General features: G+C 51.1%; 53 protein-coding genes, 1 tRNA gene and 1 pseudogene (2 of these 55 running past the window's edge). 33 read left to right on the forward strand and 22 right to left on the reverse strand.

Going from position 1 to position 57671, the window contains the following annotated elements; all coding sequences use genetic code 11:
* From pstA to INP78_RS04105, 5 genes are all read right to left on the reverse strand, one after another.
* Nucleotides 1–772, reverse strand: the 5' portion of a protein-coding gene (pstA, locus tag INP78_RS04085) for a phosphate ABC transporter permease PstA (RefSeq protein WP_194740876.1). 167 nt of this gene lie to the left of the window's left edge; 772 of the gene's 939 nt are visible here — the first part of the coding sequence; it begins with the start codon at nucleotides 770–772; its stop codon lies off the left edge, out of view.
* Between the two features lie 79 nt (nucleotides 773–851).
* Entirely contained in the window at nucleotides 852–1778 is a 927-nt protein-coding gene (gene pstC, locus INP78_RS04090; RefSeq protein WP_194741132.1) for a phosphate ABC transporter permease subunit PstC, read from the reverse strand.
* Nucleotides 1779–1916: 138 nt separating this feature from the next.
* On the reverse strand, nucleotides 1917–2912 hold the full coding sequence (locus INP78_RS04095; protein WP_194740877.1) for a PstS family phosphate ABC transporter substrate-binding protein: 996 nt from the start codon (nucleotides 2910–2912) through the stop codon (nucleotides 1917–1919).
* Between the two features lie 123 nt (nucleotides 2913–3035).
* Nucleotides 3036–4037, reverse strand: coding sequence for an inorganic phosphate transporter (locus INP78_RS04100; RefSeq protein ID WP_194740878.1), 1002 nt, complete (start codon nucleotides 4035–4037; stop codon nucleotides 3036–3038).
* 9 nt (nucleotides 4038–4046) lie between these two features.
* Nucleotides 4047–4703 (reverse strand): DUF47 domain-containing protein, encoded by a 657-nt coding sequence (locus INP78_RS04105; protein WP_194740879.1) that lies wholly within the window; start codon nucleotides 4701–4703, stop codon nucleotides 4047–4049.
* Between the two features lie 170 nt (nucleotides 4704–4873).
* On the opposite strand from INP78_RS04105, the gene prfB reads away from it, so the two are divergent.
* A protein-coding gene (gene prfB / locus INP78_RS04110) for a peptide chain release factor 2 (protein WP_194740880.1) occupies nucleotides 4874–5978 on the forward strand; the annotation gives its coding sequence in 2 pieces (ribosomal slippage) (nucleotides 4874–4954 and nucleotides 4956–5978; 1104 coding nt in all).
* A 54-nt stretch (nucleotides 5979–6032) separates the two neighbouring features.
* On the opposite strand, the gene INP78_RS04115 is transcribed toward prfB, so the two are convergent.
* The gene (locus INP78_RS04115; RefSeq protein WP_194740881.1) at nucleotides 6033–6413 is read right to left on the reverse strand and encodes a YchJ family protein; all 381 of its coding nucleotides are present in this window, start codon (nucleotides 6411–6413) and stop codon (nucleotides 6033–6035) included.
* 141 nt (nucleotides 6414–6554) lie between these two features.
* Between INP78_RS04115 and INP78_RS04120 the strand changes: the two genes are divergently transcribed.
* Entirely contained in the window at nucleotides 6555–6788 is a 234-nt protein-coding gene (locus tag INP78_RS04120; RefSeq protein ID WP_194740882.1) for a type II toxin-antitoxin system Phd/YefM family antitoxin, read from the forward strand.
* On the forward strand, nucleotides 6785–7177 hold the full coding sequence (locus INP78_RS04125) for a type II toxin-antitoxin system VapC family toxin (protein WP_194740883.1): 393 nt from the start codon (nucleotides 6785–6787) through the stop codon (nucleotides 7175–7177). The genes INP78_RS04120 and INP78_RS04125 overlap by 4 nt, the downstream gene beginning before the upstream one ends.
* Before the next feature lie 52 nt (nucleotides 7178–7229).
* Here INP78_RS04125 and INP78_RS04130 read toward each other — a convergent pair whose 3' ends face one another.
* The 3 genes from INP78_RS04130 to acs form a co-directional block, all read right to left on the reverse strand.
* Nucleotides 7230–7706 carry a hypothetical protein gene (locus INP78_RS04130; protein WP_194740884.1) on the reverse strand — a complete coding sequence of 159 codons (477 nt, stop codon included), beginning with the start codon at nucleotides 7704–7706 and terminating at the stop codon, nucleotides 7230–7232.
* A 20-nt stretch (nucleotides 7707–7726) separates the two neighbouring features.
* Complete coding sequence (locus INP78_RS04135; protein ID WP_194740885.1) at nucleotides 7727–9301, reverse strand: peptide chain release factor 3; 1575 nt, start codon at nucleotides 9299–9301, stop codon at nucleotides 7727–7729.
* A gap of 204 nt (nucleotides 9302–9505) precedes the next feature.
* The gene (gene acs / locus INP78_RS04140) at nucleotides 9506–11482 is read right to left on the reverse strand and encodes an acetate--CoA ligase (RefSeq protein ID WP_194740886.1); all 1977 of its coding nucleotides are present in this window, start codon (nucleotides 11480–11482) and stop codon (nucleotides 9506–9508) included.
* A 115-nt stretch (nucleotides 11483–11597) separates the two neighbouring features.
* Here acs and glnE point away from each other — a divergent pair.
* Nucleotides 11598–14324 (forward strand): annotated as a pseudogene (gene glnE / locus INP78_RS04145) (bifunctional [glutamate--ammonia ligase]-adenylyl-L-tyrosine phosphorylase/[glutamate--ammonia-ligase] adenylyltransferase); the annotation flags it as partial.
* A gap of 18 nt (nucleotides 14325–14342) precedes the next feature.
* Here the strand turns inward: glnE and INP78_RS04150 are convergent.
* The 3 genes from INP78_RS04150 to dhaL form a co-directional block, all read right to left on the reverse strand.
* On the reverse strand, nucleotides 14343–16295 hold the full coding sequence (locus INP78_RS04150) for a diguanylate cyclase (RefSeq protein WP_228522632.1): 1953 nt from the start codon (nucleotides 16293–16295) through the stop codon (nucleotides 14343–14345).
* Nucleotides 16296–16667: 372 nt separating this feature from the next.
* The gene (gene dhaK, locus INP78_RS04155) at nucleotides 16668–17666 is read right to left on the reverse strand and encodes a dihydroxyacetone kinase subunit DhaK (protein ID WP_194740889.1); all 999 of its coding nucleotides are present in this window, start codon (nucleotides 17664–17666) and stop codon (nucleotides 16668–16670) included.
* A gap of 66 nt (nucleotides 17667–17732) precedes the next feature.
* On the reverse strand, nucleotides 17733–18377 hold the full coding sequence (gene dhaL / locus INP78_RS04160; protein ID WP_194740890.1) for a dihydroxyacetone kinase subunit DhaL: 645 nt from the start codon (nucleotides 18375–18377) through the stop codon (nucleotides 17733–17735).
* Between the two features lie 121 nt (nucleotides 18378–18498).
* Here dhaL and INP78_RS04165 point away from each other — a divergent pair.
* The 18 genes from INP78_RS04165 (at nucleotide 18499) to INP78_RS04250 (ending at nucleotide 35896) form a co-directional block, all read left to right on the forward strand.
* Nucleotides 18499–18574, forward strand: a tRNA-Arg gene (locus INP78_RS04165).
* A 167-nt stretch (nucleotides 18575–18741) separates the two neighbouring features.
* Nucleotides 18742–19485, forward strand: coding sequence for a 30S ribosomal protein S2 (gene rpsB, locus INP78_RS04170; protein WP_194740891.1), 744 nt, complete (start codon nucleotides 18742–18744; stop codon nucleotides 19483–19485).
* Between the two features lie 155 nt (nucleotides 19486–19640).
* Nucleotides 19641–20516, forward strand: a complete 876-nt coding sequence (gene tsf, locus INP78_RS04175; protein WP_194740892.1) for a translation elongation factor Ts — start codon at nucleotides 19641–19643, stop codon at nucleotides 20514–20516.
* A gap of 135 nt (nucleotides 20517–20651) precedes the next feature.
* Nucleotides 20652–21368 carry a UMP kinase gene (gene pyrH, locus INP78_RS04180; protein WP_194740893.1) on the forward strand — a complete coding sequence of 239 codons (717 nt, stop codon included), beginning with the start codon at nucleotides 20652–20654 and terminating at the stop codon, nucleotides 21366–21368.
* Nucleotides 21369–21395: 27 nt separating this feature from the next.
* On the forward strand, nucleotides 21396–21953 hold the full coding sequence (gene frr, locus INP78_RS04185; protein ID WP_194740894.1) for a ribosome recycling factor: 558 nt from the start codon (nucleotides 21396–21398) through the stop codon (nucleotides 21951–21953).
* A gap of 26 nt (nucleotides 21954–21979) precedes the next feature.
* Complete coding sequence (gene uppS / locus INP78_RS04190; RefSeq protein ID WP_194740895.1) at nucleotides 21980–22744, forward strand: polyprenyl diphosphate synthase; 765 nt, start codon at nucleotides 21980–21982, stop codon at nucleotides 22742–22744.
* Nucleotides 22745–22747: 3 nt separating this feature from the next.
* On the forward strand, nucleotides 22748–23575 hold the full coding sequence (locus INP78_RS04195) for a phosphatidate cytidylyltransferase (protein ID WP_194740896.1): 828 nt from the start codon (nucleotides 22748–22750) through the stop codon (nucleotides 23573–23575).
* Between the two features lie 9 nt (nucleotides 23576–23584).
* Nucleotides 23585–24793, forward strand: a complete 1209-nt coding sequence (gene ispC, locus INP78_RS04200) for a 1-deoxy-D-xylulose-5-phosphate reductoisomerase (RefSeq protein WP_194740897.1) — start codon at nucleotides 23585–23587, stop codon at nucleotides 24791–24793.
* Nucleotides 24790–26151, forward strand: a complete 1362-nt coding sequence (gene rseP, locus INP78_RS04205; protein WP_194740898.1) for an RIP metalloprotease RseP — start codon at nucleotides 24790–24792, stop codon at nucleotides 26149–26151. Before ispC ends, rseP begins: the two co-directional genes overlap by 4 nt.
* A gap of 62 nt (nucleotides 26152–26213) precedes the next feature.
* The gene (gene bamA / locus INP78_RS04210; protein ID WP_194740899.1) at nucleotides 26214–28484 is read left to right on the forward strand and encodes an outer membrane protein assembly factor BamA; all 2271 of its coding nucleotides are present in this window, start codon (nucleotides 26214–26216) and stop codon (nucleotides 28482–28484) included.
* 52 nt (nucleotides 28485–28536) lie between these two features.
* On the forward strand, nucleotides 28537–29034 hold the full coding sequence (locus INP78_RS04215) for an OmpH family outer membrane protein (RefSeq protein WP_194740900.1): 498 nt from the start codon (nucleotides 28537–28539) through the stop codon (nucleotides 29032–29034).
* Nucleotides 29035–29079: 45 nt separating this feature from the next.
* Nucleotides 29080–30138 carry a UDP-3-O-(3-hydroxymyristoyl)glucosamine N-acyltransferase gene (gene lpxD, locus INP78_RS04220; protein WP_194740901.1) on the forward strand — a complete coding sequence of 353 codons (1059 nt, stop codon included), beginning with the start codon at nucleotides 29080–29082 and terminating at the stop codon, nucleotides 30136–30138.
* 8 nt (nucleotides 30139–30146) lie between these two features.
* Nucleotides 30147–30611 (forward strand): 3-hydroxyacyl-ACP dehydratase FabZ, encoded by a 465-nt coding sequence (gene fabZ, locus INP78_RS04225; protein WP_194740902.1) that lies wholly within the window; start codon nucleotides 30147–30149, stop codon nucleotides 30609–30611.
* A gap of 42 nt (nucleotides 30612–30653) precedes the next feature.
* Complete coding sequence (gene lpxA / locus INP78_RS04230) at nucleotides 30654–31433, forward strand: acyl-ACP--UDP-N-acetylglucosamine O-acyltransferase (RefSeq protein ID WP_194740903.1); 780 nt, start codon at nucleotides 30654–30656, stop codon at nucleotides 31431–31433.
* A gap of 12 nt (nucleotides 31434–31445) precedes the next feature.
* Nucleotides 31446–32609, forward strand: a complete 1164-nt coding sequence (lpxB, locus tag INP78_RS04235; RefSeq protein ID WP_194740904.1) for a lipid-A-disaccharide synthase — start codon at nucleotides 31446–31448, stop codon at nucleotides 32607–32609.
* Between the two features lie 5 nt (nucleotides 32610–32614).
* On the forward strand, nucleotides 32615–33190 hold the full coding sequence (rnhB, locus tag INP78_RS04240; RefSeq protein ID WP_194740905.1) for a ribonuclease HII: 576 nt from the start codon (nucleotides 32615–32617) through the stop codon (nucleotides 33188–33190).
* A gap of 241 nt (nucleotides 33191–33431) precedes the next feature.
* Nucleotides 33432–33650 carry a DNA-binding response regulator gene (locus INP78_RS04245; RefSeq protein WP_228522633.1) on the forward strand — a complete coding sequence of 73 codons (219 nt, stop codon included), beginning with the start codon at nucleotides 33432–33434 and terminating at the stop codon, nucleotides 33648–33650.
* A 137-nt stretch (nucleotides 33651–33787) separates the two neighbouring features.
* On the forward strand, nucleotides 33788–35896 hold the full coding sequence (locus INP78_RS04250) for a hypothetical protein (protein WP_194740906.1): 2109 nt from the start codon (nucleotides 33788–33790) through the stop codon (nucleotides 35894–35896).
* A 75-nt stretch (nucleotides 35897–35971) separates the two neighbouring features.
* Here the strand turns inward: INP78_RS04250 and fdxA are convergent, their stop codons facing one another.
* The 7 genes from fdxA to INP78_RS04285 all read right to left on the reverse strand — a co-directional run bounded on the left by fdxA (nucleotide 35972) and on the right by INP78_RS04285 (nucleotide 42458).
* Nucleotides 35972–36295 (reverse strand): ferredoxin FdxA, encoded by a 324-nt coding sequence (fdxA, locus tag INP78_RS04255; protein ID WP_194740907.1) that lies wholly within the window; start codon nucleotides 36293–36295, stop codon nucleotides 35972–35974.
* Between the two features lie 86 nt (nucleotides 36296–36381).
* The gene (cysN, locus tag INP78_RS04260) at nucleotides 36382–37656 is read right to left on the reverse strand and encodes a sulfate adenylyltransferase subunit CysN (protein ID WP_194740908.1); all 1275 of its coding nucleotides are present in this window, start codon (nucleotides 37654–37656) and stop codon (nucleotides 36382–36384) included.
* A gap of 1 nt (nucleotide 37657) precedes the next feature.
* Nucleotides 37658–38587, reverse strand: a complete 930-nt coding sequence (cysD, locus tag INP78_RS04265) for a sulfate adenylyltransferase subunit CysD (RefSeq protein ID WP_194740909.1) — start codon at nucleotides 38585–38587, stop codon at nucleotides 37658–37660.
* A 22-nt stretch (nucleotides 38588–38609) separates the two neighbouring features.
* A complete protein-coding gene (locus INP78_RS04270; protein ID WP_194740910.1) occupies nucleotides 38610–39368 on the reverse strand; it encodes a phosphoadenylyl-sulfate reductase in 759 nt (252 codons plus the stop codon).
* Entirely contained in the window at nucleotides 39365–39982 is a 618-nt protein-coding gene (locus tag INP78_RS04275) for a DUF934 domain-containing protein (RefSeq protein ID WP_194740911.1), read from the reverse strand. Before INP78_RS04275 ends, INP78_RS04270 begins: the two co-directional genes overlap by 4 nt.
* Nucleotides 39982–41646, reverse strand: a complete 1665-nt coding sequence (locus INP78_RS04280; protein WP_194740912.1) for a nitrite/sulfite reductase — start codon at nucleotides 41644–41646, stop codon at nucleotides 39982–39984. Before INP78_RS04280 ends, INP78_RS04275 begins: the two co-directional genes overlap by 1 nt.
* A 41-nt stretch (nucleotides 41647–41687) precedes the next feature.
* Nucleotides 41688–42458: a sulfite exporter TauE/SafE family protein gene (locus INP78_RS04285; protein WP_194740913.1), complete on the reverse strand. Its 771-nt coding sequence runs from the start codon at nucleotides 42456–42458 to the stop codon at nucleotides 41688–41690.
* 106 nt (nucleotides 42459–42564) lie between these two features.
* Between INP78_RS04285 and INP78_RS04290 the strand changes: the two genes are divergently transcribed.
* The 6 genes from INP78_RS04290 (at nucleotide 42565) to INP78_RS04315 (ending at nucleotide 49127) form a co-directional block, all read left to right on the forward strand.
* A complete protein-coding gene (locus INP78_RS04290; RefSeq protein ID WP_194740914.1) occupies nucleotides 42565–43491 on the forward strand; it encodes a CysB family HTH-type transcriptional regulator in 927 nt (308 codons plus the stop codon).
* A 117-nt stretch (nucleotides 43492–43608) separates the two neighbouring features.
* Nucleotides 43609–44106 carry a DUF302 domain-containing protein gene (locus INP78_RS04295; RefSeq protein ID WP_228522677.1) on the forward strand — a complete coding sequence of 166 codons (498 nt, stop codon included), beginning with the start codon at nucleotides 43609–43611 and terminating at the stop codon, nucleotides 44104–44106.
* A gap of 245 nt (nucleotides 44107–44351) precedes the next feature.
* A complete protein-coding gene (locus INP78_RS04300; protein WP_194740916.1) occupies nucleotides 44352–45845 on the forward strand; it encodes a helicase HerA-like C-terminal domain-containing protein in 1494 nt (497 codons plus the stop codon).
* A 35-nt stretch (nucleotides 45846–45880) separates the two neighbouring features.
* Complete coding sequence (locus INP78_RS04305; RefSeq protein ID WP_194740917.1) at nucleotides 45881–47524, forward strand: formate--tetrahydrofolate ligase; 1644 nt, start codon at nucleotides 45881–45883, stop codon at nucleotides 47522–47524.
* 10 nt (nucleotides 47525–47534) lie between these two features.
* Nucleotides 47535–48095, forward strand: a complete 561-nt coding sequence (locus INP78_RS04310; protein ID WP_194740918.1) for a YigZ family protein — start codon at nucleotides 47535–47537, stop codon at nucleotides 48093–48095.
* A 27-nt stretch (nucleotides 48096–48122) separates the two neighbouring features.
* Nucleotides 48123–49127, forward strand: a complete 1005-nt coding sequence (locus INP78_RS04315; RefSeq protein ID WP_368667964.1) for an AI-2E family transporter — start codon at nucleotides 48123–48125, stop codon at nucleotides 49125–49127.
* 57 nt (nucleotides 49128–49184) lie between these two features.
* Here INP78_RS04315 and INP78_RS04320 read toward each other — a convergent pair whose 3' ends face one another.
* From INP78_RS04320 to INP78_RS04330, 3 genes are read right to left on the reverse strand one after another with little or no spacing between them, the layout of a single operon-like run.
* Nucleotides 49185–50090, reverse strand: coding sequence for a M48 family metalloprotease (locus tag INP78_RS04320; RefSeq protein ID WP_194740919.1), 906 nt, complete (start codon nucleotides 50088–50090; stop codon nucleotides 49185–49187).
* Nucleotides 50087–50578: an SH3 domain-containing protein gene (locus INP78_RS04325; protein ID WP_194740920.1), complete on the reverse strand. Its 492-nt coding sequence runs from the start codon at nucleotides 50576–50578 to the stop codon at nucleotides 50087–50089. Before INP78_RS04325 ends, INP78_RS04320 begins: the two co-directional genes overlap by 4 nt.
* The gene (locus INP78_RS04330) at nucleotides 50575–52299 is read right to left on the reverse strand and encodes a CHASE2 domain-containing protein (RefSeq protein ID WP_194740921.1); all 1725 of its coding nucleotides are present in this window, start codon (nucleotides 52297–52299) and stop codon (nucleotides 50575–50577) included. The genes INP78_RS04325 and INP78_RS04330 overlap by 4 nt, the downstream gene beginning before the upstream one ends.
* Nucleotides 52300–52770: 471 nt before the next feature.
* Here INP78_RS04330 and INP78_RS04335 point away from each other — a divergent pair, with 471 nt between their 5' ends.
* The 5 genes from INP78_RS04335 to moaD form a co-directional block, all read left to right on the forward strand.
* Nucleotides 52771–53514, forward strand: coding sequence for a hypothetical protein (locus tag INP78_RS04335; protein WP_228522634.1), 744 nt, complete (start codon nucleotides 52771–52773; stop codon nucleotides 53512–53514).
* A 34-nt stretch (nucleotides 53515–53548) separates the two neighbouring features.
* Nucleotides 53549–55087, forward strand: a complete 1539-nt coding sequence (locus INP78_RS04340; protein ID WP_194740922.1) for an alkaline phosphatase — start codon at nucleotides 53549–53551, stop codon at nucleotides 55085–55087.
* Nucleotides 55088–55176: 89 nt separating this feature from the next.
* A complete protein-coding gene (locus INP78_RS04345) occupies nucleotides 55177–55920 on the forward strand; it encodes a hypothetical protein (protein ID WP_194740923.1) in 744 nt (247 codons plus the stop codon).
* A gap of 187 nt (nucleotides 55921–56107) precedes the next feature.
* Nucleotides 56108–57463 carry a DNA recombination protein RmuC gene (locus INP78_RS04350; RefSeq protein ID WP_194741136.1) on the forward strand — a complete coding sequence of 452 codons (1356 nt, stop codon included), beginning with the start codon at nucleotides 56108–56110 and terminating at the stop codon, nucleotides 57461–57463.
* Nucleotides 57460–57671, forward strand: the 5' portion of a protein-coding gene (gene moaD, locus INP78_RS04355) for a molybdopterin converting factor subunit 1 (protein WP_194740924.1). Its footprint extends 46 nt past the window's final position; only the first 212 of its 258 coding nucleotides appear in the window; the start codon lies at nucleotides 57460–57462; the stop codon falls past the right edge of the window. The genes INP78_RS04350 and moaD overlap by 4 nt, the downstream gene beginning before the upstream one ends.

Below are 57671 nucleotides of genomic sequence, written 5' to 3' on the forward strand. Positions count from 1 at the left end.
CTGAGGACAACCATTCAAAGTTAAGGAAGGGTGGCTCGGTCGTGATCGGGCTAGGTGGCAGGAAGGCAATAAAGGTCAGCGCGCCAATGGTAATGATAGGGGCAGTTTCACCCAGGGCGCGCGCCATGCCGATAATGATACCGGTGAGGATGCCGCCGTAAGAGTATTTAAATACGTGATCGTAAACGACTTGCCATTTGGTGGCGCCGACGCCGTAAGCCGCTTCACGGATAGACACCGGAATGGCGCGGATGGCTTCGCGGGTAGACACAATCACAATCGGCAGAATCAGCAGGCCTAATGTTAAACCCGCGGTGAGGATACTCTGGCCGAAGTCCAGCATGTAGACAAACAAGCCCAATGCCAGCAAACCGTAGATGATAGAAGGCACGCCTGCCAGGTTAGAAACGTTGATTTCAATCAGGTCGGTAAACCAGTTTTTTGGCGCATATTCTTCCAGGTATAAACCGGCGGCAACACCGATGGGAACTGCTGTCAGAAAAGTCACAGACATGACCAGTAAAGAACCTACCCAGGCAGACAGTAAGCCAGCACGACCAGCACGGCGTGACGGGAATTCAGTCAGAAAGTCCAGGCTGAATTTTGGATGGCCGTCAGCAATCAGTTGCCAGAACAGCAGCATCAATGTCATTAACCCTAGCATCAGGCAAATCAGGCCCAGGGTGGCAAATAATGTGTCATTACGCTTGTGGCGTTTAATCATGGCGCGGACGTCGGCCAGATTTTCGAGGACAGAAGCTTTATGTTCCATGGTGTGTGATTTCCGCATTAGCCAGTAGTCTGGCTACTGGCAGTGTATGGTGATTATGTGTCAGTAATAAGACAGTTTATTAGTAGCTTTCGCGGTATTTCTTGCGCACCCAGTGACCGAAAATATTGAATGACAAGGTCATGGCCATCAATACCAGGCCCGCGGCAAAAATACTTTGATAACCGATGCTACCGTGTGGCAAGTCACCCATCGCGACTTGTACGATATAAGCGGTAATGGTCGCTGCACTATCCAGTGGGTTAAAGGTCAGGTTAGGTTGCTGGCCTGCGGCAATCGCCACCACCATGGTTTCGCCCACTGCACGCGAGATGGCCAAGATATACGCAGCCACAATGCCGGAAATCGCTGCTGGCGTCACCACTTTAATCGCCGTCTGGAAGCGCGTCGCGCCCATGGCATAAGAGCCTTCACGCATGCTCATAGGCACTGCGCGCATGGCATCTTCAGACATGGAGGCAATGTACGGAATAATCATGATCCCCATTACAATCCCTGCGCCCAGCATGTTAAAGCTCGGCAGGTCAGGGTAGATGCTTTGCAGCAAAGGGGTGACGAAAAACAGGGCGAAATAGCCAAACACCACGGTAGGTACACCGACCAGGAGTTCCAGGATAGGCTTGATGATTTCGCGCGTTTTGTGTGAAGCAAATTCAGACAGGAAAATGGCTGAAATGGTACCAATCGGCACGGCCACTGCCAGCGCAATGGCAGAGGTGGTCAAAGTACCGGATACCAGCGGCATAATGCCGTAGTGCGCATCTTCAAATAATGGTGTCCATTGCGTGTCTGTGAAAAACTCAATGACAGAGACTGTTTTGAAAAAGCTCAGTGATTCGTATAGCAGCACACCAACAATGGCAAACGTGGTGGCGACAGCGACCAGGGCGGCCATCATCAGGATCAGTTCAATAATCCGTTCTTTGACATTGCGGCGGATGTTTTTCGCCAGTCTGGGGCTGATGGTCAGTTGCGCGGGAGCTTGCATTGCTTGAGTCGCCATAGTGTGTTGATCTTTTACTAATGATCAAGAGTATTGATCTGCCAGGGAAGAATTTTAGCGGATAATCCGCAGTTCAGGCCGAGTCATCACTAAAAAAGGGGCGTTGCAGCCCCTTTTTTATGATTACTTGATGCGGGATAACAAGTCAGTAATCTTGATGCCGACTTCTGAGGTACCGTTGAAGCCAGTGCCTGGTTTCATCGCCTTGAAGTGTTCTTTCACTGCGGTGTAATCTGCTTTAGGCAGTGGTACGTATTTCACTTCTTTGACCAGCTCTGGTGCGTTTTCCAGATAGTAGTTCACGAAAGCTTTGATCTCTGGCTTGAATGCGGCTGAAGTCGCATTCACGTAAATGAACAATGGGCGTGACAGCGGTTGGTAAGTGCCATCCATCACTGTTGCTTCAGATGGCAATACTGGTTTGCCGCCTTCTTTAGCCACCACAGGGACCGCTTTCAGTTTGTCAGTGTTTTCCAGGTAGTAAGCCAGACCGAAATAAGCCATACCGCCGTTGTTACCGGACACACCTTGCACCAGTACATTGTCATCTTCAGACGGTGTGTAGTCAGTGCGGCTTGCCTTGGCTTTGCCATTCACAGCTTCAGTGAAGTAGTCAAAGGTACCAGAAGCGGTGCCTGGGCCGTACAGGTTGATTGGTTTGTCTGGATAAGTGGCGTTTACTTCTTTCCAGCTTTTCACTTTGGAACCTGGCTCCCAGATTTTTTTCAGTTCAGCCACGGTGATTTGTTTCACCCAGTCGTTTTTAGCGTTCACGACCACCGTCAAGGCATCGTAAGCAATCGGCAGTTCAATAAACTGTACGCCGCCTTCTTTACACGCATCGATTTCTTTTTGTGAAATAGGACGGGAAGCATCAGAAATATCGGTTTCGCCGCGGCAGAACTTTTTGAAGCCGCCGCCAGTGCCGGACTCACCGACCGTGACCTTGACGCCTTTGGCGCGCTGAAACTCTTCAGCCACCGCCTCAGTAATCGGGTAAACCGTGCTAGAACCATCAATCTTGATGATTTTGTCCGCAGCCGCTGCTGAGTGCGCGAAGCTAAATGCCTGAACGATCAGACCGGCCATTAAAGTATTGCGGAACAAACGGGTTTTCATCTATACACTCCTGTGTTTGGTGTTGTCTGTTGTGATGGACGAGATCATAAGAATTTTATATGACAGAAATGTGACAAAAAATAAAAAAGGCGCAGTCTGCGCCCTTTTTATTGCCTTTTTAGCTTACAGCAAGCTTTCACCAATATGGTAGGCAATCGCCGCCATGATCGCGGCGCAGGGGATGGTCAGCACCCAGGCCCAGACGATGCGAGAGGCCAGGCCCCAGCGTACAGCCGTCATGCGGCGTGATAGGCCGACACCGACAATGGCACCGGTAATGGTATGGGTGGTGGAGACCGGAATGCCTAAACTGGTCGCCAGGAACAAGGCAATTGAGCCTGACGTTTGCGCGGCAAAGCCACCCGTCGGGCGAATTTTGGTAATGCCCATACCCATGGTGCGCACAATGCGCCAGCCACCAAACAGTGTGCCCAGGCCCATGGCCAGCTGGCACGAAATCACCACCCAGAATGGCACGTGGAAATCGCCGTGCAAATAACCATTGGCAAACAGTAGAACAGTAATGATGCCCATGGTTTTCTGCGCATCGTTAGCGCCGTGGCCCAGGCTGAACAGGGAAGATGAGATAAATTGCAGCTTGTTGAAGCGGCTTTCGATTTTATAGGGCGAGGATTTTTGAAACACCCACATAATGCCAATCGATAGCAACAGCGCGAGTATCATGCCAAACAAGGGTGACAGGATAATGGCGATACCGGTGCTGATCAGCTTGCTGCCTAAAATCACGCCTTTGGTGCCAGAATGGGCCATGCCCGCGCCAATCAGGCCGCCGATCAAGGCATGAGAAGACGAAGAGGGGATACCAAACCACCAGGTGATGACGTTCCAGGCGATGGCGCCGAATAGCGCACCAAAAATCACCGTGTTATTGACGATGTTGGGATCAATAATGCCTTTGCCCACGGTGTCGGCCACGTGCAGGCCAAAAAACAAAAAAGCGACAAAGTTGAAAAAGGCAGCCCAGATCACGGCCGCCTGCGGGGTGAGTAAACGGGTGGACACCATGAGCGCAATCGAGTTGGCCGCATCGTGAAAACCGTTCATAAAGTCAAAAATCAGGGCGACGAAGACGAGCACCGCCATGACCAAAATCACATGATCCATGGCGGGTTCCTAAATACGCTCTAAGACGACGCCATGAATGACATCGGCGACGTCTTCACAGCTATCGACGGCTTCTTCAAACAGGTCATACAATTGTTTTGAGCGGATGAGTGTGCGCGCATCATGGTCTTCTTCAAACAGCCTGTGCATGCCTGAACGCATGATATGGTCGGCTTCGCCTTCAATCTTGCTGATTTCTTCACAGGTGCGCAAAATACGCTCGGCATTTTTCATGTCAGACAACATGTGCACTGCGTCCTGTACTTTCTCAGAGGCACGCAGCAGGATTTGCGCCAGCGCCACCATTTCTGGCGTGAATTTGCTGTTGCCGTAAATTTCGACGCTTTGTGGAATCGCTTCCATATAGTCGATGATGTCATCGAGTGCCATGGCAAGCTCGCGAATTTCGCGGCGGTCAAATGGCGTAATAAAGGTTTTATGCAAGGACAGCAGAATTTCCTTGGTGTACTCATCTGCTTCAGACTCGATGTCGCGGATGTCTGAGAAATGTTTTTGAAAACTTGCCTGATCGACTTCTGCTGCCATCAGGGCCAGCACTTTGGAACCACGCACCGCACAATCGGCCAAACGGTTAAACAGTACAAAATAGTTATCGTTTCTGGGGCTGATTGCAGCCATGATGCGGCCAAAAGTGGCATTCGCCATTGGGTACTCCCTGGTGGTTTCAAAGTTTTGTGACAGGGATTTTACTATTTTGTGACAAAGTTTGTGACAAAAATCTGTATCTGAAACTCAATACCAGGCATGTTTTGGCGCTGAATCGCCGTTTTAGCTGCGGTATAATAGCGGTTTTTACACAATTTAAAATCAATCACATGGAAGCAGAACAACTAAATGCCATCGCCAATGCGTTGAGCGATTTAACCCAACGTCACCATGCCCTTCGGGGGTATCTTTGACTACGAAAACAAAGAGCAACGTTTAGCCGAAGTCAACGGCCTGCTTGAAGACCCTAAAGTGTGGGATGACGCTGAAAAAGCGCAAAAGCTGGGCAAGGAGAAACGCATGCTGGAAACCGTGGTCACCACACTGGATTCTGTCGCACAATCGCTAACTGACAGCCAGGAGCTGTTTGACATGGCGCGCGAAGAAAGCGACGACGATACGCTGCTGAGCGTGAATGATGACGTACAAAAAGTCGAGAAAACCATCGCCGAGATGGAATTTAAACGCATGTTTTCCCAGCCGATGGATGCTAATAACTGCTTTATTGAGTTCCAGTCTGGCAGTGGCGGCACTGAAGCGCAAGACTGGGCAGGCATGTTGTTGCGTATGTATCTGCGTTATGTCGAGCGCAAGGGCTTTACCGTAGAAGTGCTGGAAGAGTCCGAGGGCGATATTGCCGGTATTAAAGGCGCGTCACTCAAAGTCAGTGGCGATTATGCATTTGGTACTTTGCGTACTGAGAGCGGCGTCCATCGCTTGGTACGCAAGTCACCGTTTGATGCCAACTCCAAACGCCACACCAGTTTCGCTAGTGTGCAGATATTCCCCGAGGTGGATGATTCGATTGAAATCGAAATCAACCCGGCGGATTTGCGTATTGATACCTACCGTGCCAGTGGCGCCGGTGGTCAGCATATTAACAAGACCGACTCCGCGGTGCGGATTACCCACTTGCCAACGGGTGTTGTCGTGCAATGCCAGAACGACCGTTCACAGCATAGAAACAAAGAAGAAGCGATGAACATGCTGAAAGGCGCGTTGTATAACCTCGAGCTGAGCAAACGTAACGAAGAAAAACAGGCGCTGGAAGATGCCAAAACCGATATTGGCTGGGGACACCAGATCCGCAGTTACGTGTTGGACCAAGGCCGGATTAAAGACCTGCGCACGGGGGTTGAGATCGGCAATACGCAAGGCGTGCTCGATGGCGACCTGGATCCATTTATTATGGAAAGCCTGAAGCAGGGGCTGTAATTTGACCTAATAAAAAAGGCAGCGAAATCGCTGCCTTTTTTATTGCCGGGTCATTCAATCAATCTGCCCGTCAATATAGAGCCATTGCCCACTTTCACGGCTAAAACGGCTGTGCTCGGTTAATTGCTCTTTCTTCTGTTGGCCACTCTGGAAGGTCGCTACAAACTTCACCAACGCGTGATCCGCATCCACTTGCGTATGCGACAGCACTTGCAGCTTCAGCCATTTAATGCCCTTGAGGTCTTCTTGCGTAAGGGTGGTGGGGCGGGTGTCAGCCTGCCAGGTTTGCAAAATATAGTCTGGCAACTTCAGTGCATAAGCGCTGTAACGTGAGCGCATCAGGCGTTCGGCATTGGGCGCTGCCAGTCCATGATGTAATGGCTGGCAGCAGTCGGCATAGGCTTTTCCGCTATAGCAGGGACAGGGATTTCTCATCGTGACACCAGATTGCAAAGACGCCATTATACGCGTTGCTAAAGCGATAAATGCTTTATCTGCATACACAATTATGACTATTTAAAATGGTCATAATTGTGTATGATGGACTGAAGTTGAAAAATGTCTGAGGAGGTTTTTATGCATAATCACGTGTCGAAATCGATGCTAAAAGCTAAAGCGCTTGAGTATTTTCGCGAAGTTGAAACAACTGGCGAACCTTTGATTGTCACTGACCATGGCAAAGCTAAGCTGGAAATTAGAAGGTATCAGGACCAAGGTGAAAATCCTTTGCATGTATTAAAGGGCTCTGTGCTCAAGTATGAGGCTCCCTTTGCTTCTATTGATGAAGGTGAATGGGAAAGCCTCAAGTGATTGTATTGGATACGCATATATTGGTTTGGTGGGTCAGCAATGATGCGCAGTTAAGTCAGGCAGCAAAGAATGCGATTGAGTATGAGCTGAGTGCTGGTGAGCTTATCATCTCCAGCATTACTGCATGGGAGGTTGCCATGCTCGTACAAAAAAACAGATTAATACTTTCTATGGATGTCGATGCGTGGTTAACGGCTATCAGCCACATTAATCGCGTCCGGTTTTATCCGGTAGACAATGAGATTGCTGTGAAGTCGGCATCATTGCCAGACGAGTTTCACAAAGACCCGGCAGATAGGATGATTGTGGCAACTGCGCGAAAGCTAGGGTGCGCGCTCATTACTGCGGATGAGAAAATACGCAATTATCAGCATGTTAAAACAATCTAAATATTAACCTGTGCCAGAAACGCAGTATCTAGATGCATGCGTTAAACCAATACTAAAATAATTCTGCCTGTGCTGCAGGCGGCGCAGCCCGCAGTTGGTCGATATTAATCTCAAAAATCCCCAGCTTACCAGCGCAGGGCATCAGCGGTAACGGCGTCGCCTGCGCAAATAAAAAACCGTAATACTCCTGATGCACGCCACCAAAATGCGCACGTTGTTCGCGACTAATGCCCGCAGGCAATTCACCAGGCTTGCTGCATAGCACTAGCCTGGCGATACCCACCACGCCACCATATTGCAGTTTGTCTTTGTCGGGAATAGGGATGCCGGTATGGGATTTGATGTATTGGTAGTATTCCTCATACAGGCCTTTGCTGGCATGTATGAGCATGGGGCCGCGATATTGCGTGCCCCAACTGCGGTCATCCACCAGCAGGTAGCCGTTCGCGATCAGCCAGGCAAACGGTTGCTTAAACGATAAAGCCTTGATGGCACCCGACAGGCGATCAGGTTGCGCTTGTGCTGACATGGACTAACCGCGAATTAAGTTTAGGCAATTTCCCGTGTTTCCATAAACTGGATATCCGGGTAACGCTCTTGCGCCATTTGCAGGTTCACGCGGTTAGGCGCCAGGTAGACGTAGTCATCGGCGCTATCGAGGCCGACGTTAAAGCCGTATTTATCCGCAATGGCCTTCAGGTCGGCGTCTGAGCCTTTGAGCCAGCGCGCCGTGTAGCAGTCATAAGGCTCAAATACCATGTCGACGCCATATTCGTGCTCCAAACGGTGCGCCACGACGTCAAACTGCAGCATACCCACGGCGCCCAGAATCAGGTCGTTGGATAACAGCGGACGGAACAATTGTGCTGCACCTTCTTCTGATAGCTGTTTGAGGCCGATTTGTAACTGCTTCATTTTCATCGGGTTTTTAATGCGTGCGCGGCGGAAAAATTCCGGTGCGAACGATGGGATGCCAATGAATTTAAGCGCTTCATTCTCGGTAAAAGTGTCGCCTAACTTGATGGTGCCGTGGTTAGGGATGCCGATAATGTCACCGGAATAAGCTTCGTCCATGATGGTGCGGTCTTGCGCCATAAACGTAATCGCGTTATTGACGTTGAGCATCTTGCCCGAAGCCACTTGCTTGATTTTCATGCCACGCTCAAAACGGCCAGAGCACACGCGCAAAAAGGCAATGCGGTCACGGTGTTTTGGGTCCATATTGGCCTGGATTTTGAACACAAAACCAGCGAATTTTTCTTCGTTAGCAGCCACCGCGCGGGTAGCAGTTTTGCGGGCTTGTGGTGGTGGCGATAAATCAACCACGGCATCCAGCAGGGATTGCACGCCAAAGTTATTCACCGCCGAGCCAAAAAACACTGGCGTTTGTTTGCCGCTTAAATAACGTTCTTTGTTGAACTCATTGGAGGCGCCACGTACCAGTTCAATGTCGACGCGCAACTCTTCGGCCTGGTAGCCTATCAGTTCGTCCAGGCGTGGGTTATCCAGGCCTTGAATGGTCTCAGACGTGCCTTTTTCGGCGCGCGGGTCAAAGAATAAAATGGAGTCATTGACCAGGCTATACACGCCACGGAAGGTTTTACCCATGCCGATCGGCCAGGTCATGGGTGCACATTCCATGCCCAATGTGGTTTCGATTTCATCTAGCAACTCAATCGGCGCGCGGCTTTCGCGGTCCAGCTTGTTGATAAAGGTGATAATCGGTGTGTCGCGCATGCGGCACACATTCAGCAACTTGATAGTTTGCGCTTCCACGCCATTTACCGAGTCAATCACCATCACAGCAGAGTCCACCGCTGTTAAGGTACGATAGGTATCTTCGGAGAAGTCATCATGGCCTGGTGTGTCTAGCAGGTTGACCATGTGCTCGCGGTAAGGAAACTGCATGACGGAGGAGGTGACTGAAATACCGCGTTGCTTTTCCAGTTCCATCCAGTCCGAGGTGGCATGGCGCGCGGCTTTACGGCCACGCACTTCACCGGCGACCTGAATCGCGCCACCAAACCACAACAGTTTTTCTGTGAGCGTGGTTTTACCCGCATCCGGGTGCGAAATAATGGCAAAGGTACGGCGGCGTTCGACTTCTTGCTGCAAACTGGACATGAAAAAATAGCGCTTTGGAAAAAAGCGCTATTCTAACCTAATCAAACACTTGGCCGGATTATTTTCGCATCAGGAAGATGGCCACTGCTGCGAAAATAATCAGGATGATTAAACCTTCCATAGACTGTCTTTAAAAAACAATTTTTGCCGCCGATGAACGCGGATAAACGCGGATAGTTTCTTGGTTTTTCCGCGTTATTCGGCTTAGTTTACAGGTTGTTTCAGTTGGTCCAAAATCGCCGGGTTGTCCAATGTGGAAATGTCGGAAGTGATTTCCTCGCCTTTGGCCAGGCTGCGCAACAAACGGCGCATGATCTTGCCCGAGCGTGTTTTAGGCAGGTTGTCGCCAAAGCGGATTTCGTCTGGTTTGGCAATTGGGCCAATCTCTTTACCTACCCACTCGCGTAGTTCGGCAACGATCTTTTTGGCCTCTTCGCCTTCTGGTCGCTTGCCTTTGAGCACGACATAAGCCACGACGGATTCACCTTTAATCGGGTGCGGTTTGCCGACGACGGCAGATTCGGCCACCAAATGATTGGCAACCAGTGCCGATTCGATTTCCATGGTGCCTAAGCGGTGACCAGAGACGTTGAGCACGTCGTCGATACGGCCCATGATGGTGAAGTTGCCAGTGTCGGCATCGCGTACTGCGCCGTCGCCAGCGAGGTATAAATTGCCGCCCAATTCAGCCGGGAAGTAGCTGGTTTTATAACGCTCGGGGTCGTTGTAAATAGTGCGTATCATGGAGGGCCATGGCTTTTTAATCACCAGCAAGCCGCCGCTGCCCCAGGGAATGTCTTTGCCAGTTTCATCCACCACGTCGATATCAATGCCGGGGAAGGGCAGGGTACAGGAGCCTGGTACCAGTGGTGTCGCCCCTGGCAAAGGGGTGATCACATGGCCGCCAGTCTCTGTTTGCCAGAAGGTGTCTACAATCGGGCAGCGGTTGCCGCCGACCTGTTCGTAGTACCACATCCAGGCTTCCGGGTTGATCGGTTCGCCAACCGTGCCCAGCAGGCGCAGGCTGGATAAGTCAAAGTGGTTAGGGTGAGTAGTGAAGTCAGTTTCACCGGCTTTAATCAGTGAGCGGATCGCTGTCGGCGCGGTGTAAAACACGCTGACTTTGTGGCGCTGGATCATTTCCCAGAAACGGCCTGCGTTAGGGAAGGTCGGGATGCCTTCAAACACGATTTGTGTCGCGCCCATGGCGAGCGGCCCGTAGGTCACGTAGCTATGGCCGGTAATCCAGCCCACATCGGCCGTGCACCAGTAAATGTCATCCGGCTTAATGTCAAAAGTCCAGCGCATGGTATTCATGGCATGCAGCAAGTAACCGGCCGAGCTATGTTGTACACCTTTGGGTTTGCCGGTAGAGCCAGAGGTGTAGAGCAGGAACAGCGGATGCTCGGCATCGACCATCACCGGTTCACAGGTATCGGCCTTATCGGCAATCAGGTCATGCCACCAAACACATTTGCTATCCCAGGCCACATCCAGGCCGGTTTTTTTGAACACCACCATGTGGCGGATGCTGTCACAGCCACCCATGGCGATGCCTTCATCGACCGCTTGTTTCAGTGGCAGGGTTTTGCCACCACGATATTGGCCGTCGGACGTGATCACAGCGACCGCACCGGCATCAATAATCCGTTCATTCAGGCTTTTGGCTGAGAAACCGCCGAATACTACGGAGTGGATAATGCCCAGGCGCGCGCAGGCCTGCATGGCGACGATGGCTTCAATGCCCATCGGCAGGTAAATAATGACACGGTCACCTTTGACCAGGTTGAGCGATTTCAAGCCGTTGGCGAACTGACACACCTGGTGATATAGCTCTTTGTAAGTGACGTTTTTTACATCGCCGTTATCTGCTTCAAAAATAATGGCGGTTTTGTTCGGGATGGTTTGCAGGTGCTTGTCCAGGCAGTTGGCAGAGGCGTTGAGCTCGCCATCTTCAAACCATTTATAGAAGGGCGCATTGTCCTGATTCAGCGTTTTTGTGAATGGCTTGTGCCAAATCAATAACTCGCGCGCCAGTTTGGCCCAAAATCCTTCGTAATCCTGCAATGCTTCTGCATGCAGACGCTGGTATTCCTCCATGCTGCCGACTGCCGCCTGGCTGGAGAAAGCCTTGCCTGGCGCGAATACGCGGTGTTCATGAAGTACAGATTCGATAGACATAGCGTCCCCCAAAAATCAATGTCAAAAAATGAAAGTGTGAGCGAACCTCAGGTATTATTGTTTTGGTTCTGATTGACAAACTCTCCGAGCACACAACTCATTACAAGAGCAAAAACTCATGCAACAGCTTGCCCAAATTCTAACAGAAAAGCAGGTCGCGTCTACAGAAGCCGCCTATTTGCTGCATGCAGCAGCCTGCAGCCCATTTTTTGCCAGATTCGTTACGAAACATACAGATTTTATAACTGATTTGTTAGATAACTTATATAAGACATATAAGACTGAAAATGTTAACGCATTGTTTTTATATGAAAAAAATATTGAAGAATCTGTTTTTTTGCAACAAATCAGGCTGATCCGGCAACGTTTAATGGCACATATGATCGTCCGCGATTTGAATGGCCTGGCAGACTTTGCCGAAGTGGCAGAAACCACCAGTGCATTGGCAGAATCTGCGATTACGGCGGCGGTGGACTTTTATCATGCGCGCCTGGCAGAAACCTATGGTGTGCCGCGTGATGCCAGCGGACAAGCGCAGCAAATGATTGTGGTCGGAATGGGCAAACTGGGTGGCCGAGAACTCAATGTGTCGTCTGACATAGACCTGATCTTTGCCTATGAGCAGCAGGGCGACACCGACGGTGCAAAATCCATCAGTAACCAGGACTTTTTTACCCGGCTAGGCAAAAAAGTCATCGCGGCGCTGGATGATGTCACTGCCGATGGCTTTGTCTTTCGCGTGGATATGCGTTTGCGGCCATTTGGCTCTGAAGGTGCCCTGGTATGTAACCTGGATGCGCTGGAAGATTATTACCAGAATTATGGCCGCGAGTGGGAGCGTTATGCCTGGATTAAAGGCCGCGCCGTGTGTGGGCCGGATGCCGCATTAACTAAGGTAATGAAGCCGTTTGTGTTCCGCAAATATCTGGATTTCAATGCCTATGCTTCCATGCGCGATTTAAAAGTGCAGATCCAGCGTGATGTGGTGCAACGTCGTTTGTCGGACAATATCAAGCTGGGGCGTGGCGGTATCCGTGAGGTGGAGTTTATTGCGCAAGTATTCCAGCTGATTCGCGGTGGACAAGTGCCCGATTTGCAGATCAAACCCACATTAGCCGTATTGGACTGTTTGGCAACGCGCGGCATGTTGCCCGCTGATGATGTGGCGGCCTTAAAGGAAAGTTATATTTACCTGCGCAACCTGGAACATCGCCTGATGTATATCGATGACCAGCAAACGCAGGATTTACCGGACTCTGAGACTTACCGTGGCTATTTGTTGCAGATGGTCAAGCAGCCAGATTGGGCCAGTTTTATGGTTGAGCTTAATATCCACCGTGACCGCGTGCAGCGCTTTTTTGATGACACGTTTAAAGACGAGCAAAGCAACGATTTGCAGCAGGAAACGGCCTTGTGGCAAGGCACGGTGAGTGGTAGCGAAGCCGGGCAATGGCTGCAGCAGCATGGTTACACCCGGGCTGATGATATTGTGCACTTGTTGCAGCAAACGCGTAACAGCCAGCGCATCCAGCAATTGCCTGAGCAGAGCCGCCGTCGCCTGGACCAGCTCATGCCATTGTTGTTGCGCGAGGCCAGCCAGCAGCAAAGCACTACGCCGGATACGGCACTGATCCGTACGCTGGATTTGCTGGAAAGTATTTGTCGCCGCGCCAGCTATCTGGCGTTGCTGGCCGAGTTTCCGGATGCGCTGGCTTTGATTGTGAAACTCTGTGCCGCCAGCCAGTGGATTGCGCAATATGTGTCTGCCCACCCGATTTTGCTCGACGAATTGCTCAATAAGCAAACGCTGTTTAAACGGCTGGATGCCGCGCAATTAAAGATTGAACTCACGCGGCATATGCAGCAACTGGCAGGCGATGTGGAGGCACAAATGGACGCCATGCGCCATTTCAAGCATGCCAATGTGCTCAAAATTGCCGCGCAGGATTTAATGACGGCTTTGCCGCTGGAAGCGATTTCAGATGATTTAAGCGCTTTGGCTGATGTGATTCTGCAAGTGAGTATGCAAGCGGTATGGCAAAACCTGTCGTTTAAGCATCTTGAGGTGCCCAAGTTTGCGGTGATCGGTTACGGTAAATTGGGCGGCAAAGAGCTCGGTTACTTATCTGATCTGGATATTATTTTCCTGTTTGAAGATGACGCCGACAGGGCGCAGGAGATTTATGCGCGCTTTGCCCAGCGGCTGAATACCTGGTTTAACACCCTAACCAATGCCGGGCTGTTATATGAAACCGACTTGCAATTGCGGCCGGATGGTAACAGTGGCTTGCTGGTGAGTACCGTGCAGGCGTTTGCCGAATACCAGCAACATAAGGCCTGGGTATGGGAGCACCAGGCCATTACGCGTGCGCGGTGTGTGGCAGGCGATGCTGCGATTGGTGCATCGTTTGAACAGATTCGCCACCAGATTATGTGCCAGCCACGTGACACCTCTGCACTCCAACAAGAGATTGCCCAGATGCGCGAAAAAATGCGCGAAGCGCATAAGCCAAAAGCGGGGCGTTTCGACGTCAAACAGGGCGTCGGCGGTATTATTGATGTCGAGTTTATCGTGCAATACCTGGTGTTGGCGCAGTCGGCCAAGCATCCTGAGTTAACTGACAATATTGGCAATATTGCCTTATTGCAGCGTTGTGCCAAGCTGGGGTTGATTGCGTCAAGTGCGCTGGCTGAAAGCGTCGCGGATGCTTACCGTGAATATCGTACCTTGATTCACCATGCCAAACTGCAAGGTCAGGATGCCGTGGTGGCTGATGACCAGTTGCAAGCCGAGCGGGCTGCCGTCGTACAATTATGGCAGGCGTTGTTCGTTAATGACTAATGGTGCTGCGAACGCAGTCTAGTTGTCTGGGGTATGTTCCTGTAGCGTTGCGTTATCGTTGTAGGTGATCACCAGGTTACGGCCAGACTGCTTGGCTTCATACAGCGCCAGGTCGGCATGCTTATACAGCAGTTCATAGGCATAAATGGTCTCTGTTGCGCAAGAGATGCCGATGCTGATGGTGGTGTGGAAGCTTTGTATCCGTTGCGTGGTATAAAACGACAACTCGGCAATCCTGACGCGGATGCGTTCGGCAATCACGCGTGCTTCTTCCAGGCTGGTGTTAGGTAAAACCACGGCGAACTCCTCGCCACCCAGCCTGCCCAGCAGGTCTTTTTCACGGATGGTGTTTTCTATGGTGCGCGCGCAAGCCACCAGCACCTGATCGCCTTGTGGATGGCCATAAGTGTCGTTGATGACTTTGAAGAAATCGATATCCAGCATTAAAAAGCACAGTGGCTCGCCAGCGTGATCTGCTTGTTGCAATAAGGCCTTGGCACGATTGTAGAAAGAGTGACGGTTGGGGATTTGCGTCAGGCTATCAATCGTGGCTTCTTTTTCGGCTTTGTCTTTTGCGCGCTGTAATTCACGCGTCCTCACTTTGACTTGGTCCTCCAAGGAATGGGTCAGGCGCTGCATGTCACTGCGGAAGTGCTGCAAACTACCAGACATGCTTTTGAACAGTTTGGCCAGCTTGCCAATCTCATTATCCAGGTGGTCGGGCAAAGGCAGTGCGTTGCTGGTGATTTTTTCGTAACGTTGCCCTTCAATGGCGCTCGATGCATCCATAAAGGTTTCCAGCGGCTGGACGACTTTTTTCATCATCACCAGATACAGCATGATGAGTTCAATCACCAGTGCAAACAGGCTGACAATCAGGATGAATTTTGCTGCCTTGAGCGATGGCGAGGAGAGCAGCGATTTCGGGTACACGGTGACAAACCACCAGCCAGGACCATCAATTTTGGTCACTGCAAGAAACTCTTCATCGGCTTCGACAATAAAGTAATCCTTTTGTTTTTTCTGGATATGGGTATGCAGCGTTTTAAAGTAATGCTGCAGCTGCGTGTCTTTTAGCTGTGAAATCATCAACATGCCGCGTGTGCGGTTCATTTCTTTGATTTTTTCCGGGTGCGCAATCAGGCGGCCGTCGTCCCTGAAGATAAAATTATAGGTGCCGGATAAATGGTCGTTAAACACACGGTCAAACAAGGCGTTGAGCAGGATATCGTGGCCGATATTCAGGGTGTTGGTCGGCGTGATATCAATCGGCGTTTCCAGTGACACCATCCATTCCAGCGCGGTTGGGTCGAAGTAAAGGCCGGTCCAGACACTTTTGCGTTCGGGATTATTTTGCCGCGTGGTGATATAGACCCACTCTTCACTCAGTACATTCAGTTTGCTGGTGGCGTTATCCGCCCATCTCACACCTGGCCAATACACAATATTGACGTTCTCAGGCATGGAGACGTAGAGGTTGGCAAACTGCTGGGTCCAGGCCACGCCAAAGTGGTCCACCATGGTGTAGGCGAGCAGCAGTTTCTTTCTAAACGCATTGTTTTCAATCGGCGCATTGGCGCCAATATAGGCGGTGACGTCCTTGCTCAGCAGGCCGGAGTGATTGAAATAACCATCGTAGGCTTTTTTCTGCAAATGGATAGTATGGTCGGCCCTTCTTTCAAACACATGCCAGAAGAAGTGGTCGTTATAGAAAAAGTCCTGTTGCCAGTGGGCCAGGTAAGTCGCCCTGAAAATCCGGTGATTTGACTCGGCCAGTTTGAAAATTCCGCTCTCGCGTTGTCCGCGCTCCTGAATATAGTGCTCCAGGCCGTCTATGGTTGAGCTCACCAGGGTTTTGTAGATGTGCCAGTAGGTTAATGCACTCACAGCGATGATGACGATGCTGACCCTGGCGGCCATCTGCAACATCACATCCATGGTCAATGATTGTTTGTAGTTCGGGAAACGCATGATCAATCCGGGAAAGCTATATTTCTAAAGGCAGTGAAAAACTTTCTCAATATGAATTCACGGAGAATGGCAGATGGTTATTGCAGACATACACGCTCAAATCTTGTATTTATGTTGTTTTGTTTTATATCAATCCGCCTGTGGCAAGGATTGTTTTGCAGCCCTGAGAATCAACATACTCCTGCGCTTGCGGTGATGCAATGCTTAAATGGAACTAATTGCATTGCGTATTGCAGATTGCAGCAATTATGCTGATTTTGTTGAAAACGGGTGGGCGCGCGCATGGTTGACAGCCCTTATGGTTGACAGCATCGGCCTGCGTATCAACATAGGGTATCCGGCAGGCCGAGAGGCAGGGAGGTGGTAAGAGGGTTAGCAGCCCCAGCGCAATCCAGCCGTATGCACCGGGCTATCCCAGTGTTGCTGGATATCCTGATCCAGCAGACACACCGTGAGCGAAGCGCCAGCCATGTCGATGGCTGTGATGTAATTACCCACCAGGCTGCGCGCAATATTGAAGCCTTTTTCTTTGAGCAGCTTGGCCGCGGTGTTGTAGATTAGGTATAGCTCCATGAGCGGTGTGGCGCCCAGGCCATTGACCAGCAACAAAATGTCGCCTTGGGTCGGTAATTGTTTGGCTTCGAAGTCATGCACAATAGCGTTGACCATGTCGGCGACAATTGCATCCGCCGCACGCATGGCTTCGCGGCGACGGCCTGGTTCGCCGTGAATGCCGACCCCCATTTCAAGCTCGCTGTCGCTGATATCAAACGTGGGTCGACCGACGGCAGGCACGGTGCAACTGGTAAGTGCTGCGCCTATGCTGGAGGTACGCAGGTTGATTTTCTCCCCCAGCGCCTTGCAGGCCGCGAGGTCTGCACCACTTTCTGCCAAACTACCAACACATTTTTCAATAATGACTGTCCCTGCCACGCCGCGGCGGCCGGTGGTGTAGGTGCTATTGACGACAGCGCAGTCATCCGAAGTGAGCACGGTGGCGTGTTCAAATGGCAGCATTTCGGCTGCCATTTCAAAGTTCATGACATCGCCAGCATAGTTTTTAACAATGAACAGTACGCCTTTATCGGCATGTACCGCTTCGGCGGCTGCCAGCATCTGGTCCGGCGTGGGAGAGGTGAACACCTGGCCTGGGCAAGCTGCATCCAGCATGCCTTTGCCCACATAGCCTGCGTGTAGCGGTTCGTGGCCAGCGCCGCCGCCAGAAATAATAGCCACCTTTTGTTGTGATTTGTGTTTACGGCTGACGAACGTGGGTTCGAATTGCACATCGACCAGATCGCTATGCGCCGAGGCAAAGCCAGTCAGGCTTTCAACCAGCATATGATCAACGTTGTTGACGAATTTTTTCATGGTGAGGCCCCTGTTCTTTGTAAAGGTGATGGTGACACGCCAGGGTGATACTGGCGTTGGCTTTATTTATTGAGGTGCTAACACGAGGTCACACACCGTATGGATCATCACCTGGCAGCTTTTGGCGCCAGCATCCAGGTGGCCGATCGCGCGCTCGCCCAAGCCTGAAGCGCGTCCTTTGGTCGCCAGCATATTACGGGTAGACTCCAGGCCGTCGCTGGCGATGGTTTTCAGTGCCGCAGCGATGTCTTTGCTGGATTGATCTTGTTCTGCCAGTTGCTTGAATGCGGTGGCAACCGGGATCAGCACGTCCAGCATGGTTTTTTCACCGGCTTGCGCTTTGCCGCGCTGCATGATCGCCTGCACCCCTGCTTCAAATGCAAGGGCAATTTGCAGTGTGCTAAAGGTGTCACTAGGGGCATCGTTCGCTTTGAGTGATTTGCTCATGCTCATGAAAAAACTGGCAAATAAAGGGCCCGAGGCGCCGCCAATCGTGCTGAGTAATTTCATGCCGACCTTGTTCAGTGCATCGGCGCTAGATAGGGTGCTGAGCTCATCTGCCAGGCCAGTAATTGCCTCACAGCCGCGCTTCATATTGATGTAATGATCGCCATCGCCGATCTCCCGATCCAGGCATTCAATATCGGCTTCATGAGCCAAAATAGCTTCACGGATGGCTGTGGCGTAGAGGTTGATGGCAGAACTGTGCATGGTGGGCGAGCTTATGAGACTAAAAACTGCATGTTACTCACAAGCCTTGTGCGTCGGCAAGCCTGTTTTTGTTGTTTTCAGGGTAGGCGTTTTGGTCGCTTGCGTTTAAAATAGCGCCGCGGTCCTCGTGGTGAAACAGGATATCACCAGCCCCTCCTAAGGGCTAGTTTCAGGTTCGAGTCCTGACGGGGACGCCAGCATTGCTGTGAATGCGGTTAAGTGCTTGAAAGTAATTGATTTAAGCGCTATAATTTTGGATTGACTTTTGTGTCAATTAACTTGCATGTAATCACATTGGGTGCCCTTTACAGGGTGTTTTTGATTGCATGTTAATGAATAACCCTTTGAATGGAAAGATAAAATCATGTCCGTGACTATGCGTCAAATGTTGGAGGCCGGTGTTCACTTTGGTCACCAAACTCGTTACTGGAACCCAAAAATGGCCGAGTTCATTTTTGGTGATCGTAACAAAATTCATATCGTAAACCTGGAAAAAACACTGCCACTGTTTGAAGAAGCACAAAAATACGTGCGCACTTTGGCAGCAAACAAGGGTCGTATTCTGTTCGTGGGCACCAAGCGTCAAGCCCGTGACATCGTTAAAGAAGAAGCGCAGCGCGCTGGTTGTGCTTACGTTAACCACCGCTGGTTGGGTGGTATGTTGACTAACTTCAAAACAGTGAAGCAGTCTATCAAGCGCCTGAACGACTTCGAAGCCATGATCGAAGATGGCAGCATCGACAAGTTCGGTAAAAAAGAAGCTTTGGGCATCAAGCGCGAAATCGAAAAGCTGGAGCGTTCTATCGGCGGTATCCAGGAAATGGGTGGCTTGCCAGATGCGATTTTCGTGATCGACGTTGGTCATGAAAGCGGCGCGATTACTGAAGCGCGCAAACTGGGTATCCCAGTGATTGGTATCGTGGATACTAACAACTCACCAGATGGCATCACTTACGTGATTCCTGGTAACGATGACTCCTCACGCGCAATTCGTTTGTATGCACGTGGCATGGCTGATGCGGTATTGGAAGGTCGCGCAAACGCGATTTCTGAAATCGTGAAGGCTGCTCAGGAAGAAGCTGCACCAGCTGAGGCTGTTGCCGAGTAATCACTCGTAGCTTAAAAAGGGGCGATGCGCCCCTTTTTCTATTGCATTTCATCATATGCCTGACACATGAATGGCATATCGTAAAAAGAATTTTTAAGATAAATCCGCAATGAGATGAATGCTCATGCAGGAATCCTAACAAAAGGAGCAAATAAATGGCTGAAATTACCGCAAGCATGGTGAAAGACTTACGTGAGCGCACCGATGCCCCAATGATGGACTGTAAAAAAGCGTTGACTGAAGCTGAAGGCGACATGACCCGCGCAGAAGAAATCCTGCGTGTACGTTTTGGTAATAAAGCCAGCAAAGCCGCTGGCCGTGTGGCTGCTGAAGGTACCGTTGGCATCAGCATTTCTGCTGATGGCAAACTGGGTACGCTGATTGAAGTCAACTCAGAAACTGACTTCTGTGCTAAGAACGAAGAATTCCTGAAGTTCGTTGGCGAGTTGGCGCAAGTGGTTAACGAAAGCAATCCAGCTGACATCGAAGCGGTTGCTAATGCACCTATGCGTGGTGAAACTGCTGAAGCAGTGCGTGCGCAACTGGTTGGTAAAATCGGTGAAAATATCACGCCACGTCGCTTTGTGCGCACTGAGGCTAAAGGCAAGTTGTACAGCTATGTACACGGTAGCAAAATTGGCGTGTTGGTTGACCTGGTTGGTGGTGACGAAGCGTTGGGTAAAGATATTGCCATGCATATTGCTGCGGCTAAACCAAAATCACTGGATGCCAGCGGTGTTGATGCAGCGTTGATCGAAGCCGAGCGTCGTGTTGCGATCGAAAAAGCTAAAGAAGCTGGTAAGCCAGATGCAATGCTTGAAAAAATTGCTGAAGGTACCGTACAGAAGTTCCTGAAAGAAGTGACTTTGCTGAGCCAGACTTTTGTGAAAGATGACAAGCTGAGTATTGAGCAGCTGCTGAAATCTAAAGGTGCTTCCGTGGCTTCATTCACTATGTACAACGTAGGTGAAGGCATTGAAAAAGCAGTGGTAGATTACGCTGCTGAAGTGGCTGCTGCTGCTAAAGTCTAATTGACTTTTTCACGCTGACTCCGAAAAAGTGGAATCTCAGGATTCCACTTTTTTTATGCCTGAAACGGCCGCAAGACGCCAAAGAAAGCGCGTTTTGTGATTAAATAAGCACATTTTGAGTTTGGGAAAATTATCATGGCACAACCTGCTTTCAAGCGCATATTACTCAAGTTGTCTGGTGAGGCGCTGATGGGCGATGATGCTTATGGCATTAACCGTGAAACAGTGACCGCTATTGTGGCGCAGGTAAAGGAAGTCGTCAGCATGGGGGTGCAAGTGGGCATCGTCATTGGTGGCGGCAATATCTTCCGTGGCGTGGCACCGGCTGCTGAGGGCATGGATCGTGCCACCGCTGACTACATGGGCATGCTGGCCACAGTGATGAATGCCATGGCCTTGCAAGATGCCATGAAACACGCCGGTGTGGCGGCGCGTGTGCAAAGTGCGTTGAATATTGAAGCCGTGGCTGAGCCTTATATCCGTGGTAAAGCGATTCGCTACCTGGAAGAGGGTAAAGTGGTGATTTTCGGTGCGGGTACCGGTAACCCGTTCTTCACCACCGATACGGCAGCAGCTTTGCGTGGCGTAGAAATCGATGCTGAAATCGTCTTGAAAGCCACCAAGGTGGATGGGATTTATACCGCGGATCCGAAAAAAGACCCGACGGCGACGCGCTATGATATGGTCTCTTATGATGAGGCGATCAACAAAAACTTGAAAGTCATGGACGCGACGGCGTTTACACTGTGCCGTGACCAGAAAATGCCGATTGCGGTATTCAGCATCTTTAAAGAGGGTGCATTGAAACGCGTGATCCTGGGCGAAAATGAAGGAACGCGTGTCATGGCTTAAGCCTGGCACCGACATTGGAGAATAACGATGGTTGAAGAAATTAAAAAATCTGCCGAGCAGAAAATGCATAAATCGCTGGAAGCGTTGAAAACCGATCTGGCAAAAATCCGTACAGGCCGTGCGCACACCGGTTTGCTGGACCATGTGATGGTTGAGTATTACGGTTCTATGGTGACCGTTAGCCAGGTGGCCAATATCAACCTGGGCGATGCGCGTACACTCAACGTACAGCCGTATGAAAAGAACATGATTGCCAAAGTGGAAAAGGCGATTCGTGACTGTGACCTGGGCCTGAACCCAGCCACCAATGGTGATTTGATCCGCGTGCCTATGCCGATGTTGACCGAAGAGCGTCGCCGCGATTTGACCAAAATCGTGCGTTCTGAAGGTGAGGGTGCCAAGGTGGCGATTCGTAACGTGCGCCGCGATGCAAACGATGCCTTGAAAAAACTCATTAAAGATAAGGCGATTTCTGAAGATGATGAGCGCCGTGCACAAGATGAAGTGCAAAAAATGACAGACAAAGCCGTGGCTGAAGTCGATAAGATTTTGCAGCAAAAAGAAGCAGATTTGATGGCGGTTTAACCGTTATCAGGGAATTAGGTATCGATTTGGGTTTATTTTCCAGTTCCACCAAGCAAGTGCCGCCTATCCAGGAGGTGCCGCAACATGTTGCGGTGATTATGGATGGCAATGGGCGTTGGGCAAAAAAACGTTTTTTACCCCGCGTGGCGGGTCATCAGCGTGGCCTGGAATCTGTGCGTGCGCTGGTGAAAGCCTGTGTGCGCCTGGACATTAAATACCTGACCCTGTTTGCTTTCAGTAGCGAAAACTGGCGCCGTCCGCCGGATGAAGTGACTTTTTTGATGGGCCTGTTTCTGGAAGCATTGGACAGGGAAGTCAGGAAGTTGCATGAAGCCAATGTGATTTTGAAGCTCATCGGCGACCGCAGTCCATTTAACCAGGCCTTGCAGCAAAAAATGCTGGAGGCTGAGCAGCAAACGGCGGCCAATACCGGTTTGACGCTGACCATTGCCGTCAACTACGGCGGCCGTTGGGATGTGGTGCATGCGGTGAACCAGTTGCTGGCAGACAAAGGCCATGTGGCTGAAATCAACGAAGCAGATCTGGCGCCTTATCTGTCCATGCCGTATGCGCCTGAGCCGGATTTGTTTATCCGTACCGGTGGCGAAACGCGCATCAGTAACTTCCTATTATGGCAGTTGGCTTATACTGAGCTTTATTTTACGCCTACCTTGTGGCCGGACTTTGACGACGCTGCTTTTGAAGCTGCCTTGGCTTCGTATCACCAACGCGAAAGACGCTTTGGTCGCACCAGTGAGCAACTGACTACCGATAGCGGTCCCTCTAAGTAAACTATGTTAAAAACCAGAATCATTACTGCAATTGTATTGCTGGGCTTATTTTTGCCAGCCCTGTTTTGGTTGCCACTGATGGGTTGGGCAGCGGTCATGCTGGTGCTGACACTGGTCTGTTTGCGTGAATGGGCTGGCTTCTTGCATCTGAGTGTGACACAGACGCGTGTTTACCTGGCGGTCTCTGCCGTCACTGGCGTAGGTTTGCTGTGTTTGTTGCAACAATTTGGGTTTCACTGGTTTTTTTATCGCGCGTTGCAAGTATTTGTCGCCGCTAGCCTGTTCTGGCTATGTGTGGTGCCTATCGCATTATTTTTTAATGACTTCTCCAAACGCAAATCACTGAACCTGGTATTAGGCTGGGGGTTGATGATGTCATTATGGATGGCATTAGTCACCGCCAAGGAAGTCAATCCTTATGTGTTGCTGGTGATTATTTCCACCATCTGGCTGGCAGACAGCGCTGCCTATTTTGCCGGTAAACAGTTTGGCCGCCACAAGCTGGCACCTGCCATCAGCCCAGGCAAAACCTGGGAGGGCGTTGCGGGCGCATTGCTGGCGGTGGCTGTGTATGCTGCCGCTTTGAAGCTCAGCGGTGCAGTGGCTACCTGGTGGGTATTGCCGGGGTTGTGGGTGGTGACCATTGCCGGTATTTATGGCGACTTATTTGAATCCTTTTTTAAACGCCGCGCCAACCTCAAAGATAGTGGCCAGTTCTTACCTGGTCATGGTGGTCTGCTAGACCGCGTCGATGGCGTGATTCCGGCCTTGCCGATTGGCATGTGTCTGCTGTTCTGGTTCCATTACTGGCAACAGACTTATTCGTTTTAAGAGGTTAATGTGCAATACGTCACCATACTCGGCAGCACCGGCACTATCGGTCAGCAGACACTGGATGTGATTTCGCAGCATCCTGGCCGCTATGGCGTATTTGCGCTGACGGCGCACAGCAATGTGGATGCCATGTTGCAGCAATGTATGCAGTATCAGCCGCGTTATGCCGTGATGCAGGATGCCGCGTCTGCGCAATTGTTGCAGCAACGTGTGCAAGCTGAGCAGCTCAAGGTTGAGGTGTTGGCTGGTGTTGATGGGTTAACCGAAGTAGCCGCACATGCAGAAGTCAGCATTGTGATGGCTGCCATTGTTGGTGCGGCAGGTTTGTTGCCAGCGCTGGCAGCGGCAAAAGCAGGCAAAAAGATTTTACTGGCCAATAAAGAAACCCTGGTGATGGCCGGTCAATTGTTTATGGATGCGGTCAAGCAGGGGCAAGCAACCTTGTTACCGATTGATAGCGAGCATAATGCCATTTTTCAGGTGATGCCAAGGCAAGCCTATAGCGACTTGCGTGATGTCGGCGTTAACCAGATTATCCTCACCGCGTCTGGCGGCCCATTTCGACGTTATACCCAGGCACAATTGCAGGAAGTGACGCCCGCGTTGGCGCTCAAGCATCCTAATTGGGTGATGGGTGCCAAAATTACCATTGATTCGTCTACGCTCATGAATAAAGGGCTGGAAGTCATAGAGGCACGCTGGCTGTTTGATGCACGCCCGGAACAAATAGAAGTCGTGGTGCATCCGCAAAGTGTGATTCACTCCATGGTGTCTTATGTCGATGGCAGTATTCTGGCGCAATTGGGCAACCCTGATATGCGCACGCCGATCGCCTATGGCCTGGCGTATCCTGAGCGCATTGCTTCTGGGGTGAAACCACTGAGTCTGATTGAAGTGGCCAAACTGGAGTTTGAAGCGCCTGATACCCAGCGTTTCCCATGCTTGAGATTAGCCTATGACGCATTGGCCGCAGGTGGTACGGCATCCGCTATCCTCAATGCGGCGAATGAAGTCGCGGTGGCAGCCTTTTTACGCGAGCAGATCCAATATCTGGACATTCCACGTTTACTGGAAATGACCTTGCAGCAATTGCCTGCTGAGCCAGTGCAGTCTATTGAGCAGTTGCTGGCAATAGATACAGAGGCCAGGGCGTTTGTGGCGCAAGCGATTGCCAATATGTCAACCGCGCCGGTACGCAAGGCCGTCAGCGTATGACCTCAGTCTGGGCGTTTATTGTCGCCATCGGCGTCTTGGTCACCATTCATGAATTTGGCCATTACCTGGCTGCGCGTAGCTGTGGCGTGCGTGTGCTCAAGTTTTCTATTGGCTTTGGCAAGCCTATCTTCAAGTATCAAGCGCATGCACAAGCCACCGAATGGGTATTGTCGTGGATTCCATTGGGTGGCTACGTCAAAATGCTGGATAGTCGCGAGACGGATGTGGGACATGCGCCCGGCACTGACTGGTCACAGGCGTTTGATCAGCAGTCTATCGCCGCGAAAATGTGGATTGTATTCGCTGGGCCGTTGGCTAACCTGTTGCTGGCATTTGTATGCTATTGGGGCTTGATTGCGCAGGGTGAAATTGGACTTAAGCCCTATATCGGGCCAGTAGAGCAGGGCTCGTTGGCGGCCGCCGCTAAATTACGCCAAGGCGATCTGATCGTGTCATTGGATGCTAAACCTGTCGCCACCTGGCAAGAGGCACAATGGCAATTGCTGGAAAGCTGGATGGTGCACAAGCCGGTAGCAGTCGTCACCAGAACGCCGCAAGGCGAGGTGCATCAACAGGTATTGCCGCTGAACCAATTGGCTGGCGAGCCAGATGGTGAAGTCATGCAGAAAACCGGCCTGGCTGTATTGATGCCTGTGGTCCCCGCGGTGATTGGTGACGTGATGTCAGACTCTGTGGCAGAGCAGAGTGGTTTGCAAACCGGCGATCGTATCGTCAAGGTTAACCAAAAGCCTGTGACGGATTGGCAGCAGTTTGTCAAACTGGTGCGCGCCAGCCCGGCCCAGCCGTTGAAAATTGAATATCAGCGCGGAGATCGCCTGGTGCAGGTCAAATTGCTGCCCGAGGCCATACAGCAAGGCGGGCAAAAAATCGGTCGCCTGGGTGCCGCCGTCAATATGGACGCCGTGGATTTAACGCCTTATCAGGTGGTGCGCCAGTACACTGCCTCGCAAGCGGCGCTACGCGCGCTGGATAAAATGCAGGAAACCATCGCATTTACCTTAAAAATGCTAGGCAAAATGATTACTGGCCAGGCATCGCTCAAAGCCATCAGCGGGCCGGTCAGCATCGCTGATGCCGCGGGTGAATCGGCCGGGATGGGGCTTAAGCCTTACATCGGTTTTATTGCTTTGCTGAGTATCAGTATTGCCGTCATGAATCTGCTACCGATTCCAGTATTGGATGGCGGTCATTTGTTGTATCATATGGCGGAATTGATACGAGGAGAACCATTACCTGACAAGGTGTTGGCGATTGGGCAGCGTCTGGGTTTAGGTATTTTAGGGGCATTGATGGTGATTGCATTTTTTAATGACATCAATCGCTACCTGATAGGTTGAAAGCATAGTTAATGAGAATAAAGTCCAGTTCCAAATTGTGGTTATGTTTATTGGCGGGGGTCATGCACCTGAACGCTTATGCCGCAGAACCTTTTGTGATTACCGATATTCGTGTCGAAGGCCTGCAGCGTACCGAACCGGGAACCGTGTTTAATTACCTGCCGATGCAGGTAGGTGATGTGATGAGCGATGAAAAAGCGGCCCAGGCGATTAAATCCCTGTATGCGACTGGCTTTTTCAAAGACGTCCGTATTGAAAATGAAGGCGATGTACTGGTGGTGACCGTGCAGGAGCGTCCTTCTGTCACGCAGATTGACTTTAGCGGCAATAAATCCTTCCAGACAGACAAAATCAAGGATGGCCTGAAACAAATCGGTATTGCAGAAGGCCAGATTTTCGATAAATCCCAACTCGATAGAGCCGAGCAGGAAATCAAGCGCCAATACCTGTCACAAGGTAAATACAGCGCGGAAGTCAAAGCCACGGCTAGCCCGCTGGAACGTAACCGCGTGGCGATCCGTTTCGAAATTACCGAAGGCCCGGCTGCCAAGATCCGTGACATCAATATTGTCGGTAACCATTTATTCAAGACCGAAGATCTGCGCGCCAACTTTTTGCTGACGACGCCTAACTGGATGAGCTGGTGGAATAAGGATGACCAGTATTCCAAGCAAAAGCTGACTGCTGACCTTGAAGCGCTACGTTCGTTTTATATGAACCAGGGCTATCTGGAGTTTTCGATCGATTCAACACAGGTCTCGATTTCACCAGACAAGCGTGATGTGTACATCACGATTAACCTGACCGAAGGTGAAAAATACAATATCAGCAAGACCAAACTGGCAGGCGACATGCTGTTGCCGGAAGAGGACTTGCGCAAGCTGATCAATATCCAGGATGGTGAAGTATTTAGCCGCCAGAAGGTGACGGATGCCAGCAAAAACATGAATGACAAACTGGGTGAAGAGGGCTATGCGTTTGCTAACGTCAATGCTGTGCCTGAAATCAACAAGCTGGAGCATACAGTTGCCTTTACATTCTTTGTTGACCCGGGCCGTAAGGTGTATGTGCGACGGATTAACGTACAAGGTAACACCCGTACGCGTGATGCTGTGGTTCGCCGTGAAATGCGTCAACTGGAGTCTGCCTGGTATGCGGGCGACAAAATCAAGCGCTCCAAAGAGCGTATCCAGCGTTTGAACTTTTTTGATACGGTTGAACTGGAAACGCCTTCGGTACCAGGGATCAACGACCAGGTCGACATGAACGTCACCGTGGCAGAAAAGGCCACGGGTAGCGTACAGTTTGGTGCCGGTTTATCCAGTAGTGATGGCGTAGTGCTTGGCTTTAACATTAACCAGCCTAACTTTTTAGGTACCGGTAACCGTGTCGCATTGCAAGTGAATACCAGCAGCTACAACACCGTGTATTCCTTGTCTTATACTGACCCGTATTACACGCCAGATGGTATCAGCCGTGGCTTTGATATTTATCGCCGAGATGTGGATACCAGCCGCAGAAACTCCAGTACCTTAAACGTGGGTACTTATAACAGCCAGTCTTACGGTGTGGGTGTGCGTTTTGGTATGCCGATGTCCGAGATGGACTTTATCAGTGCGGGCTTAACACTGGACTTTACCGATGTTGAGCTGTCTGCCAGCAGCCCGATCCAATACCTGAACTTCTGCGGTAATAACAATGGTTGTAGCAGTAACTCCATCGTGTTTAACGCAGGCTGGACGTATGACTCGCGTGACAATATCCTGTTCCCGCGCCGCGGTGTATTGCAGCGTCTGTCAGGCGATGTGTCTATTCCGGGGTTGGATTTACAATATTATAAAGTCAGCTACCAACATAGCTGGTACAAAGACTTGGGTAAAGACTTTACCCTGATGCTCAACGGCGAAGCCGGTTATGCTGACAGTTATGGTGGCAAGAACTACCCATTCTTCAAGAACTTCTATGCCGGTGGTGTCAACAGCGTACGTGGTTTCCTGAACTCCTCTTTGGGTCCGCGCCAAATCAATCCAAGCACAGGCTCTGACTTTGCGGTGGGTGGTACCAAGCGCTTTGTAGGTAACGTTGAGTTGTTTATGCCGGTACCATTCGTGTCGCAGTCTAACCAGTTCAGGTTGAGTGCGTTTGTCGATGGTGGTGGTGTGTATGGTAAGGATGATTCGATCAACTCTGAATACTTGAGATTCTCCACCGGTGTGGGCGTGACATGGGTGTCACCATTCGGCCCATTGAAGCTGGTGCTGGCCAAGCCGTTGAACGATAAGAGTGGTGATGATACGCAAATGTTGCAATTCCAGTTTGGACAGCAGTTCTAATGTGTGAGCTGTATCAGGTTGCAATAGCGCAGGTACGGAAGGGAGTCATGGCATGAGAAGTATTCTGGTAGGGTTGCTCGGCCTCTTGCTGTGTTGTAGCCAGGTGATGGCTGCTGATTTCAAGGTTGGCTATGTGCAAGTGGACAAGCTATTGCAGGAAGCCCCGCAGACGGCTGAAACCGGTAAGAAGCTGGAGAAAGAGTTTAGCCCGCGTTCACTGGAGCTGGATAAGCTACAAAAGCAGATTCGTGACCTGGAATCACAACTGGATCATGACCGGGCCAATATTGTGGAAGCGGACCGCCGCCAAAAAGAGCGTCAGTTAAATAACCTGCGTCTTGAGTTTCAAAGCAAGCAGCGTGAGTTGCGTGAAGATATCAACCTGCGCAAGAACGAAGAGCTGGCATTGTTGCAGGAACGTATTAACAAGGCTGTGCAAACCGTTTCCGAGAGCGAGGGCTATGACCTGGTCGCCTACAGCGGCGTGGCATATGCCAGCAAACGTATCGATATTACGGATAAAGTCCTTAAATTGCTGGGTAAGAAATAACCAGCGACCACCGTTCTCAAGTTATTCTCAAGGGTAGTACTTCATATGGCGCAACACTTCACATTACAAGAGATTGTTGCGTCTCTGGGTGGGCAGCTAGACATTGGCACACAGGCCGGTGCAGCAGCGCTCAAGGTGGCTCGCATGGCATCGCTGGCGCAAGCGCAACCTGATGCCATTGCCTTTTTTAATGACACCAAATACACACAGTCATTGCAGGCCACGCAAGCCGCGGCAGTGATCCTGCGGCCAGAGCACCGTCATTTGTCAGCGTTGCCCTGTATCCTGACGGATAATCCGTATGCTTATTTTGCCAAGCTGTCGGCGTTGATGAATCCACCCAAGCAGTATGTGAATCATGTGCATGCCAGTGCTGCAATTGGTTTTGATACACATTTGCCTGCAGAGTTGACGGTAGATGCCATGGTGAGCATCGGTGATCGAGTGAAGTTGGGCCGTGACGTGCGCATAGGCGCGGGTTGCGTGATTGAAGATGATGTGACGATAGGCGCACATACCGTGTTAGAGCCACGTGTTGTGGTCAAGCATGGTACGGTCATCGGTAGCCATTGCCATTTGTTTTCTGGTTGCGTGATTGGAAATGATGGTTTTGGCTATGCAGAAGAACAAGGCCAATGGGTTAAAATACCGCAAATTGGCCGCGTGGTGATTGGCGATCATGTCGATATCGGTGCCAATACGACGGTAGATCGCGGTGCACTGGATGATACCGTAATCGCGGACGGCGTGAAGTTGGACAATTTGATACAGGTCGCCCATAATGTTCGTATTGGCGCGCATACGGTGATTGCGGGCTGCGTTGGTATTGCGGGTAGCGCCGTGATCGGCGCGCATTGCAAGATTGGTGGGGCGGCCATGATACTGGGTCACTTGCACATCGTTGATGGTGTCACCATCTCACCAGGCTCCATGATTATGCGCTCCATCCAACAAGCGGGTACTTATACGGCGGTGATGCCATTTCAGAAGCACGAAGACTGGCTACGGACGGCCGCAAACATCCGTCATTTGGAACAACATAACCTCAAGCTCAAGCGGCTTGAGCAAGCAATAAGCAACATACAAAAACATTTGGAAGATTGAGAGATTTTATGGCTGAAAACACAATGAATAGCATGGATATTCATGAGATTTTGGAACACTTGCCGCACCGCTATCCATTTGTGCTGGTTGACCGTGTATTGTCCATGGAGTTGGGTAAAGAGATTACTGCCGTGAAAAACGTCTCAGTCAATGAGCCTTATTTTCCTGGCCACTTCCCATACCATCCAGTGATGCCTGGTGTACTGATTGTTGAAGCCATGGCGCAAGCAGCGGCTTTGCTGTCTTTTAAAACCATGGGTACCAAGCCGACCAATGACTCGGTGTATTACTTTGCCGGCATTGATAACGTACGCTTTAAAAAGCCGGTCTCGCCTGGTGACCAGATTATTCTGCACGTGAAGATTGACCGCATCCTCAAAGGGATCTGGAAGTACATTGCCGTGGCCAAAGTGGGCGACGAAGTGGTGGCAGAAGCCAATATGATGTGTATCCTCAAAGCCATTGAAAAATAACCATAGATGCGCCTGCCTTAAAGGCTGGCTGTACAAGTAAACATGCAAAGCCTGATTCATCCTACCGCACTCATTGACCCTAAAGCTGAGCTGGATAGCTCGGTAGAAGTAGGGCCCTATACCACCATTGGTGCGGGTGTCCGCATTGATGCAGGCACCAAGATTGCCGGACATGTGGTGATCGAAGGGCCAACCACCATAGGCAAGCATAACGAAATCTTCCAGTTTTCTTCCTTGGGCGCCAAGCCGCAAGACAAGAAATTCAAAGATGAGCCAACGCTGCTGGAAATCGGTGATCACAATACCATCCGTGAGTTCTGTACCTTTAACCGGGGCACCGTGCAGGATAAAGGCACCACCAAAATCGGCAACCATAACTGGATCATGGCTTATGTGCATATCGCGCATGATTGCATCGTTGGTAACCACACCATTATGGCCAACAACTCGTCGCTGGCCGGACATGTGACTATTTACGATCACGCGATTCTGGGCGGCTTTACGCTCATTCACCAGTTCTGCCAGATCGGCGAACATATTATTACTGCCGTGGGGTCTGTCGTATTCAAAGACATTCCGCCTTATGTCACCGCGGCTGGTTATGATGCAGCGCCGCATGGCATTAATTCAGAAGGCCTCAAACGCCGTGGGTTTAGTGCCGAGACTATCCAGCAGATCAAGCGCGCTTATAAGGTGTTGTACCGCCAGGGCTTGTCCTTGGAAGAGGCTAAAACGGCCTTGGCTGACATGGAAAAATCCTGCCCAGAAATTGGCTTGATGACCCGTTTTCTTGCGCAAACAACGCGCGGCATTGTACGTTAATTCAAAGAGACTATGGCTAAGATTGCAATGGTGGCGGGAGAGGCCTCCGGAGACTTGCTGGGCTATCATCTCATTCAGGAACTGAAGTCGTTACAGCCTGAGGTCGAGATTTTCGGCATCGCGGGCCCCAAAATGATGAGTTTGGGGGCTAAGTCCTTATTTCCAATAGAACGCCTGTCTGTGCGCGGTTACCTTGAGGTGCTGCGTCACTTGTGGGGGTTATTGAAACTGCGCAAGCAGCTGTATAAACATATCCTCAAAGAAAAGCCTGATGTCTTTATTGGCATAGATGCACCTGACTTTAACTTCTGGTTAGAGCGCAAGCTCAAAGCCAAAGGCATTGCGACCATTCATTATGTGAGCCCTTCGATCTGGGCCTGGCGGCAAAAGCGCATCCACAAAATCAAACGCGCCGTCTCCCATATGCTGGCGCTGTTTCCGTTTGAGCCGGCGTTGTATCAGCAGGTTGGCGTGCCTGTCACTTATATCGGCCATCCTCTGGCGGATGCCTTGCCCATGGAGCCCGATGTTGGTCTGGCCAGGGAAAAACTCAAATTGAAGAAAAACCAGGTGGTGATTGCCATGCTACCCGGCAGTCGCCAGTCTGAGGTCGCGTTCCACGCGGATTTATTGTTGGAAACCGCGATCGTCTTCGATCGCCTGATGCGCGAGAATGGTCAAAGCGTGCAGTTTCTGGTGCCATTGGTCACGCGCGAAACACGCGATATTTTTACCAGTGCCTGGCATCAGTTGCTCACGCAAAAGCCTGATACCGCCATAGACCTGCAAATCATGTTTGGTCATGCGCACGACGCCATGACGGCCGCCGATGCAGTGCTGGTGGCCTCTGGCACCGCGACGCTGGAAGCTGCCTTGCTGAAAAAACCTATGGTAATTACTTACAAGATGTCCAACATGAGCTGGCAGTTGCTGAAACGCATGCGCTTGCAGCCTTATGTTGGCCTGCCGAATATTCTGGCCGGTGAGTTTATTGTGCCGGAGTTATTGCAAAAAGAAGCGACACCAGAGCGTGTGGCACAAACGCTATACAATCTGTTGGCGGATAAAACCGGCCTGGCAAGCTTGCAGGAGAAATATCGCCACATTCATGCGCAGCTCAAGCAAAATAGCGCGCAAAAAGCCGCCGCAGTGGTTAAGCAGTTTTTACATGTCTGATCTATATGCAACAATTATGTGGCATTGATGAAGCGGGCAGGGGGCCATTGGCAGGGGCGGTCTATGCTGCTGCCGTGATCCTGAATCCGGCGCGACCGATTGCTGGTTTGGCCGATTCCAAAAAACTATCAGAAGCCAAACGCGATGCGCTGGCGATTGAAATCAAGGCGCATGCGCTGGCCTGGGGCATTGCCAGCGTCAGTGCGCAGGAAATCGACGAAATCAACATTCTGCAAGCCAGCCTGCTGGCCATGCAGCGCGCTTACCAGGCCATGGTGGATCAGTTTGGCGTGCATGCAACACTGATTCAGGTCGACGGCAATCGGACTCCTAAATTTGAATTACCTTGTGAGGCGATTGTAAAAGGTGACAGTAAAGTCGCTGAAATTTCTGCTGCTTCTATTCTTGCTAAAACTGCCAGGGATGCTTCATTGCTGGTGCTGGATGCGCAGTATCCACAATATGGTTTCGCGCAGCATAAAGGCTATCCAACGGCGTTACATCTGGAGCGTTTGGCACAATTTGGCATCACGCCTGAGCATAGACGCAGTTATGGGCCAGTGAAAAAGCTATTAGGCTAACGGGCTTGATGCCCGAGAAATTCCCTGCTCTTATCAATGCGCTTGTCAGGCGCATTTCCAACTCCTCTCTTTTCTGCTTGTCATCCCACTTTCGTGATGATCGTGATGGTTACCAGGTTACTCACATGCACTCATTTAAACTTTAAATGTTAATTAAAGTTAACAATATTGTGTTATTGTATTTATTTACATCCTATTTTTAGTGCAGATATGTAAGCTTTAAGCTGATTGAGAGAGCCTGATGATGCATAACAATCCATTGACCCCGGCGCTATCTGATTTAATGAAAGCCTGCCAGAAATTTAAAACCACAGAGTCCAAAGTGTTGGCCGCCCATTTAAACAAATCACCGGCGACGGTGCGCACCGAGTTTCAGCGCGCGATGGCGCTGATGAATGTAAATTCACGCTATGCAGCATTAAAAACGGCTGAGGAAAATGGTTGGCTGGAAGTGTCGTAAAAACGGTATTAAATAGCATTAATTGCATCTATTTTCTTATAAAATGTATGCAATTGCAGTATGGCTATCTTTCGTCAAGTTGCGTAACTTGAATGCCTCAAACGGATTCAATCACAACATGACTGAGGATAAGTGCCATGCAAAAACAAACTTTTAAACGGCAAAACATCTCTGCTGAGTTAAGCAAGTTACGGAGCAATTTTCAAACCCTGATTGCAGGGAATGCAAATTACTTTGGACACTTATCAGGCGCCACTTTGCCCAAGGCAGTACAAAAAATTCAAGGTAATACTCACTATGAGAGCCTGGGTTGCCTGGGATTGCAGCCGCAATTTAATTTGCTCAAAGCCGTGGTCTATATTAACCAGGACAGTGGTTATGCTGGCAGTTTGTGTTCAGCGGGCTCGCAAGAATATGTGCGGTTTTATTTATCCTTTGACGATGGGGTAAGCTGGGTCGATCAGGGGCTGACCAGTTTAAATGTCCACGACGTGAAACATGACGGCCGCTTGGAATATGCGGTAGAGATGCCGGTGGATATCAAGCGCTACTCCTGCAAAAAACCGAATCAACTTTTAGCGCGCGCGATCTTGTCCTGGGGCGTGGCGCCGCCAGCCAATACGCCTCATTATATTCCTGTTTGGGGGAATGCGGTCAGCGCCCATATTCTGGCACAACCAGCGCAACACCTGCTACTTAAAGACTTGATTGATATTTCAATTTTGAAAGAGGTGAGCGCGCTGGTGGACCTGGATTTGAAGGTGCCTACCACCGTTTTGCCAGTGAATTATGTGGCCCTCGAAAAAAGTTATAGCGAGGCACAACTGGCACCCCACCGTTTGGCTTACCCGTTAGTGCATGCCTTGATGGCGCAGCCTGCCAAACTCAGTGCATTGCAAGCACAGGGAGCACATGCGTTTGGCCCGCTGAAATTTGATTGGCCTAAAGTCATAGACAGTATCGCCAATACAGATGGCAATATTGATTTTGAAGAGCTCAATTGTATTGGTTTGCAACCAAAAGCTACGCTGGACCATTTGGTTGGCGTGTTGAAGATCAAGAAGTCACAGGGGTATGCGGGTGGCCTATGTACAAAAGGCAGTCAGGAGTATGTGCGTTTTTATCTGGACTTTGGCGCAGGCTGGCAAGATATGGGGCTGACTTCGGTGCAGGTGCACGATATTGCTAGTATGCCCAAAGATGGCTTCAATTATGCGGTGTTTTTACCGGTTGATTTGAGCCAATATAAAAAGCCCTGCAAGCAGGGGCCTGTGTATGCAAAAATGCGCGCCATTCTCTCGTGGAGTTCACCGCCGCCAGCTAACACGCCCGATTATCAGCCGGTATGGGGCAATACTGAAAATACCACCGTGATGTTAACGCCGGGCATGGCTAATCAGGGCGGTAAGCCTGCACCTATCATTACCGCGGTTTGCGGGCAAAGTATTGCCGATATTCACCCGACGACAGGCACATTGACCAACGCTGCCTTCAGTGATGCGCCATTTGGCAATAGTCTTTGGATTAGCGGCCATATTGGCAATGCGCCAGATGCCAGCAGTGGCATAAGCAAGCTCAAATACCGTTTGAACTACAGCACGGACGGCATACACTTTAACCCTGTGACTAATCCTTTCAAACTGGCCTTAGAGCAGTTAAGTGGCGGTAGCTGGACGTTCCCGGCACCTGTCACGCAAACACCGCTGGCAGATGGTTATATTGAATATCAGGAAGACTTGATCGCGCCGGTACAAACATTTGTCAATCTGGATATTCTGGGTGTCTTGCACACGGTAGGCGATAGCAGCCCTTATCGCTGGTTGCAGGTGGAGGTTGTTGATGCTTTAAACCCAGCAATTTCTTATGTATCTAATACAATTAAAGTGCGGGTGGATAACACGGCGCCAACAGCAAGCATCACTATGGATCAAGGCCCTTGTTCTGATATTAAGGTAGGGGATGCGATTACGGGTAGCTATAGCGCGTCAGATGATTTCCTGGGTGGCGTCTCTATTGCTATTCTTGGTAATCCAGGAGGCGTACTCAGCAAAACCCCAGCGGTCAGCACCTCTAGCAATGAGTCGGGCACCTGGCGTTTAGAAACAACAGGCATGACCAAGTGTGGTTATGTGGTGCAATTGACCTGTTCTGATCGTGCATTAATAGGCTATGCCAGTGGCACCGCCTATTACACGGGTGGTGGACATCAGTTTCAGCCTGCGGCCATCGGTTTCTGTTTGAGGTAGCGGTGGATGGTCGGCATGTAAATGTAAAAAGCCGCTCATTGAGCGGCTTTTTACGTTCGGCTAGGGGCAGACTGATTATTCAATCAATTGTGCGGTTTTGCCTGCTTTGCCGTTCATGGCATCTGCATCTGGCAGCGGCTCTTTACGTGCGGTGATGGTTGGCCAAACGGTCGATAAGCGCGCGTTGAGGGCGATAAAGTGTTGTTGATCAGCCGGCACATCATCTTCAGAGAAAATGGCTTCTGCCGGGCACTCAGCAACGCACAGTGTGCAGTCAATACACTCATCCGGGTTGATTGCCAGGAAGTTAGGGCCTTCAACAAAGCAATCTACCGGGCATACATCGACGCAGTCGGTATATTTGCACTGAATACAATTCTCGGTTACTACATAAGTCATGTTTTAAATCCTTTGCAGGCTATGTCAGCCAAAACGATATTTTATTGCAATTTAGACAAATTGACGATGTATTGCTTTGTTTCTGATCAAACAATCATGCCAGCGCCAACAGTGTTGTTGCTGCTTTCGTCAATGACAATAAAGGCACCGGTGGCGCGGTTCTTGTCGTAGCTGTCGACCATCAGTGGTTGCGCCAGTTTGAAGCTGACACGCGCGATGTCATTCATCTTGAGGTCGGCTGTGGCTTGTTGCTCCAGCGTATTCACATCCACTTTGTATTGAATGCTGCCAATTTTGGCTTTGGATTCACGCGTGGTGTGACGCACGATGTAAGTACGGGCAGGGGAGAGCGGTGTCTCCGACAACCAGCACACATGTGCCTCAATTTGTTTGACTGCTTCAGGTGCTTCACTGGTTTTAACGATCATGTCGCCACGTGAGGTGTCGATTTCATCTTCCAGCAACAGCGTAATGCTTTGTTCGGTTTGCGCAGTTTGCAGTTGCTCGTTGCCCACTTGGATGGCTTTGACCTTAGACTGGTAGCCATTTGGCAACACGGTCACCGCATCACCGACAGCGATTGAGCCAGATTCCACACGGCCCATAAAGCCACGGAAGTCGTGCAGCTCTGGGTTGGCAGAGTCGTGCGGGCGGCAGACAAACTGCACCGGGAAGCGGAACGCTTCTGCTTGTTCACTGTGGGCTGCTGGCGCTGCTTCAAGGATGTCCAGCAAGGTTTCGCCCTGGTACCAGTCCATATTGTCCAGACGGTCTACCAGCATGTCACCGTTGAGGGCTGACATTGGGATAAACTTGATGTCACGTGCCTGTGCCAGACCAATTTCAGTCGCAAAAGCAATGTAGTCAGCTTTGATCTTTTCATAAGTGGCTTGGTCATAGTCCACCAGGTCCATCTTGTTCACAGCCACGACGATATGCGGAATACCCACCAGGTGCGCCAGGTAGCTGTGACGGCGTGTTTGCGTCAGCACGCCTTTGCGCGCATCAATCAAAATGATCGCCAGGTTGGCAGTGGATGCCGCAGTGACCATGTTGCGTGTGTACTGCTCATGGCCAGGGGCGTCAGCAATGATGTATTTACGGGTGCCGGTGCTGAAGTAGCGGTAGGCGACGTCAATCGTAATGCCTTGTTCGCGCTCGGCTTGCAGGCCGTCTGTCAGCAATGACAGGTCAACCGCTTCCATGCCGCGCTTTTGCGAGGTGCGTGCAATATTGTTCAGCGTATCGGCCAAAATGGTTTTGGTGTCGTACAGCAAGCGGCCAATCAAGGTACTTTTGCCATCATCCACGCTGCCGCAGGTCATAAAGCGCAGCAAAGAGTCGTTATGTTGTGTCGTCATATTAGAAATAACCTTCTTTCTTGCGCTGCTCCATGGAAGCATCGGACGTTTGATCGTCCAGGCGAGTCGCGCCGCGCTCGGTAATGGTGGTGGTGGCCGTTTCTACCACAATCTTGCTCACATCATCGGCATCGGAAATCACCGGGGCGGTACAAGTCACATCGCCTACAGTACGGAAGCGTACCTGCATATTGATGATTTCTTCCCCTGCTTTTGGCTGGTTAATCAGCTCGCCGGAGGCCAAAGGCACATTCACCGGAAAGATAGCACCGTGACGCATGACGATGTCACGCTGGTGGGCAAAGTAAATGCTAGGCAGTTCGAGTTTTTCGCGCTCGATATACTGCCAAACGTCCATTTCAGTCCAGTTGGATATCGGGAAGGCACGAATGTTTTCGCCTTTGTGCACACGGGCGTTATACAGGTTCCACAGCTCAGGACGCTGGTTTTTCGGGTCCCACTGGCCAAATTCATCACGGAAACTCATGATGCGCTCTTTGGCACGGGCTTTTTCTTCGTCACGGCGCGCACCGCCGATGCAGCAATCAAAGCCAAACTCTTCAATGGCTTCAAGCAAAGTCACGGACTGGTGCTTGTTGCGTGGTTCATCTGGTGTTTTCAATACCACGGTGCCGCGCTTCATGGAGTCTTCTACCGAGCGCACAATCAGGCGCTCGCCGAGCTCAGCCGCACGCTGGTCACGGAAGTTAATCACTTCCTGATAGTTGTGGCCGGTATCGATATGCATGAGCGGGAAGGGGAAGCGGCCAGGGCGGAATGCTTTTTCTGCCAGGCGCAAAATGCACAGGGAATCTTTCCCGCCCGAAAACAGCAATACCGGGTTGGCGCATTGGCCTGCCACTTCACGCAGAATATGGATGGCTTCAGCTTCCAGCCAGTCCAAATGACTTAAAGGTTGTTTTGTAGACATGATTATTTCAATCGTTACGAATTTATTTTTTGACGTGCAAGCCGCACTCTTTGCTGTCAGGGTTTTCCCACCACCAACGGCCAGCGCGGATATCTTCCCCCATCGCGACTGAGCGCGTACAAGGGGCGCAGCCAATGCTAGGGTAGAACTGGTCGTGCAGGCCGTTGTAAGGCACTTCAAACAGGCGGATGTAGGCCCAGACTTCTTTCTCTGTCCAGTCACTCAGCGGGTTGAATTTTTCCAGTTGGTTGCCTGCGTCGTATTCGCGGGTTGGCAAATGGCTACGCGTCGCGGCTTGCTCGGCACGCATGCCGGTAATCCAGGCTTGCTTGCCAGCCAGCGCGCGTTGCAATGGCTCCACTTTACGCATATGGCAGCAGGCTTTACGCAGGTCTATGCTCTCGTAGAAGGCATTGATGCCTTGTGTACGCACATAACTTTCTACTGCCTCGTGTTTAGGGAAAAACACCAGCGGTTTAATGACGTAGGTTTGCTCAACATCAGCCATCAGCGTGTAGGTTTCCGCAGGCAGGCGACCAGTATCCAGCGAGAAAATCTCGATCGCCAGTTTTTCTTTGGCAATGAGGTCAGTCAGCACCATATCCTCTGCGCCATAACTGTTGGCGAAGGTGATGGCCGGGAACTCAGCCGCAGCGACTTGCAGCAAGGCCAGCACTTGCGCACGTTTGGCGTGTACGCTGGCAACCAGAGCGTCTGTCAGTTCTGGACGCGTGGCCGGGTTGCTGGCCGCTGGTTTGAGCATGCTGACGCCGAAACTCATGCGCGGTTCACTCTGCGCCACACAGGCACGTCTGCCACGCCACCCTGGTAAGGCTGGCTGAAATCATTCAGGCTGGCCAGTGCGTCTTCAGCGGAGCGGTCGGCACGGATTAAAAAGCTATTGAAACCAGCGCGCTTGTGGAAGAACAATTGGTCACGTAATACGTCACCAATCGCACGCAATTCATTTTTAAAGCCGAAGCGTGTGCGCAACCAGTTGCCCAGGGTGAAGATACGGCCATCGGCAAAACGCTCTACAAACACCGCAATCAGTGGCAGTGTGTTGAGGTCAGTAAACTCTGCCTGCAAGGCTTCGGCGGTTTCGTTGGTGGCCAGGACGATGCCCAGTTCACCAGCCGCCAGGCGTGATTGCAGCTCAGCTTTACGTGCTTGCCAGATGGTCAGCGGGACCAGAATCTTGCCTGTGGCAGGGATCTCGGTATTGGCAATTTGTTCTGCCGTATAGGTTTGTTCGCCTGTGAGTTTGAACAGGACGACTTTACCAGCCTGTTTACGCACAGACTCTTCACCGGCAGCCGGTGGGACCACGCGGATCCACGCATCTGCGACAATGCTAGCTTGGCCATTGGCGGCCAATTGAATCAGTTGGCTCATTATGCAGTTTCCTTTTCAGCGTAAACGTGGGCTTTGAACGGCGCGACGCCTAAACGACGCACGGTATCAATAAAGCGCTCTTCGTCTTGGCGCTCACGCACGTAGACTTCGATCAGGCGCTGGACCACGCCCGGCATTTCTTCTGCCGAGAATGAGGGGCCAATCACAGCACCGATGCTGGCGTCATTGCCTTGTTTACCACCAACGGTGACCTGATACCATTCGGAACCATCTTTATCCACGCCCAAAATGCCGATATGACCGACGTGGTGGTGACCGCAAGCATTCATGCAGCCGGAGATGTTGAGTTCAAGGTCACCAATCTCATACAGGTAATCCAGGTTGTCGAATTGCATTTGAATCGCTTCGGCAATCGGGATGGACTTGGCGTTAGCCAGGCTGCAGAAATCGCCGCCCGGGCAGCAGATAATGTCAGTCAGCAAGCCAATGTTCGGTGTTGCCAAACCAGCCTCGCGGGCTTTTTCCCATACGGCAAACAGGTCAGAAACTTGTACATCTGCCAGAATCAGGTTTTGCTCATGTGAAGAACGCAACTCGCCAAAACTGTAAGCATCGGCCAGGTCTGCCACCACGTGCATTTGCTCGCTGGTGATGTCACCAGGCGCTTTGCCGTGTGGCTTGAGTGACAGCGTCACGGCACGGTAGCCAGGCACGCGGTGCGGTTGTACGCAACGTTTGACCCAAGCGGCAAAGGCCGGGTTGCTGGCCACGGCAGCGTCAAAAGACGCATCATGCGCAGGCAGGGTTTTGTATGGCATAGGCTCAAAGTACTTGGCCACGCGATCCAGTTCGTTTTGTGTGATGGTCAATGGGCCATCTTTCAAATGCGCCCATTCTTCTTCTACCTGGCGTTTGAATTCTTCAATGCCCAGGGCTTTCACCAGAATCTTGATACGCGCTTTGTAAGCGTTGTCGCGACGACCGTGGATGTTATAGACACGGATCACGGCTTCGCAGTAAGACAATACATGTTGCCATTCCAGGTGTTCGCGAATCACGGTACCCAAGATAGGCGTACGGCCCAGGCCGCCACCGACCCAGACTTTAATCGCCATCTGGCCTTGTACATCCTTGTAGAACTCGAGGCCGATATCGTGCGCTTGCACAATGGCGCGGTCTTTTTCTGTACCTGACACGGCGATTTTGAATTTACGTGGCAGCAGGGCGAACTCAGGGTGGAAGGTGCTCCACTGGCGCATGATTTCTGCAATCGCACGTGGGTCTATGATTTCGTCTGGTGCAATACCGGCAAACTGGTCAGTCGTAATGTTACGAATGCAGTTGCCTGAAGTTTGAATGGCGTGCATTTCAACCGTTGCCAGTTCGGCCAGAATCTCTGGGGTGTCTTCCAGTTTGGGCCAGTTCAATTGCAGGTTCTGGCGCGTACTGAAGTGACCGTAGCCACGGTCATATTTTTGGGCAATATCGCCGAGCTTGCGCAATTGTTTGCTGGATATCAGGCCGTAAGGCACAGCGATACGCAACATGGGCGCATGGCGTTGAATATACAGGCCGTTTTGCAAACGCAGTGGGCGGTATTCTTCATCAGTTAACTCGCCTGCGAGGTAGCGGCGGGTTTGGTCGCGGTATTGGGCGACACGTTCATTGACAATCTGTTGGTCTATAGGGTCGTATTTATACATGCTTGAGTCACTTTGTTCGCAAAAAGCGAAGAGGCAATATTTTAATGGAAAACTAGCTTAAAGCCTACAAAAATCAATATCATAGCCAGTGCAATGCGTACCCAGTGCTCGGCCACGCGTGAACTCATGTGGCTGCCAAGATAGATGCCTGGAATGGAGCCTATCAGTAAGGTCCCCAATAATTGATAGTCTATGGTGCCCAAAGAAGCGTGTCCCAAACCAGCCACCAGTGTGAGGGGCACGGCGTGGGCAATATCACTCCCGACGATGGTGGTGATTTTTTCTTTGGGGTAGAGCAGAATCAAGGCCGTTACACCCAGTGCACCTGCGCCCACTGAAGTCAGTGTGACCAGGGCACCTAGCACGATACCTAGTACCACGGTTGCACCGGGCACATAGCGTGCTGGAATCCACTCCTCTTTTGCCACTAAAGACATCAGTTTGTTGCGCAATAGCACGGCGACGGACGTCACAATCAGTGCAATCCCCAACCAAAACTTGATGGTAGAGACCACGTTGCCTGATTGCAGATCCATACTGTGCAGTGCCCACAGTGTGAGCATAGAGGCGGGCACACTGCCGACGGCCAGGCGCTTGACGATGGTCCAGTCAATGTTGCCCAGTTTGCCGTGTGCAAAAATGCCTACAGATTTAGTCACCGAGGCGTACAGTAAATCTGTGCCTACGGCGACTGCCGGTTTAATGTTGTAGAGTAATAAGAGGATGGGCGTCATTAAGGAGCCGCCACCAACGCCTGTTAACCCTACCAAAAAGCCAACCACAAATCCTGCCAGTATGTATCCGAATTCCATGAGGAGTATCTTGAGAAATATAACCGCGGGATAATATCAGTCTTTTAATGATTGATTTAATAATCAATTGTTCTATGATATAGCATTTGGTTATATGGGGTTGGCAATGAAGTTTCACCAGTTACGCTATGTGCATGAGGTTGTTCGGCAACAATTAAATATCTCTGCGGCGTCTGAAGTATTGCATACATCGCAACCCGGCGTCAGCAAGCAGATCCAGTTACTCGAAGAAGAACTGGGGTTGCAGATTTTTCAGCGTAACGGTAAACGTTTGATAGGCGTGACTGAGCCCGGCCGCAAAATTGTCGAATTATCAGCACGTGTCATGCTGGATATGCAAAATATCAAGCGCGTGGGCGACGAATATAGCCGTGAGGACACGGGCGAGTTGACCATCGCGACCACACATACGCAGGCGCGCTACCGCTTGCCCTCGGCGGTCAAGCAGTTTATTGCCCAATACCCCAATGTCAAACTGACTATCCATCAGGGCAACCCGGCGCAAGTAACCGAACTGGTCGCTTCCGGCGAGGCTGATGTCGGTATCGCGACAGAAAGTATCAGCAATGATGAGCGTTTATCTTGCCTGGCCTGCTATGAGTGGAACCGCTGTCTGGTGGTGCCGCCAGAACATGCGCTGTTAAAAGCAAGCAAGCTGACCTTAAACGATTTGGCCAGCTATCCTTTGATTACCTATGATTTTGCGTTTACTGGCGGCACGCTGGTGTCCAAGGTGTTTCATGACGCTGGTTTGCAACCCAATGTCGTGTTTACCGCGATTGATGCCGACGTGATTAAAACCTATGTCAATCTGGGCCTAGGCATCGGCCTGATTGCGAATATGGCGTATGAGGAAACCCGTGATGCGCCGCTCAAAAGCCTGGATTGCAGCCATTTGTTCCCCGATAGTACGACTTATTTGGGGGTGCGCCGCGATGCGTTCCTGCGCGACTACATGTTGAATTTTATTACCATGCTGTCACCACAATACGATAAACGCACCGTGCAGCGTGCGTTGCACCAGGACTTGTGATGTCAGTCACACGGCAGTGATGGGCAACATGCTGTAATGCATGGGTCTGTGTGGAAGATGAAGAGGGTTGTCATGCGCTTATATCTGTTGAGAATGCTGGGTTGTCTGGGTTTGATCATGAGCATGCAGGCGTGCGCGGCCCCGGCGCATGTGCGCGTTATAGGCCATGGCATGCCCGACGTAGACCTGGATAATGCCATTTATGAGGTGCCGGTCAAAGACGGCGTGACTTATCAGGACTTAGTTGATAGCCTGAAATCCATCTCGGAAGGCATGAATTTCGTCAATCCGGCCAATTTCCCGATTGGCGACCATATGAAGCTGCGCGGCCAGGATCCGCAAGGCGTGAAAGAAGTGCGCACCTTTTGTAATTTAAGCATGGGCACCGAGATTATTCTCGATCACCCCGAGTTTCTGGTATTTGCGCCTTGCCGTCTGGCCATTTACGAAAAACCGGATGCCAGCGGCAAACGCCAACTATACCTTGGCCTGGACCGGCCCACGCATGATTTGAAGAATATCAAACATCCCACCGCCAGGGCGCAAGCCTCGGCACAGCAACTTGAAGATGCATTGATCGAGTTGATGGAAAAGGCGCGGCGCGGCGATTTTTAATATTCATTACAAAGACATTCTTTAAGCCACAGAGAGCACAGAGGCCACAGAGACGATCTCTGCAAAATACAATTTCTGATGTGTTCATAGCCGTAGTGCACACCTATGGTTTTTCTCTGTGCGCTCTGTATCCTCTGTGGCTAAAATTTTTAATATCATTTCGCCCTTCCGGCAAAACAACAATCTTCCTCTTTTATCAGCCATCGCCTATACTCAACTTAACTTTAATTGTTTGAGTACACGCCATGGTTCAACCTATGCTTATCGCAAAAAATAATGATGTCGACAGCGTGATGCTGCCCAAAATGGCCAACCGCCATGGCCTGATTGCGGGCGCCACCGGCACGGGTAAAACCGTGACCTTGCAAAGCCTGGCCGAGCAATTTTCACGTATTGGCGTGCCAGTGTTTCTGGCTGACGTGAAAGGTGATTTATCCGGCATGAGCCAAGTGGGTGGTGGGAATGCCAAGGTTGAAGCGCGGGTGCAGCAATTGGGGCTGACTGATTATGCCAATAAAGCTTATCCGGTGATGTTCTGGGATATGTTTGGCGAAAAAGGCCATCCGGTACGTACCACGCTCAGTGAAATGGGGCCGCTATTGTTGGCGCGCATGCTTAACCTGAATGACGTGCAGGCCGGTGTGTTAAATGCAATTTTCAAGATTGCCGATGACAATGGCATGCTGTTGCTGGATATGAAAGACCTGCGTGCCATGGCGCAGCATTGTGCTGAAAATTCAGCCACTTACCAAACCCAGTATGGCAATATTTCCACCGCTAGCGTGGGTGCGATTCAGCGTGCTTTGCTGCAACTGGAAACCGAAGGCGGCGATATTCTGTTTGGTGAGCCCGCACTCAATCTGGACGATATGATGCAAACCGATGCCAAAGGATTGGGGTTTATCAATATTCTGGCGGCGGACAAATTACTCAATTCGCCACGCGTATACGCGACCTTGTTGTTATGGATTTTGTCCGAACTGTTTGAAAAACTGCCGGAAGTCGGCGATATGGAAAAGCCCAAGCTGGTGTTTTTCTTTGACGAGGCGCACTTGTTGTTCAATGATGCGCCCGCGATCCTTATGCAAAAAATTGAGCAGGTAGTACGCCTGGTACGCTCCAAAGGTGTCGGTGTGTATTTCGTCTCACAAAACCCGCTGGATATCCCGGATGTGGTGCTGGGTCAATTAGGTAACCGCGTACAGCATGCCTTGCGTGCATTTACCCCGCGTGACCAAAAAGCGGTGCAGGTGGCGGCCCAAACGTTCCGTGCTAATCCTAAGTTAAATGTGGCAACCGCGATTACTGAGTTGGGCGTGGGTGAGGCGCTAGTCTCGTTTTTAGATGAAAAGGGCGCGCCGACGCCGGTTGAGCGTGTGTTTGTTTGCCCGCCGGAAAGCCGGGTTGGCCCGGCAACCGATGCCGAGCGCAAGCAGGTGATGACGCAGTCGCTGGTTGCCGGTGTTTACGACAAATTGGTTGATCGTGAATCAGCCTACGAGATTCTCAAGCATCGGGCAGACCAGGCGGCCTCGGCCACACAGGCACAAACGCAAAAAGAGGAAGAGGGCTCAGGCTTTGATTTAGGCGGCATTCTGGGAGGCAAAACCAGCCGTTCAGATTCTGTGCTAGAGTCTGCGGCCAAATCTGCGGCGCGTGCCATCGGCTCGCAACTGGGGCGCGCCATTATTCGCGGTGTGCTGGGCTCGATTCTCGGGGGCAGCAAGACCAAGCGCTAATCGTTTACCTACGTCAGCCCAATCAGGACATCTGCATGTTAAGTGATATCGACATCGCCCAGGCCGCCACGCTACAACCTATTGTAGAGATTGCTGCCAAAGTCGGTCTGTCGTCACATGACTTGCATGCCTATGGTCAGCATATGGCCAAATTGACGCAGGCAACTGTGAACCGGCTGCATGCACAGCCAGCCAAAGCCAAGCTGATTTTGGTCACGGCAATCAATCCGACACCGGCCGGAGAAGGTAAAACCACCACCACTGTTGGTCTCACCGATGCCTTGAATCAGGCCGGTTATCATGCGATCGCTTGCTTGCGTGAACCTTCGTTGGGGCCAGTGTTTGGCATGAAGGGTGGCGCTACGGGCGGCGGTTATGCGCAAGTGGTGCCGATAGAAAATATCAACCTGCATTTTACTGGCGACTTTCATGCGATTAGTGCGGCCAATAATCTGCTCGCAGCCCTCATTGATAATCATATTTATTATGGCAATGCATTGCAGTTTGATACCGTGAGCTGGCGCCGTTGCATGGATATGAACGACCGTGCCTTGCGGCGCATCACGCTAGATAATGATGTGCATACTGGCTTTGATATTACGGTGGCTAGCGAAGTGATGGCGATTTTCTGCCTGGCAACCGATCTGGCGGATTTAACACACAGGTTGGGGCAGATTCAGGTGGGATTGAATCAACAAGGAACTCCCATTCTGGCCAGCGACTTACAGGCCGAAGGCGCCATGACCGCCTTATTGAAGGATGCTTTTCAGCCTAACCTGGTACAAACGCTGGAAGGCTCACCAGCGTTGTTGCATGGCGGCCCCTTTGCCAATATCGCGCATGGCTGTAACTCGCTGGTGGCGACTAAAACGGCGTTGCGCCTGGCCGACTATGTGGTGACTGAGGCCGGGTTTGGCGCTGACCTGGGCGCGGAAAAATTTATGGATATCAAATGCCGCCAGTCAGGCTTGCGGCCGGATGTGGCGGTGATTGTGGCCACTGTGCGCGCCCTGAAATATAACGGTGGCGTGGAAGTCGTTGATTTGAATACGGAAAGCCTGTCAGCATTAGCCATTGGTGTTGCCAATCTGGAAAAACATATTACAAACTTGCGTCAGCATTTTGACTTGCCGGTGGTTGTTGCGCTGAATCACTTTACTGCCGACACTGAGGCTGAAGTGGCGTTGGTGCAGGCTGCCGTGGAGTCGCTAGGGGCCAGTCTGCATGTATGCAGGCACTGGGCGCAAGGCGGGGCGGGGGCATTGAGCTTGGCGCATGCGGTGGCTGGCCAGGCGCAACAAGGGGCAGCGCCACGCTTGCTGTATGCAGATGATTTACCATTGACAGAAAAGCTGGCCACCATTGCGCAGGCCATTTATGGCGCCAGTGGTGTGACTTATAGTGAGTTAGCCCAGCAGCAATTAACGCAGATGGCAGAGGCGAGCCAGGGCTTGCCGGTGTGTGTGGCGAAAACGCAATACTCGCTCTCTTGCGATGCCAAGTTGCGCAATGTGCCAGAACATCATGTGTTGCATGTGCGCGAGTTGCGCCTGTCGCGCGGTGCTGGCTTTGTGGTGGCAATTTGTGGTGACATCATGACCATGCCCGGCCTGCCTAAGCAGCCTGCCAGTGCACGCATCGGTGTCGATGCCAATGGTAGAATAAGCGGCCTTTCCTGAAGTATGTGTCATGCTCACTTTTAGTCAACTCGGCCAGGCCGATCACACCATTAACAAATCCCGTTTTATTGCGCGTGCCATGCGCTGTGAAAATGAGCGTGAACTCGCCTTGTTTTTGCGCCAGTTTGCCAGCGAGCACCAAACAGCAGGCCATCTGGCCTATGCGTTTAGAATGAAGACGGCAGAAGGCATCGTTGCGCGATTTTCGGACGCGGGTGAGCCTGCGGGCACTGCGGGTAAGCCGATTATGCAAATGCTGGACGGGCAGAATTATGTCAATTGCTGCGTGGCGGTTGTGCGTTATTATGGTGGCATTAACCTGGGCACCGGTGGCTTGGTGCGCGCTTATGGTGGCACCGCCAAGCAGGCCATGGAGCAGGCGGGAAGTATGCCTTTTGTGGAAATGGTGCAATTGAAAATTTCTACCACTTATAAGCGAGTGGATGAGCTCACGCGAGAAGTGCAGAAGCTGCATGGTGAAGTGCTGGACAAGCAGTTTGGCGAAAGTGTCCAGTTTCTGCTCAAGTTGCCGCTGGATGCCGCCAGGCAATTGCAAGCCAGATTTGAGTGATAGATCCAATAAAAGACCGGAGCCTGTGTGACCCAAACCCAACGATTTGAAATCGCCACCTATATTCTGATGGCAGTGTTGATGTGGCTGGTATTGCAGGTGCAATTGCTACCTGCCTTGCTGGCTGGCTTGCTGGTGTTTGAGTTAATTCACGTCATTTCGCCGTTAATTGCGCGTAAGTTGCCGGGAAAATACGCCAAGTGGCTGGCTGTGGTGTTGATCGCTACCTTGGTGATCGGCTTGCTGGTCGCGTTGGGCATGGGGATTATTACCTTGATCCGTAGTGATGCCGGTGGCCTGGCCGTGTTGTTTGACCAATTAGCCAAAATTATTGAAGATTCGCGCAAGGTATTGCCGCCCTGGCTGAATGAGCGCCTGCCGGACGATGCGATTACCTTGCAACAAACAGTCATCGATTGGTTGCGTGCGCATTCGGCTGATTGGCAATTGCTGGGCAAAGAAGCCGGGCATCATTTAGCGCATATCCTCATCGGCATGGTGATAGGTGCGATGATTGCTTTGCATGATGTGCAAACCAAGGTCAACCACAAGCCATTTGCGCAAAGCCTGTTGCAGCGCATCACCTTGTTTGCACAAGCCTTTAAAAATATTGTGTTTGCGCAGGTGAAAATTTCTGCGGTCAATGCGGCGCTCACTGGTATTTACTTAGCCGTGATCTTGCCTTTATGTGGCGTGCATTTGCCGTTTACCAAAACCATGATTGCCATTACCTTCCTGGTTGGCTTGTTGCCGGTGATCGGTAACCTGATTTCCAATACCGTGATTGTGATTGTCAGTACCAGTCATTCATTTATGGTGGCCATGGGTTCGCTGGCATTTTTAATCGTGATCCATAAGTTCGAATACTTCCTCAATGCGCGCATCGTCGGCGGCCAGATTCGCGCCTATGCCTGGGAGCTATTGCTGGCCATGTTGCTGATGGAGGCGACGTTCGGCTTGCCGGGCATTGTTGCCGCGCCTGTCTATTATGCCTATATCAAAAGTGAGTGCCGTGAACGCGGCTGGGTATAAACGGCATGTTTAAATAAATAAGGCTCGCCACGGCGAGCCTTATTTATTGGCTGGGAGCTATTTCAATTTAACCAAACGGTTTTCCAGTGTTTTGCCACCACTGATCTTATCCATCTGGTCACCGCTGACCAGACTCAGTTGCGCCAGCCTGTCGTCCGGGTGCGGGTGGGTCTGGAACAGCAAGGCCACGCTGCCATCGTTATTATTGATGGTTTCCATGTCCTGAAGTACTTCGGCCAGGCCATAAGCTTCGTAACCTGCGCGGGCCGCAAGTACGGTGCCCATGCTGTCGGCTTCAAATTCGGCGCTTTTGTCCAGGTTGCGTGCGCTGATTTCTGCGCCGGTAGACACGGCACGTTGTGTCAGTTTGTTTTTACTGATTTTGTCTTTCAAAAAAGAGGTGCCTGCATCCAGCAGCGCCTGTTTTTGCATGACTTTCAGGTGGTGTTTTTGCACCACGTGCGCGATTTCATGCCCCAGTACACCTGCCAGTTGTGCCTCACTGGTCAGGCGCAAGTACAGGCCTTTGGTGATCAGCACATAGCCGCCAGGCGCGGCAAAGGCGTTGACATCATTGCTATCAATCACGCCAAAATGCCAAGGTAAATCGGCACGTTCGGATTGGCTGGCGACCCAGCGGCCAATCTTGTTCACATATTGCTGTAGTTGCGCGTCATTCACCAGTGGCGCAGCCCCGAGTATGGTGCCGGTGACATTGCGGCCGACCGCAATTTCGTCTTCGCGGCTAGGGTTTTTCCAGTTAATGTTGGCCAGCTTGTCTTGTGCTGAGGCGTTACTCTGTGTGTCATTATTTGCAGGGGTAGGTTCTGTTTTGCTGCCAGTACCCAGTTGTTCGTTGACTGCATCTTTGAGCACGCCTTTGAGGTCCAGCGCAGAAGCGGTGCCCCATGCCAAGCTGCTGCACAACGCAAGCGCGATGGCCTGTTTTAAGGTCTTGTTCATTGTGCGCTCCCGGTAAAGTAAGGATAGCTGCGGCTACTGAGTCCACCGTTGCTGGCAAACTGTTTGGCATCGTCCGCATTGACGGTATAGCTTTCCAGTTTTTTGGTTTCTGCTTCGTTAAATTGCGCGGTTTTGAGGTCTTCTGCACTCAGGCCTCGGATACCGGTCGTCGACACGACTTTGCCCGTGCCACTACGGCCGGTGGCCACGCCTACCACACCGGCTACATTATTGCCGCCTGTGTTATTGCGTTTCACGGTGAGCAATCGCACCCAGCCGGTTTTGCCTGCCGATTTAATCTGCAGCCAGGCACCTTTTTTATTGAGGATTTCGACGGCATCGTTTTTATTGACGCTGCCGACCACTTTTGCGTCACTAAAGGTATCTGCCCGTAACTGGTCTGCTTTAAGTGCGACCCCGGTCTCCGCAGCGGCTGCCTGACTGCATGCAAATGCTGTCAGTAGCCACAGGATATGTTTTTTGATCATGCCTTATTCTCCTGTTGGTTGTGATGTGCACTGGTTGTTGAATCTGCTAAAGCACTCATTTCCAGTTGTATCATGGCTTGCGCAAACAATATACGCCACTGTGCGGCTAGTTGTGACGCCTGGTTGGCAATCTTGCCCTGATGTGTGCTGTAACGCACGACAGGCGCGCCAGGTAGACTCAATTGGTTGAGTAATATTTGCAGTTGGGCAGACAGTTGTTGTGCATCCTGTTGCGCCGCCTCACGGTAGGTGGTTTCGGGCGCATATTGCCAGCTGACCATGACCATATCGCCAAACAAACCCCAGATGCCGCTTTGGGTGCCGGTTAAAATATCAATCTGCGTCGGCGCACGGCAGGCTTGTTCAATTTCGCGACGAATGCGTTTCATGGCGGCATCGCCCAATGCTTCCGGGCTTTCAATCGCAATTGGCATCAGCAGCACTTCCAGCTCTGCGCTGTTTGAGGTGAGGCCAAACGCCAGCCAGCGTTGCAAGGCACGGTCGGTGGCCAGTGCGTAGATTTTAGCCACGCCAAAATATGCCACCGCCCAAAAAATAGGCGCGGCCAAATCCAGATAAGTATGAAACAGGTTGATAGCCAGGTAAGACAACACCAGCAAACCAATCTGGCTACCGGTAAACACGCCGTTAAAGCGGTCACGGTCTACCTTGAAGTAAAACGCCAATGTGGTGAGCCACACGAGTAAAAAACTCAGCAGGATATAAGGCAGTTTGCCGCGCCAGACCTTGAGGTAATCCTGATGTAGGCTGTTATCCAGTGCCGTGGCCAGAATCTCCACGCCAGGAAACTGTTTGTCCATAGCGGTCGGTTTAATATCGAACAGGGCTGGGGCGGTAGAGCCGATGATGACAATTTTGCCTTTAAATTCATCTTTTGCACGTGTCGGCTTGGCGCTGGTGAGGTCGCGATACACATCGCTAAAACTCACATAGTGGTAGGTAAACGGTTTGCCGCGCCAGTTGAGCAACATTTCATCCGGGGTATTGCGGCTGATCTCTGCCTGGGCTTCGGCAACCACCAATGGCAGGGCAGGTAAAGTCCAGCCACGGTCCTGGTGGCGCATGCGATATTGGCGCACCACGCCATCGTTATCCGGGTATACATTGTGTGTGCCCAGGCGGCCCGGTTTCCAGGCGCCTTTAAAATAAGGCGGGATTGCGGCAAACGTGGCTTGCTTGTCTGCATCGGCAGCCGCAACCAGGCCGGTAATTTGCGCATACTGGAGCTGGCTCTGGTCATCCTGGCTGGCGTCGAGGCGCAGCAATGGAAAGAAGCAATGCTGGCATTCGGTGATGACATCGTTGAAGTAGCTGTCGCTGTCCGGGTTGTAGACGTCTGCATCGGAAAACACAATATCAAACACGATGGCTTTGGGTTGCTGTTGCTGGATATTTTCGACCAGCTCGCCAATCACCTGGCGCGGCCACGGCCAGCGACCATATTCCTTGGCCATGGCATCCAGGCTGGCTTCATTGATATCAACGATGACGATAGACGGGTCAACTGCCGGTTTGAGAATGCGGTTTTTCACCATCAGGTCAAACGCTTTATCGCGCATGTTTTGCCCGACATGAAACACGGCGGCGTCGAGCAAAATCACCACGCTGAATAACAGGGCCAGATACAGGTAAAAGTTATTCTTTAATTTTCGGGTCAGGCTGGCCAGCCAAAAGCCTAGTATCAATTTGAGTTTTAACATATCGCTCCTTTGTTATTGTTTGCCTGTTCCTGGCTTTGCTTATTCCTGATCTTGCTTGCGATTGACGCCGGATGACCCGAACGGGTCATTGTGACCACCAGGTATCGTCAGTATTCTAGCAACATCACAAGGACGCAGCGATGATCACCCGCTTAAATCTGAACATTTTGTTATTCGGATTTTTGCTTTTGTTCATCATCGGCATCGTGGATGCTTTTGTGTGATTGTGGCGTGTTTTTCAAGTTTAAAGTCTCTTTATAGCCCCGCCAGTGCGGGGTTTTTTCTTTTCTAAGCCTCTCACTCTTTTATATTTTCGCTAGCGGCGTAGTCAGGCCCGTCATATAAGCTTCATGCCAGTGAAAACTTTCTGACATACAGTTTTTCAAGAATGCTCATGGTGACACCGCGTCGAGACGGCGAGGTGGCAAACGATATGTATATTAATCATCGCATTCAGAGAGGATGTTCGGAATGAAGCTAAAACCATGGTTGTTGGCTGGTTTGCTCGGCGCAGCAGCACTGTCTCAGGCGCAGGCAGCAGAGTTGATTCAAAACGGTGGGTTCGAGGTGCAGGGCGTAGATAGCTACGACATCTCTGGCTGGCAAGTAGGCGAGCAAGGCTTTTTAGGTGGCGTGTTGTCACAATCCGGTACAGTGTCAGAAGTGACTGGCAACACAACGGTTGGCGCTTATCAAGGCAGCTACTATGGCTTGCTGGATAACTATGGCCTCGCAGCTAGCGTGTTGTACCAGTCATTTACCACCACGGCGGTGAGCCAGGCGACCTTGTCATTCCAGATGTTTGTGAATAACCAGAATGCGACGACAGAGATCGATGCCGCAGGCCTGGATTACAGCGTCGATGCGACTGACCATGCTAACCAGCACGTGCGTGTAGATGTGCTCAAGGCAGGTAGCGATCCACTCTCTACCAATAGCGCGGATATCCTGCAAACACTGTATGTCGGGGGCGCCAATGGCAACCTGGCAGCGAACGATTACCTCAACTACCAGTTTGATCTTTCATCTAGCCTGGCGGCCGGTGGTAGCTATGTGTTGCGTTTTGCCACGGTGGCTAACCAGAGTTCATTGCAGTTGGGCCTGGACAACGTGAGCTTGCAAACTGTGTCTGCTGTGCCAGAGGCGGATACCAATGCCTTGATGCTGACTGGCCTCGGTCTGATGGTAGCAGTGATGCGTCGTCGCTACTCATAAATTACAATATTAAAACCTGATAAAGGAAATGATCATGCAATTGTTAAATGTAAAACGCACTGCCATGGTAGCGATGCTGCTGGGCTCACAACTGCTGTCTCATGCAGCGATGGCTGAAGATGCACAATTTTGGCTGAATGATGGTGCAGCTAGCCTGAATGACAGCAAAAAACTGGTCCCAAACGCTAGAAAAGCCAAAAACGTGATTTTGTTTGTCGGTGACGGCATGGGTATCTCTACCGTGACTGGCGCACGCATTTTTGAAGGTCAACTCAAGGGCATCGACGGTGAGCGTCATAAACTGTCTTTTGAAGAGTTTCCTTATGTTGCGCTGTCTAAAACATATTCTACCAACCAGCAAACGGCTGACTCTGCACCAACCATGACCGCTATGATCTCCGGCGTGAAAACCAATGACGGTATCATTTCCCTGAACCAGTCTGTCGCCCGCAATGAGCCTAGCCCAGCTGTATTAAACGCTAACAAAGTGACTACTTTGCTGGAGCAGGCTGAGCAAGCAGGTAAAGCCACCGGTGTGGTGTCTACTGCACGTATCACCCACGCGACACCAGCCGCGACTTATGCGCATATCTCTAACCGTGACTGGGAAGCTAACGCGAACCTGTCCGCCGCCGCTGCCAGCAATGGTGTGAAAGATATTGCTGCACAACTGATCGACAACTTTGGCACTGGCAAAATCGGTGACGGTGTGGATGTGGTGTTTGGTGGTGGCCGCAGCTACTTCCTGCCAAATAGCATTACCGATATCGAAGGCACCAAAGGCCGCCGTACTGATGGCCGTAACCTGACACAAGAATACGTGAGCAAGTTTGGTGGCGTGTATATCGAAAACCAGACGGCATTCAATGCGCTGAACCCGGCAACGACTACCAAAGTATTGGGCCTGTTCAATCCATCACATATGGAATACGAGCAAGACCGTCCTAACGATATCGCTGGCGAACCTTCACTGGCTGAGATGACCGGTAAGGCCGTGGATATCCTGAAGAAAAACCAGAACGGTTACTTCCTGATGGTAGAAGGCGGCCGTATCGACCACGCGTCTCACGCGGGTAACGCTTACCGTACGTTTAAAGATGCGGTGGCATTGTCTGATGCGGTACGTGAGGCGGTGTCTAAAGTGAACCTGAACGACACCCTGATCATTGTGACGGCTGACCATAGCCACACCTTGACCATTGGCGGTTATCCAAAACGCGGCAACCCGATTTTGGGCAAAGTGGTTGAACCAGGCAAAACGACGCCAACCTTGGCAGCAGATGGCAAGCCTTACACCACAGTGAGCTTTGCTAACGGCCCAGGCTACCATGTGAACTCCCCAGGCGATGCCGTGTACAACGAGTCTATCGCTGCTGGTCGTGTGGTGGATATGTCTGGTGTGGATACTGAAGATCCTGACTTCCACCAGGAAGCGTTGGTACCATTGAGCTCAGAAACCCATGCTGGTGAAGAGGTTGTGATTTACGCGATTGGCCCTAAAGCCTACCTGGTACACGGTGTGCAAGAGCAGAGCTATATCTACCAAGTGATGAAAGATGCGTTTGGCTTCTAAATTGCAGTATGCTTGTGAATATTGAGTATAGCAAGTAATGGCAGGGCAGCTTGAGGCTGCCCTGATCCCTTTGGTTGGAATGGAAAAACATGATATTGAAAAAATCCGCTGGATGTCTGGCACTGTTATTCATGAGTGCTGTTGCCATGGCAGATGACCTAGTGAATGCGCGTTATGAAACGGTGCAATGCGCACAACCATGCAAAGCAGAAGAGGCCAAACATGTGCAGTGGTGGCTGATGCGTGACACCAATCAGGTCGAGATACGCAATCTGCATCAAAACGGTGAGCCTGCACATCACAGCAGCCTGTGGCTGAAAAAACCAGCCGGGCAAATGAATTATGTGTATTTGATGCACGACGAACGTCGCGCCATTGATTATGCCGATGTCGATTTGAAGCTGTTGTCCATCAAAACCGACGAACAGTTCTGGCAACTGAAATCACAATTGGTGACGGATAGCGAGCTGGCCAGTCTGCAAAAAGTGACTGCAGAGACCAGCACGCAGTATGGTTATCCGGTAGAAAAATACGTGGGCACATTAGGCGATGGCATCCGCAGCGAAGTCTGGTGGATTCCCGCTTTAAAATTACCTTTTAAAGTGGCGTATACCTACCCCCAGCACACGGTGAGTATTCAGTTGCAGGCACTGCAACCAGCCGCCAAAGGAGATCAGCCAGTAGAGATTGCGCCTGCCACGTCGTTGACGGCGCTGAGCAACTACCAGCACGTGGATTATGCTGACCTCGGCGATATGGAGCACAATCCTTCTGAAATGCAGTGGCTGGCCAAAGCGCACGGTGCGCCTGGCTTACAGGCGCACAGTCACTAAGTTTCGCCTGGTTTGCAGGCGCACAGTCATTAAGTTTCGCCCGGCTTGCAGGCGCACAGTCATTAAGTTTCGCCCGGCTTGCAGGCGCACAGTCACTAAATTACGCGCTTAATCTTTCACCCGCATCGACGCAGCGAATTTGTGCTACGTCGATGTGGCGTACACGGTCATCGGCTATAATGCCGCCATGACGCTTGAAATTATTCAGTTACTCCTGTTGCTGCTAGTGATCGCCATGCTGGTCTGGCAGTGGCGTACGCAACAACACGCTGCACAGCAGGCCTTGTCGCAGTTACTTTCCCAACAGCTAGAAGAAAAACATCGTTTGATGATGAGCGAGATGCATCAATCGCTTAATCAGCTAGCTGACAGATTACAAAGCCTGAATACTGATCAACAAGACCGCTTGCGTGCGCAGTTATCGCAAGAACTCACCGCGACCCGCGAAGCCATGCAGGCCTTGCAAGTAGCCCAGCGTGACCATTTAAGTCAAAGCAGCGAGCAACTCAGCCTGAGTTTGCGTAACGGTTTGTCCGAGCAGGGCATGTTGCAGCAAAACCTGCTCAAAACCGCCTTGCAAACCACCACGCAAAGCCTGACGCAAAGCATAGAATCATTAACCAAGATTGTAGATACGCGCCTGGAAGAAATGAGCGGCAAAGTCTCTATTCGCCTGGAAGAAGGCTTTAAGAAGACCAATGAGACTTTTGTCAGCGTCATGGAGCGTCTGGCTACCATTGATGAAGCGCAAAAGAAAATTGATGGCTTGAGCGTGAATGTGGTGAGCTTGCAAGAGCTGCTGGGTGATAAGCGCAGCCGTGGCGCGTATGGTGAAGTGCAGTTAGAGGGTTTGGTGCGTAATGTGTTGCCTGCCAACAGTTTTGCCATGCAGCATACGTTGAGCAATGGTGCGCGTGTGGATTGCGCCTTGTTTTTACCTGAGCCGACTGGCACCGTGGCAGTAGATAGTAAATTCCCGCTGGAAAATTATCACCGCATGATTGATAGCAGCCTGGGTGAGCTAGGTCAGGCGCAGGCGGCCAAACAATTTAAAGCGGATGTTAAAAAGCATATCGACGATATCAGCAATAAATATATTATTGCCAATGAGACCTCGGACGGTGCAGTGATGTTTATCCCGGCCGAAGCGGTGTTTGCCGAGATTCATGCCTACCACGGCGATGTGGTCGATTACGCCATGCAAAAACGCGTCTGGCTGGTGTCACCCACCACCTTGATGGCGGTGCTCAATACGGCGCGTGCGGTGCTCAAAGATGTGGAGATGCGCAAGCAGGTGCATATTATTAAAGATGAGTTGGGCAAACTGAGTAAAGATTTTGACCGCTTTGATACCCGTATGAAGAAACTGGCCGATAATATCCGCCAGGCACATGAAAACGCACAGGATGTGCATATCAGCAGTCAGAAGATTTCGCGCCGCTTTGCACAGATTGAAAAGGTTGAACTGGCGCAGACGACAGGCCTGGATACACTGGAATTGCTGGATGAATTAGACGAGGCTGGAAAGAACACCCCAACATGAATATCACCATTTTATATTTCGCACGTATCAAAGAGGTCGTCAATTACTCATCTGAAGATGTGTCGTTGCCAGACGGCGTAGAAACCATTGTTGCGCTCAAGTCCTGGCTATCGGGCCGCGGCGATACCTGGCAAAAATTGTTTAGTGGCGGCGGAGTGGTGCGCGCCGCCATCAACCATGAGCTGGTGGATGATATGGCCACGTTTGA

The organism is Methylophilus sp. 14 (assembly GCF_015354345.1).
Lineage (GTDB): Bacteria > Pseudomonadota > Gammaproteobacteria > Burkholderiales > Methylophilaceae > Methylophilus.

Excerpts from the sequence above, each read along its gene's own strand:
- pstC (WP_194741132.1), bottom strand. The coding sequence starts at position 1,778 with ATGCAAGCTCCCGCGCAACTGACCATCAGCCCCAGACTGGCGAAAAAC.
- INP78_RS04095 (WP_194740877.1), bottom strand. The coding sequence starts at position 2,912 with ATGAAAACCCGTTTGTTCCGCAATACTTTAATGGCCGGTCTGATCGTT.
- INP78_RS04100 (WP_194740878.1), bottom strand. The coding sequence starts at position 4,037 with ATGGATCATGTGATTTTGGTCATGGCGGTGCTCGTCTTCGTCGCCCTG.
- INP78_RS04105 (WP_194740879.1), bottom strand. The coding sequence starts at position 4,703 with ATGGCGAATGCCACTTTTGGCCGCATCATGGCTGCAATCAGCCCCAGA.
- INP78_RS04115 (WP_194740881.1), bottom strand. The coding sequence starts at position 6,413 with ATGAGAAATCCCTGTCCCTGCTATAGCGGAAAAGCCTATGCCGACTGC.
- INP78_RS04120 (WP_194740882.1), top strand. The coding sequence starts at position 6,555 with ATGCATAATCACGTGTCGAAATCGATGCTAAAAGCTAAAGCGCTTGAG.
- INP78_RS04130 (WP_194740884.1), bottom strand. The coding sequence starts at position 7,706 with ATGTCAGCACAAGCGCAACCTGATCGCCTGTCGGGTGCCATCAAGGCT.
- INP78_RS04135 (WP_194740885.1), bottom strand. The coding sequence starts at position 9,301 with ATGTCCAGTTTGCAGCAAGAAGTCGAACGCCGCCGTACCTTTGCCATT.
- acs (WP_194740886.1), bottom strand. The coding sequence starts at position 11,482 with ATGTCTATCGAATCTGTACTTCATGAACACCGCGTATTCGCGCCAGGC.
- INP78_RS04150 (WP_228522632.1), bottom strand. The coding sequence starts at position 16,295 with ATGCGTTTCCCGAACTACAAACAATCATTGACCATGGATGTGATGTTG.
- dhaK (WP_194740889.1), bottom strand. The coding sequence starts at position 17,666 with ATGAAAAAATTCGTCAACAACGTTGATCATATGCTGGTTGAAAGCCTG.
- dhaL (WP_194740890.1), bottom strand. The coding sequence starts at position 18,377 with ATGCACAGTTCTGCCATCAACCTCTACGCCACAGCCATCCGTGAAGCT.
- rpsB (WP_194740891.1), top strand. The coding sequence starts at position 18,742 with ATGTCCGTGACTATGCGTCAAATGTTGGAGGCCGGTGTTCACTTTGGT.
- tsf (WP_194740892.1), top strand. The coding sequence starts at position 19,641 with ATGGCTGAAATTACCGCAAGCATGGTGAAAGACTTACGTGAGCGCACC.
- pyrH (WP_194740893.1), top strand. The coding sequence starts at position 20,652 with ATGGCACAACCTGCTTTCAAGCGCATATTACTCAAGTTGTCTGGTGAG.
- frr (WP_194740894.1), top strand. The coding sequence starts at position 21,396 with ATGGTTGAAGAAATTAAAAAATCTGCCGAGCAGAAAATGCATAAATCG.
- INP78_RS04195 (WP_194740896.1), top strand. The coding sequence starts at position 22,748 with ATGTTAAAAACCAGAATCATTACTGCAATTGTATTGCTGGGCTTATTT.
- rseP (WP_194740898.1), top strand. The coding sequence starts at position 24,790 with ATGACCTCAGTCTGGGCGTTTATTGTCGCCATCGGCGTCTTGGTCACC.
- bamA (WP_194740899.1), top strand. The coding sequence starts at position 26,214 with ATGCACCTGAACGCTTATGCCGCAGAACCTTTTGTGATTACCGATATT.
- INP78_RS04215 (WP_194740900.1), top strand. The coding sequence starts at position 28,537 with ATGAGAAGTATTCTGGTAGGGTTGCTCGGCCTCTTGCTGTGTTGTAGC.
- lpxD (WP_194740901.1), top strand. The coding sequence starts at position 29,080 with ATGGCGCAACACTTCACATTACAAGAGATTGTTGCGTCTCTGGGTGGG.
- fabZ (WP_194740902.1), top strand. The coding sequence starts at position 30,147 with ATGGCTGAAAACACAATGAATAGCATGGATATTCATGAGATTTTGGAA.
- lpxA (WP_194740903.1), top strand. The coding sequence starts at position 30,654 with ATGCAAAGCCTGATTCATCCTACCGCACTCATTGACCCTAAAGCTGAG.
- lpxB (WP_194740904.1), top strand. The coding sequence starts at position 31,446 with ATGGCTAAGATTGCAATGGTGGCGGGAGAGGCCTCCGGAGACTTGCTG.
- rnhB (WP_194740905.1), top strand. The coding sequence starts at position 32,615 with ATGCAACAATTATGTGGCATTGATGAAGCGGGCAGGGGGCCATTGGCA.
- INP78_RS04245 (WP_228522633.1), top strand. The coding sequence starts at position 33,432 with ATGATGCATAACAATCCATTGACCCCGGCGCTATCTGATTTAATGAAA.
- INP78_RS04250 (WP_194740906.1), top strand. The coding sequence starts at position 33,788 with ATGCAAAAACAAACTTTTAAACGGCAAAACATCTCTGCTGAGTTAAGC.
- fdxA (WP_194740907.1), bottom strand. The coding sequence starts at position 36,295 with ATGACTTATGTAGTAACCGAGAATTGTATTCAGTGCAAATATACCGAC.
- cysN (WP_194740908.1), bottom strand. The coding sequence starts at position 37,656 with ATGACGACACAACATAACGACTCTTTGCTGCGCTTTATGACCTGCGGC.
- cysD (WP_194740909.1), bottom strand. The coding sequence starts at position 38,587 with ATGTCTACAAAACAACCTTTAAGTCATTTGGACTGGCTGGAAGCTGAA.
- INP78_RS04270 (WP_194740910.1), bottom strand. The coding sequence starts at position 39,368 with ATGAGTTTCGGCGTCAGCATGCTCAAACCAGCGGCCAGCAACCCGGCC.
- INP78_RS04275 (WP_194740911.1), bottom strand. The coding sequence starts at position 39,982 with ATGAGCCAACTGATTCAATTGGCCGCCAATGGCCAAGCTAGCATTGTC.
- INP78_RS04280 (WP_194740912.1), bottom strand. The coding sequence starts at position 41,646 with ATGTATAAATACGACCCTATAGACCAACAGATTGTCAATGAACGTGTC.
- INP78_RS04285 (WP_194740913.1), bottom strand. The coding sequence starts at position 42,458 with ATGGAATTCGGATACATACTGGCAGGATTTGTGGTTGGCTTTTTGGTA.
- INP78_RS04290 (WP_194740914.1), top strand. The coding sequence starts at position 42,565 with ATGAAGTTTCACCAGTTACGCTATGTGCATGAGGTTGTTCGGCAACAA.
- INP78_RS04295 (WP_228522677.1), top strand. The coding sequence starts at position 43,609 with ATGAGCATGCAGGCGTGCGCGGCCCCGGCGCATGTGCGCGTTATAGGC.
- INP78_RS04300 (WP_194740916.1), top strand. The coding sequence starts at position 44,352 with ATGGTTCAACCTATGCTTATCGCAAAAAATAATGATGTCGACAGCGTG.
- INP78_RS04305 (WP_194740917.1), top strand. The coding sequence starts at position 45,881 with ATGTTAAGTGATATCGACATCGCCCAGGCCGCCACGCTACAACCTATT.
- INP78_RS04310 (WP_194740918.1), top strand. The coding sequence starts at position 47,535 with ATGCTCACTTTTAGTCAACTCGGCCAGGCCGATCACACCATTAACAAA.
- INP78_RS04320 (WP_194740919.1), bottom strand. The coding sequence starts at position 50,090 with ATGAACAAGACCTTAAAACAGGCCATCGCGCTTGCGTTGTGCAGCAGC.
- INP78_RS04325 (WP_194740920.1), bottom strand. The coding sequence starts at position 50,578 with ATGATCAAAAAACATATCCTGTGGCTACTGACAGCATTTGCATGCAGT.
- INP78_RS04330 (WP_194740921.1), bottom strand. The coding sequence starts at position 52,299 with ATGTTAAAACTCAAATTGATACTAGGCTTTTGGCTGGCCAGCCTGACC.
- INP78_RS04335 (WP_228522634.1), top strand. The coding sequence starts at position 52,771 with ATGAAGCTAAAACCATGGTTGTTGGCTGGTTTGCTCGGCGCAGCAGCA.
- INP78_RS04340 (WP_194740922.1), top strand. The coding sequence starts at position 53,549 with ATGCAATTGTTAAATGTAAAACGCACTGCCATGGTAGCGATGCTGCTG.
- INP78_RS04345 (WP_194740923.1), top strand. The coding sequence starts at position 55,177 with ATGATATTGAAAAAATCCGCTGGATGTCTGGCACTGTTATTCATGAGT.
- INP78_RS04350 (WP_194741136.1), top strand. The coding sequence starts at position 56,108 with ATGACGCTTGAAATTATTCAGTTACTCCTGTTGCTGCTAGTGATCGCC.